Annotated in this window: 7 protein-coding genes, 1 tRNA gene and 1 rRNA gene; 3 read left to right on the top strand and 6 right to left on the bottom strand. The window is 71.6% G+C overall.

All coding sequences use genetic code 11. The features are described from left to right. Together ACOJUJ_RS15865 and ACOJUJ_RS15860 are read right to left on the bottom strand one after the other, a co-directional pair. Nucleotides 1-124: ribosomal RNA gene (locus ACOJUJ_RS15865) — 16S ribosomal RNA — on the bottom strand; the annotation flags it as partial. A 638-nt stretch (nucleotides 125-762) separates the two neighbouring features. Beyond that, a tRNA-His gene (locus ACOJUJ_RS15860) sits at nucleotides 763-836 on the bottom strand. Between the two features lie 803 nt (nucleotides 837-1,639). Between ACOJUJ_RS15860 and hppD the strand changes: the two genes are divergently transcribed. The 3 genes from hppD (at nucleotide 1,640) to ACOJUJ_RS15845 (ending at nucleotide 6,649) form a co-directional block, all read left to right on the top strand. After that, the gene (gene hppD / locus ACOJUJ_RS15855) at nucleotides 1,640-2,764 is read left to right on the top strand and encodes a 4-hydroxyphenylpyruvate dioxygenase (protein WP_420127870.1); all 1,125 of its coding nucleotides are present in this window, start codon (nucleotides 1,640-1,642) and stop codon (nucleotides 2,762-2,764) included. Beyond that, nucleotides 2,764-3,975: a PLP-dependent aminotransferase family protein gene (locus tag ACOJUJ_RS15850; RefSeq protein WP_420127869.1), complete on the top strand. Its 1,212-nt coding sequence runs from the start codon at nucleotides 2,764-2,766 to the stop codon at nucleotides 3,973-3,975. Before hppD ends, ACOJUJ_RS15850 begins: the two co-directional genes overlap by 1 nt. Before the next feature lie 184 nt (nucleotides 3,976-4,159). After that, a complete protein-coding gene (locus ACOJUJ_RS15845; protein WP_420127868.1) occupies nucleotides 4,160-6,649 on the top strand; it encodes a COR domain-containing protein in 2,490 nt (829 codons plus the stop codon). A gap of 393 nt (nucleotides 6,650-7,042) precedes the next feature. On the opposite strand, the gene ACOJUJ_RS15840 is transcribed toward ACOJUJ_RS15845, so the two are convergent. The 4 genes from ACOJUJ_RS15840 to ACOJUJ_RS15825 form a co-directional block, all read right to left on the bottom strand. Continuing rightward, nucleotides 7,043-8,191 carry an SDR family oxidoreductase gene (locus tag ACOJUJ_RS15840; RefSeq protein ID WP_420127867.1) on the bottom strand — a complete coding sequence of 383 codons (1,149 nt, stop codon included), beginning with the start codon at nucleotides 8,189-8,191 and terminating at the stop codon, nucleotides 7,043-7,045. Between the two features lie 350 nt (nucleotides 8,192-8,541). Beyond that, nucleotides 8,542-15,966, bottom strand: coding sequence for an amino acid adenylation domain-containing protein (locus ACOJUJ_RS15835; protein WP_420127866.1), 7,425 nt, complete (start codon nucleotides 15,964-15,966; stop codon nucleotides 8,542-8,544). Nucleotides 15,967-16,437: 471 nt separating this feature from the next. Beyond that, nucleotides 16,438-37,446, bottom strand: coding sequence for a non-ribosomal peptide synthase/polyketide synthase (locus tag ACOJUJ_RS15830; RefSeq protein WP_420127865.1), 21,009 nt, complete (start codon nucleotides 37,444-37,446; stop codon nucleotides 16,438-16,440). A gap of 759 nt (nucleotides 37,447-38,205) precedes the next feature. Further along, nucleotides 38,206-43,501, bottom strand: a 5,296-nt coding sequence (locus ACOJUJ_RS15825) for an amino acid adenylation domain-containing protein (RefSeq protein ID WP_420127864.1), incomplete at its 5' end; no start/stop codon positions are given.

Genomic DNA, 43,501 nt, shown 5'->3' with positions numbered 1-43,501 from the left:
GTTGCTCACGTGTTACGCACCCGTTCGCCACTGAGCTGTCCCCGAAGAGACAACTCCGTACGACTTGCATGTGTTAAGCGCGCCGCCAGCGTTCGTCCTGAGCCAGGATCAAACTCTCCATGAGTTCAAACAGCTCTTGTGAACGAACACGGTTGTGTTCATTCGGAAATTTCACGTTTACGTCCCGTTACTTCAGCGGACGCGAAGGACGTGTTGCCTTCGGCTTGCTCCGCTACGGGGCGCCCGTCTTAGCACTCCCAAAGACCCGAGTTGTCAAACTTCTTTCGCGAGCCGTTGACTCGCTTCTCCATTCGCATCCGGCCAGTTTCACCCGGCCGCCGCGTCAGTCCTTCAATCTATCACCCTCGACTCGCTTCGTCAAGGGGCGGCGGTGAGAAAGTTTCGAAGCTTTCCGGCCCGCCGCGCTTCCTGCAACGCCTTCAACCTAAACCACTTAGGCGTTCCGGTCAAGGGGTCGGTTTTCCAACTTTCTCCCCCGCCCTCCCAACACCGCCCGTTCAGGCGACAGCCTTACAACTTATCAACCTTGTCCAGCGGCGTCAACCCCCGCCGCGTCTTGTGGCCCCACCGGATCGCTCCGGCTTTGCGAGGGCCGCAAGTATAAACGCCCGTTTCCCGCCCGTCAACCCTGTCGTGGGATTCCGCCGCCCTGCCGACGTCTGTCGCGGTGGGGGAAGTCCGGAGAGAGGGCAAAAGCGGACCCCCCCGATTCGACTCGCGGGGGTCCGCTGCTGCGAAAGGGGTGAGCGACGGGTTTCGAACCCGCGACCTCCGGAACCACAATCCGGCGCTCTAACCAGCTGAGCTACGCCCACCGTGTCCTGTCATTTCAAACCCGTCGTCCAACAGGCCACAAATGTGTAAAAGGATTCCCGATCGCGCAAGTGGTCCCTTCAACCTCCGTGCACGAAGGCGCCGAAACCCGCCGCCGGTGCCGGCCGAAGCACCAGCGGACGCTCGTGGCGGCGCCAGCGACGATCCGCACGCGCCAGGGCGATCCACCCGCGTTCATATCCCTACGTACGCGCGCGCGAGGCTCATTGACCCCCACGCGCGGGCGGCCAGGCGATGGGCGGATGCAGGCTCCGGTCGTGACGACATCGGCCACCCCAGGATCGGTGCACACCTCCGCGCTCGCTCCTCCCCGCCCCGTAGACCGGGTTACGACCGCGTCTCTCGATGCGTGTATACGCAGGCCCCAAATACGTGTATCTGCTGCCTCCTGTCATCAAAGCCTGAATCCGTGTGCGTGAGCTACATGACGCGACGGCATCAAAGGGCGCGCATTCGATTGTCTCACGCCATTACGACCAAAAGGCGTTGTTGTTGGAGATAAACGCCGTGAACTTTCAGGCTCGCCGCGAAGCCATCGGCCGCGCGGCGTAAGCCCCTGCCCCGTACTTGACCTTTATCGTCGAACCATGTTACTGTATTACAAACGCCAAATCTGTCCGATGGCGTGTGTAGAATACCACCCTGCTGGACATACCTGACCGGCGCGCGGGGCACGTTCCCCGTCGCCGGCGGCGGCTTTCCCCCCACGGGTGATCCGCCGAACCCCGCGCCGCGTGGCAGCTCCACGCACGCACTTCCTCTCTCTTCACAGGCAGGCAGCCGCATGTCCGTCATCGAACGCGAGCCCAGCACGATCCCCGCCGGCCAGAGCGCCGTGCGCCTGGATGGCATCGACTACGTGGAGCTGTACGTGGGCAACGCCTACCAGGCGGCGCACTTTTACCGCACCATGTTCGGCTTCAAGCCCGTGGCGCGCGCGGGGATGGAGACCGGCATGCGCGACCGGCTTTCGATTGTGATGGTGCAGGGCGACATCCGGCTGGTGATCACCAGCGGTCTTAACCCCGACTCGCCGATCAGCCGCCACGTGGCGCTGCACGGCGACGGCGTGAAGGACGTGGCGTTCCGCGTGGACGACGTGGCCGCCGCCTTCCAGACCGCGGTGGAGCGTGGCGCGCGCGCCGTGGCCGAGCCCCAGGTGCACGAGGACGAGCGCGGCCGCGTGGTGCGCGCCACCATCGGCGCCCCGGGTGACACCGTACACTCGCTGGTGGAGCGCCACGGCTACGCCGCGACGCTGTTTCCGGGCTTCGAGGCCATCACCAACGCGCCGGCCACCCACGCCGTGGGATTCACCGAGGTGGACCACGTGGCCGTGAGCATGGAGTCGGGGCACCTGGACGAGTGGATCCAGTTCTACAAGGAAGTGCTCGGCTTTCACCAGTCGCACCACGAGATGGTGTGGACCAAGAACAGCTCCATGAACAGCAAGGTGGTGGAGGATCCGTCGGGCAAGATCAAGTTCCCCATCCAGGAGCCGTCCAAGGCCGGCACCAATTCTCAGGTGCAGGAGTACCTGAACTTCAACCACGGCTCGGGCGCCCAGCACGTGGCCTTCCTGTGCGACGACATCTGCTTCACGGTGCGCACCATCCGTGAGAACGGCGTGCGCTTTCTGGAAGTCCCCGGCACCTACTACGAGGTGCTGGAGGAGCGCGTGGGCGCCATTCAGCCGGCGGTGATGGCGGAGTACCAGGAGCTGGGAATCCTGGTGGATTCGGACGAAGACGGGCGCCTGATGCAGATCTTCAGCGAGCCGGTGGAGGCGCGTCCCACGATGTTCGTGGAGGTCATCGAGCGGCGCGGCGCCCGTGGCTTTGGCTCCGGGAACATCAAGGCGCTGTTCGAGGCGGTGGAGCGCCAGCAGGAACGCCGCGGGACCATCTGATGACCGACCTGGCATCCGCACCCGTGGCCGGTCCCGCCCTGGCGGGCTGGGCCCAGGCCACGGGGACCTCGGCGCTGCAGACCATGCTTTCGGTGGGCACGCGCCCGGGGACGATCTCGTTCGCCCTGGGGCTTCCCGCGCCGGAGCTGTTTCCCGCCGCGGAGTACGGACGCGCGGCGGCGGCCGTGCTGGAGGAGGACCCACGCGCGCTGCAGTATTCCCCGCCCTCCGCGGCGCTGCAGGCGCACGTGGCCGCGCTGATGGCGCAGCGCGGGGTGGTGGTCGCGCCGGAGGAGGTGTTTCTGACGGCCGGTGCGCAGCAGGGGATCAGCCTTCTGGCCCGCCTGCTGCTGGAGCCCGGCGGCGACGTGCTGACGGAAACGCTGTGCTACACGGGCTTTCAGCAGGCCGTGGAGCCGTTCACGCCGCACTTTATCACCGTTCCCACGGACGGGGAGTCGGGGATTGACGTGGACGCGGTGGAGGCCGTGCTGGCGGGTGGGGCGCGGCCGGCGTTCATCTACACCGTGCCGGACGGCAACAACCCGCTGGCGCTGAGCATGCCGACGGAAAAGCGGCTGAGGCTGGTGGAGATCGCGCGCCGCTACGGCGTCCCGATCGTGGAAGACGATCCGTACGGCTTTCTGGCGTACGACGGCCCGCCGGCGCAGCCGCTGCGGGCGCTGGACCGGGACTGGGTGTTCTACGTGGGCTCGTTCAGCAAGGTGCTGGCGCCGGCGCTGCGGCTGGGGTGGATCATCGTGCCGCGGGAGCTGGTGCCGCTGCTGGCGATCGCCAAGGAGGCCAGCGACATCAACACGGCCACGCTGTCGCAGCGCGCGGCGGCGCGCTACATGGACGGCGGCCACCTTCCCGCCCACCTGACGGCGGTGCGGGACGAGTACCGCCTGCGCCGCGACACCATGCTGGCGGCGCTGGAAAAGCACTTTCCCACCGGCGCGCGCTGGAAGAAGCCGGCAGCCGGCGTCTTCATCTGGGTGGAACTGCCGGAGGGAACGGACGCGAGCGAGGTGCTGCGCGTGGCCATCGAGCAGGAGGGGGTCGTCTTTGTCCCCGGCAACGCGTTCGCGGCCGATGGCAGCAGCACCGCCAGCAACTGCATGCGCCTCAACTTCTCCCACTCCACGCCGGACGTGATCGAGGAGGGCATCGCCCGCCTCGGCCGCACGCTGAAGGCGGTAGGGGTGTAGGACGGCGGCTTCCTCGGAAGATTGACGCACGAAAGAGCCCGCTCCGGAGTACCGGCGCGGGCTTTTAGTACAATGATTCTTGCATCCGTCGTAAGATGCAGCTTCATTGTTTCTCGGTCGAAGTACGAGCAGTTGGGTCGTCTGCAAATGTGAAGTAAAAACCAACCCTGATGAGACGCGAATTATGGAACAGCCGCCGGACATTCAGGTGGGAGAGGGAACAGACACACGCACGGGAGCAGAGATCGCTGAGGAGAGAATAGCGGATTTTAAACGCCGTATGAATGCACAACTGGTCGGTACTTTCGAGATATTAGACTTGCAAGGGCTAAGTCTTGAAACCGTTCCAGAGAGCTTACGCGGACTCAGATACCAAGGAATAGTCCATCTGGGCCGTAATCAACTGGACGAGTTGCCGGAGTGGATTGGAGAGGTTGCACAGAATCTTATCGTCTCCTCCAATAACCTTAAGGTTCTTCCCAACGGAATTGGCACCATCAGTCTTCAGGGCTTGGCAGCCCACAACAATGCACTCGAATCCTTGCCTAAGTCTCTTCTGGATAGTTCTAATCTCCACACGCTTTTGCTGCAAGGCAATCCGTTAGGCATTCCCGCTGGTATTCTTGCATCCCGCTCCCCTGCAGAAATCCTCGCTTACTACTTCGAATCGCGTGGTGAAAAGGGCCGGCCTCTCCTCGAACTGAAGCTCCTCCTCGTCGGTCGTGGCAAAGCAGGAAAAACCACGTTGGTTAAGCAGCTCGCGAAGGAAAGGCCAAGCGCACGGGAGTCGGAGACTCATTCGATTGCGATTCGCGAACTGGGACTTCGCTGTCCACGTGGTTCCGTGCGGACACGAGCGTGGGACTTTGGCGGCCAAGAGATTCTCCACTCGACGCACCAGTTCTTTCTGACCGAGCGCAGTCTATACCTCCTGGTACTTGAGCCACGCACCGGGCTCGCGCAACGCGACGCGGAATACTGGCTAAAGCTCATCGAAACGCAGGGCGGCGGATCGCCGGTCATCGTCGTGATGAATCACAGCCATGGGCGCCGCTGGCCAATCGACCAGGTGAAGCTGCGGCGGCTATTTCCGTTCATCGTCGATTTCATCTGGACGGATGCGCTGCACGGCGACGGGATCGATGCGCTGCGGAACACAATTCTACAGACCGTGGAAGAACGGATGCCAGACGTCTGGCTCCCCTTCCCCGTTCGCTGGCGTGCAATCAAGGACCGCGTCGCCGGGATGGACGAGAACTTTCTCACCTACGACGACTACGTCAAAATCTGCGTTGAGTATGGTGAGGATGATCCTGACAAGCAGGCTGACCTCGCCGGGATTCTTCACGCGCTCGGGCTGGCCCTGTACTTCGGGAATGACCCGCGGCTGCACGACCATCGAGTGCTGAACCCGAGTTGGGTGACAGGCGGCGTGTACGCCGTGATCCGATCAGAGTCGGTTAGAGAGAAGGATGGCCAGCTCACGGCAGCCGACATGCCGCGCGTCCTCCGTGAGGCACAGAAGCAGAAAGTGGTGAAGGCGAAGGATTATCCGCCCGAGACGCACCCGTTCATCCTGGAGTTGATGCGGGCGTTTCAGCTCTGCTTTGCGCATGAGCCGGAAGGCGAGCCAGGCGGCGCGGATCGCCCCGTCCGCTACCTGGTGCCGGAGTTGTTGCCAGAGTTCGAGCCGGAGATGGTGGAAGCATGGGACCAGGCGCCGGTACGCCTGCGCTACACCTACGAGGTGCTGCCGCCGGGGTTGCTGCCGCGCTTCATCGTGCGCACGCACCCTTTGAGCGAGGACGCGCCGCACTGGCGGCACGGCGTGGTGCTGCGGCACGGCGACGCTTCGGCGCTCATCCGGGCGGAGTCGGACAGGCCGCAGCTGGAGGTGTTCGTGCTGGGCGGCGACGAGGATACACGCCGCGTGCTGGTGACGATGGTGCGGCGCGAGTTGGAGGCGCTGCACGGCGAGATGAAGATGGCGCCGGTGGAGACGCTGGAACTCACTGGCGAGGGCGACCGCTGGATCAGCGTAAAGTCGCTGCGCGAAATGGAGGAAGCCAGCGAGCCAACGAAGCGCATGCCGATCCTGCCCGAGGGAACGGCCGAGGTCAACATCCCGCTGGAGCTGGACAAGCTGGACCCGCCTGAGTCGCGCGCGATCGACCGCGATCCGACCGTCGCCCCGGCACCAGTACGCGTCTTCGTCAGCTACGCGCACGCTGACGAAAGAGCTCTCAAGCGGCTGGACGCGATTCTTGGCGTGCTGGAGCAACAGCACGGTCTGGTGGCGTGGCGGGACGAGCGGCTCATTTCCGGCGACGAATGGGATGAGGAGATCCGTCGGCGGCTGGAAGAGATGGACATCTTTCTATTCATCGCCAGCCAGCGCTCAATCGTGAGCTCCTATATCCGAGACACGGAGATCCAGCGGGCGCAGGAACGGCGGGAGAAGGGCGAAGTGGAGATCGTCACCGTCAAGCTGGAGGCGTGCGCGGTGGATGAGGATTCGTATCTTGGCAAGCTGCAGCGCCTTGCACGCGGATTTCCGAGTATCGCAAAGGCGACTCCGCGGTCGGAGGGTTGGGAGCAGGTGCGGAAGGATCTGCTGCCCGTCATCAAGCGTGTCAGCGAGAGGAAGAAGGCGGCCGGCGAGAGGCAGGCGTAGCACCCAGATCGCGAGGGTTTCTAATCTATCCCGCAGCGTTGGCTTCCTGAGGGAGCGCCAAAACATAACTTCAACTCACATGACCGCTTGCGCGACAGAAGGATCTCGTCTGCCTTGCCTGAGGACTTGAACGGCTCCCGAGGGCTGGGTCTCTCGCGACCCGACAAAGATCCTTCGATCGCGCGCAAGCTTCTGTAATTACGAAAGTTACGGGCGTGCGCTCCCTCAGGATGACAGCGCACCTCGTGGAGCAGGTGAGCACCACCTCTCGCCCAGAAGAACAGATACGCCTGCGGGTAACTCAGGGACCGAAAAACAAGAATCCCACACTGTACGGTACGGTGGGGGATCGTCTTGTCTACGGGGCAGGCTGGACCCGCTCGGCCAGAGCGCTCATGCCGTCCGACGGGCGACAGGGCGCTGCTTCCGCAGGCCCGGCGGCTGCCGGGCGGCCGCGTCGGCGCCGTTCAGGCCGCGCACACCTTCGATCACGTACCGCTCCACCTCGTCCAGGTCCATGGGCCAGCCGGGCCCGCGGCGCCGCTGGAACAGCTTGGTGCCGGCGGTGGATGAGGCGTAGAACGCGGTGTTGCGCAACAGCACCCGCTCGAGGGCGGACGCCGTGGCTTCGTCGAACTCGCGGAACGAGCGAAAGGTGACGCCCGTGAGCTCCAGGTGCTTAAGGATCAGTTCCGTAAGGCCCTGCACGCGCACGTTCTGGCCCGCGGTGCAGTGGTACACGCCCTCACTCACGCTGTCGCGGTACAGCGAAAAGATGTCGTAGCAGACGAAATCCACCGGCACCACGTTCATCTCCGACTCGGTGCTCCCGTACAGCGACAGTGGCGCGTCGGTGTGCCGCAGCTGCCGCTTGAGCCGGTGCAGCTCACGGATAAAGCCGTACAGCCCGGTGCGGCTGCCGCCCGGCCGGCGCGTGGCCGAAGGGCCGATGACGATGGACGGCCGCACGATGACGAGCGAGATCCCGCGCTCACGGCAGAGCTCCGTGATCAGGTGCTCGGCCTGGCACTTGGTTTCTTCGTAGTAGTTGTTGAAGCGGGCGTCGTGGTGCAGCGCCTCCGGCACCGGCCCCTCGTGCACGCCCACGGTGAACGCGGTAGAGACGTAGTAGAAGACGCCACACCCCAGCGCGGCCGCCACGTCCACCGCGTGCCGCAGCCCGCCGATGTTGTGGTCGTGGATGACCTGCCGGTCCTTTTCCTGGTACTGCAGCGACGACGCGAAGTGAAAGAAGGTCGCATCGGCCCTCCCCGCCCGGGCCGCGAAAAACGCCTCCTCCAGCCCAAACGCGGGGAGCGTGATGTCGGAGGGAATGGCCGTAAGCGCGTCCAGCCCCCGCACGCGGCGGTCCGGATAGCTGGCGTCCACCTCGCGCAGCGTCTCGTCCAGGCGCAGCGCGCACGCTTCGGGGCTGGGCCCGCGGACGAAGCACTGGACGTCGAAGGAGCCGCCGAGCAGATGATTGCGGATGAAGTGGCTGCCCAGAAAGCCGGTTCCGCCCGTCAGATAGACTGTCCGCATCACACCATTCGCGAGGGGCGATTCACCGTATCTCAGCCAGCATGCGTTCCCGGGCGTCTTTGAACCGGGACGTCGGAAACAGAAAAGCCCTCACCGCACGTCGGGTGAGGGCTCAATTACAGCGTACGCGCCAGGCTGGAGTTAACCAGCGACCTGCGAACCAGGTTTCTCCGCCGAACTTGAACCCGCGGGTTTCCTGACGTTTGCGCACCGGGCGTCACTGAGCATCACAACGGGTACCGTGAAAGAAAATGTGAGATTTGCGGGCTACACGCAAGTCCCACGCTGCCAAACAGTTGTCTCAAAGGTGGCGGGGCCGGCTCCACGCGAACGGTTTTCACAAGGATCCATCACCGCGCGGGTGGCCCGCCCTGGAGCGTCACCACCACCGGCGAAGGGTGAGCCCCGGAGAACGGCGGCGCCTCCTCCCGCGCCCGGTCGAGCGCGCGCGACAGCGCCTCGCCCAGCGTGGCCGCGTTGGGTGGCCGCATCATGGACAGGTGCGTCCCCGGCACGGGCGTCACCCGGAGCCGCGCCGCGGGGAGCGTGGCCCGCCAGCCGCGCGACGGCTCCGGATCGGCGCTCTGGTGGGCGGGAAACTGGTGGATGGTCACCGGGATCGGCTGCGGCGAGTATTCGCGCAGGGCACGCCGGTGATCGCGCAGGCGGTCGCGCAAACTCAACGCCTGGCCCACGGTGACGTGGCCAGGGAGCAGCCCCATCTCGCGCCACCACGTGACAGAGGTTTCCAGGTCCACCTCGCCGGCAGCGACGCCCGCCTCGTCGAGCTCCGCGCGCCCATTCACGGTTTCAGCCATCCGCAGCACGTGCAGGAGCAGCGCGTGCTCCTGCGCGGCATCGTGCGATCCGGCGCCGGCGCGGCCGGGGTGGTAGCTGTCGAGCATCCCCACGAACTCCACGACCTCGTTCCGGCCGATCAGCTGCGCGGCGGCCTCATACGCGAGGACGCCGCCGAACGACCATCCCGCCAGCCGGTACGGACCCGAGGGCTGCACCTCGCGGATCATCCGCACCAGGCGCGCCGCCATCGCCTGGACGGTGCGCGGCGCCGGCTCCGACGGCGCTGGCGACGGGAGCGCGTACACCGGGATTTCGGGGTCGATGTGGGGGTGCAGCACCTGCGCGTACGCGATGGACCCCGTCCCGTCGTACGCCAGGAATAGCGGGGGCCGGGAGCCGGTGGAGCGGATGGCAATGGCCTGATCGCTCGCGTGCCCGTCATCGACCCCGGCCAAGCGCGCGGCGAGCGACTGCACCGTGGGGTGGGAGAAGACGTGCGCCAGCACCACCTCGGCCTCCAGCACCTGCCGCACCCGCGAAACCACGCGAAGGGCCAGGAGCGAGTGGCCGCCCAACTCGAAGAAGTTGTCCCAGCGCCCCACTCGCTCCACACTCAGCAGCTCCGCCCAGATCGCCGCCAGCGCGTCTTCCACCTCGCCGACGGGCGCCTCGTACCGCCGCGCGGCAAGGGCGTCGCCTTCGGGAGCCGGCAGCGCCCCGCGGTTCAGCTTGCCGGCGGACGTGAGCGGCAGCGCATCCAGATGGACGTACGCCGCCGGCACCATGTACTCCGGCAAGCGCTCCGACAGATGCGCCCGCAGCGCGCCGATCGCGACCTCCTCACCCACGTAGTAGGCCACCAGCCGCCAGTCGCCCGCCTCGTTCTCGCGCGCGACGATCACCGCCTCCCGGACGGCTTTGTGCTCGGCCAGCCGCGCCTCGATCTCGCCGGGCTCGATACGGAAGCCGCGGATCTTGACCTGCTGGTCCACCCGTCCCAGGAACTCGATCTCTCCCCCGGCCAGGCGGCGCACGCGGTCGCCGGTGCGGTACATCCGTTCGCTCCCCAGCTCCGGGAAGGGATTGTCGACGAAAACGGCGCGCGTCTTTTCCGCGTCGTTCAGGTATCCCAGCCCCAGGCACGCGCCGGCAAGGTACAGCTCCCCCGCCACGCCGGCCGGAACCAGCCCGCGGCAGCCGTCCAGCACCAGCGCGTGCGTGTTGGCGATGGGCCGCCCGATGGGGATGCGGCCGCCCTCGCGCCCCGTCACCTCGTGGCAGATGCAGCCGATGCTGGCCTCGGTGGGACCGTAAAGGTTGACCACGCGGACGTCGGGAAAGCGCTCCACGAACGCGTACACCGTCCCCGCCGTGATCTGCTCCCCGCCGACGACGACCGCCCGCAGCGACGCCAGAGCGCTCCGCGCCTCCGCATCTTCCACCAGGCGGGGAACCAGCTCGTTGAAGACGGAGGGGACAAAGTCGGTCATCGTCACCCCGTGCCGCCGGACCAGCGCGGCGACCGGCCCGGCGGCGAGCTCGTCGTCGCCCGCCAGCATGACGCTGCGCCCGCCGACCGTCAGCGGCCAGAAGAGCTGCCACACCGCGCTGTCGTAGACGTGGCGCGTGGTCTGTAGCACCACCTGCGCGGCCTCCATCCCGAAGTACCCGCTCATCCACCGGAAGCGGTTCGCGATCCCCCGGTGCGGCACCAGCACGCCCCGCGGCGTTCCGGTAGAGCCGGAGGTGTAGATGACGTAGAGGGGATCTTCCGGCGAGCGCGGCGCACGGGATCGCTCCGGCGGAGCTTCCCCTCCTGCGTGATCGTCCCTCCCATTCCCCGCGACCGGATCGTCCGCCCGCGGCACGGTGAGAAAGGTCCGGCCAAGCTCCGCCTCGCCGGACAGGGGAACGCCGTCGACCAGCACCACTTCGCAGTCTAAATCGTCCAGCACCTGGCGGAGCCTGGCGGCGGGCCAGCGCGGGTCGAGGGGTGAGAACGCCGCGCCCGACTTCATCACCCCCAGCATGGCCACGGGCACCGCCAGACCGCGCTCCATGAGGATGGGTACGCGGCCGCCCCGCCCGATCCCGCGCGCCGCGAGCGCCGAGGCGACGGCCTCCGCGCGCCGGTCGAGCTGGGCGTACGTCAGCGCCGCGGCGCCGAGCACGACGGCGGGCGCGTCCGGGGTGCGCCTCGCCCGCGCCTCTACCAGCTCGTGGATGCACGCCTCCGCGCCCCACGCGATCGAAGGTCCCTGGGACTCGTCCAGGAGCCGCGCGCGCTCGGCCCCGGAGAGCAGCGGCAGCGAGCCCACGGGCCGCCGGTCGTCCGCCACCATTCCTTCCAGCACCCGCCGCAGGTAGTCCACCGCGCGCTCCACCGTGGCGCCGTCGAAGAGCGCCGCCGCGTACTCCACCCCGCCCGCGATCTTTCCGTCCCACTCGAACAGGGTGAGCGAGAGGTCGAACTGCGTGGCCACGCGCGCGGGGCGCGCGACGGGCGCCGGCGCCAGACCCGGCAGCTCCAGCCCGCCCCGGGGGGCGTTCTGCCAGGCGAACATCACCTGGAATAAGGGGGTGTGCGCCAGCGACCGGGCGGGCCGCACCCGCTCCACCACCTTTTCGAACGGAAGGTCCTGGTTGGCCTGCGCCTCCAGCGCCCGCGCCTTGACCCGCCCCAGCAGCTCCGCGACCGTGGGCGAGCCGGACAGGTCCACGCGCAGCGCCAGCGTGTTGACGAAGAGGCCGATCAGCCCCTCGATCTCCGCACGCCCGCGGTTGGCCGTGGGCGTGCCGACCACCACGTCGTCCTGCCCGGCAAGCCGGCCGAGCAGGGCGGCCCACCCGGCCAGCAGCGTCATGAAGAGGGTTGCGCCGTGCCGGCGCGAGAGCTCCTTGAGCCCCGCCGTCAGCTCCTCCCCCAGCGTCACCCCCATCCCCCGGGAGCCCCCGGCTTGGTCCCGCGCCGCCGGACGCGGCCGGTCGGCGGGAAGCTCCAGCAGCTCCGGCGCGCCGGCGAGCGTGGTGCCCCAGTACTCCGCCTGCCGCTGGAGCACTTCGCCCTCGACCCAGCGGCGTTGCCAGGCGGCGTGGTCGGCGTACTGCACCGGGAGCGGGGGAAGCGGATCGGGCTCGCCGCGCGAAAAGGCGGCGTAGAGGGTGCCCAGCTCGCGCGTGAGCACGCCCATGCTCCACGCGTCGGAGACGATGTGGTGCAGGGTGAGCAGGAGCACGTGGTCGTCCGCGCCGATCTGGATCAGGCAGCCCCGGATCAGCGGGCCGCGCTCCAGGTCGAAGCGCGCGCCCGCCGACTCCGCCACCAGCCGACGAAGCGTGTCCGGACCGCCGGGCGCGCCGGCCAGATCGTGCTCCACCAGGTGGAACGGGGCGGCCCCGGCCGGCGCGATCCGCTGCACGGGTTCGCCCTCCACCTCCACAAACGTGGTGCGCAGCGCCTCGTGGCGGGCCACGATCCGGTCCAGCGCCCGCCGCAGCGCCGCGCGGTCCAGCGGGCCCAGCAGCCGCGGGTGGACGGAAAGGTGGTAGGCGGCTCCCCCGCCCCGCATCCGCTCGTGGAACCAGAGCCGCTGCTGCGAGAACGACAGCGCGAGCGGCCGGTCGCGATCCACCGGCTCGATGGGCGGCAGGCTGGCGCGCGCCGCCTCTTCCACGGCGCGCGCAAGATCGGCCAGCGCGGGGTGCTGAAAGATCTCGCCCAGCGCCACCTCTACCCCCAACACCCGCCGCACGCGGGAGATCACCTGCACGGCCAGCAGCGAGTGGCCGCCCAGTTCGAAGAAGTGGTCGTGGCGGCCTACCCGCTCCACCCCCAGGATCTCGGCCCAGATCGCCGCCAGCGCGACCTCCGTGCGGCCGGCCGGCGCCTCGTATCCGCGCCGGGCGTAGCCGTCGGCCGTGGGCGCGGGGAGCGCGCCGCGGTCCAGCTTTCCGCTGGAGGTCAGCGGGAGCGCGGCGAGCGGGACGTACGCCGCGGGAACCATGGGGTCCGGGAGGCGCGCCGCCAGGTGCGCGCGCAACGCCTCGGGCGCCAGGGGCTCGTCCGCGACGAAGTAGGCCACCAGGACGGCGGCGCCCCCCGCGCCGGAGGGGCGCGGGACCACCGCGGCCTCGCGCACGCCCGGGAAGCGCCCCAGCGCCGCCGCCACCTCGCCCGGCTCCACGCGGTAGCCGCGGATCTTTACCTGGTGGTCGCGGCGCCCCAGGAACTCGACCGAGCCGTCCGGCAGCCGGCGGCCCAGGTCGCCCGTGCGGTACATCCGGGCGCCGCACCCGCCCGGATCGGGGACGAACGCCGCGGCGGTGAGCCCGGGGCGGCCCCAGTAGCCCAGCGCCACGTGCGGGCAGCGTACCACGATCTCCCCCCGGGCGTACAGCTCCGCCGGCTCCCCGCAGTCGTCGAGCAGCAGCACCTTCACCCCCTCCACCGCGTGGCCGGCTGGGACGGCGTGGCCCCGCGGCTCCGTGGAGTGGTCCAGAAAGCACTGCAGGGCCAGCGTCGACTCGGTGGGTCCCAGGCCGTTCACCAGCACGCACCCCGGCGTGAAGTGCTCCCGGAACCGCTCCCAGTCGGGGCGTATGACGGCCTCGCCCCCCAGCACCACCAGCCGCACGGAGGAAAAGCGGTCCCCCGGCGGCCCGCCGCCCGGCAGCAGGGCCCGGAAGAGCGTGGGCGTGGAGTGGTAGAGGGTGATCCGGCGCGCGCGCAGCCACTCCGCCAGCGGCTCCACCCCCCGCCGGCGGACGTCGAACAGGTGGAGAGCCGCGCCGTTGAGGAGCGCGCCGAAAAGGTCCATGACGGCGGCGTCCGTCGCGTACGAGGCCAGCAGCGTAAGCCGGTCCTCCGGGCCGATGCGCAGCGCGCCGGTGTAGGCGCGGATGTGCGCCAGGACGTTGTGGTGGGACTGGGCCACCCCCTTGGGCTCGCCCGTGGAGCCCGAGGTATAGAGCAGGTAGGCGATCTGCTCCGGCGGGACGTGGGGGAGGACGGCCGCCTCCGCGCCTGCGCCGTGCTCCAGGTCCTCCACCTGGAGCACGGCGGCCGGCGTACGAAGGCTCCTGGCCAGGCGGAGCGCCGCGGCGTGGCAGGCGTGGTCGGCCAGGACCAGGGTGGCGGCGGCATCGTCCAGCACCTGGCGCATCCGCGCCTCCGGCCAGGCGGGGTCCAGCGGCACGTACGTCTTTCCCACCGCCAGCGCCCCCAGCACCCCCGCCACCATCGGCGCGTCGGGGTGAAAGAGGAGTCCCACGCGCCCCGGTCCGCATCCGGCCCCCTTCGCCACCGCGGCCGCAATGCGCACCACAAGATCGTCCAGTGCCCGGTAGCTCCATTCGCCCGAGGCAGCGTGGACGGCGGTCCGCTCCGGGTGCGTTGCCGCCCGCGCCCGAAAGCACGCGGCGATGGACCGGTCGGTCTCTACCGGAGCAAAAGCGGCGTGGGCGACGGAGGCCCGCATCCGCCGCGCCACGGCGTGGGAGGCACCCTCCTCCGCCAGCCGGCGACGCTCCGCTTCGGGGATGAGCGGGAGCCGGTCCACCCCGCGCCCGGCGTCCGCCGCCATCGCATCCAGCACCGTCCGCAGGTACGCGAAGTAGCGCTCCACCGTGGCGGCATCGAAGAGCGAGGTGGCGTACTGCACCCCGCCGGTGATCCGTCCATCTGCCTCTCCCAGGGTGAGCGACAGGTCGTAGCGCACCGCCGCGCGGGCCGGCGCGCCCGGGCCCGCGGTGGGGACCGTCTTGAGCCCCGCCAGGTTCAGCTCGCCGCGCGGGGCGCTCTGCCAGGTGAAGCTCACCTGAAAGAGGGGCGCGTAGGCCAGGGAGCGGACGGGGCGCACCAGCTCCACCACCTGCTCGAAGGGGATGTCCTGGTTTCCCTGCGCCTCCACCACCCGCTCCTTCACGCGCGCCAGCAGCTGCGCCACAGTCGGCGAGCCGGAGAGGTCGACCCGCAACGGGAGCGTGTTCACGAAGAAACCGATCAGCCCCTCGATCTCCCGCCGTCCGCGACCGGCGGTGGGCATCCCCACCATCACTTCTTCCTGCCCGGCGAGGCGGCCCAGCACGACCGCCCATCCCGCCAGAAGGGTCATGAACAGGGTGGTGCCGTGCCGCTTGCTCAGGCTCTTCAGCGCGGAGGCCACCTCCTCGTCCAGCGTCCAAGGAAGGAACGCTCCCCGGGGGTCCTGCCGGGCCGGGCGCGGGTGGTCGGCCGGAAGCTCCAGCAGCTCCGGGGCACCTGAGAGCATCCGCCGCCAGTATTCCGCCTGCCGCCGCAGCACCTCGCCGTCCACCCACGTTCGCTGCCACGCCGCGTAGTCGGCGTACTGCAGTTGCAGCGGCGGAAGCGGGTCGGGCTCGCCGCGGCGGTACGCGCCGTAGAGCGCGCTCAGCTCCGTGGTCCACACCCCCAGCGACCAGCCGTCGGAAACGATGTGGTGCATGGTCACCAGGAGCACGTGCTCGTCCGGGCCCATGCGCACCAGGCGCCCGCGCACCAGCGGCCCCCGCTCCAGGCTGAACGGCGCCCCCGCCTCTTCGGCCGCAATGCGCCGCAGCGCCTCCCCCGCCCCCTCGCCGCCGTCTAGGTCGTGGTCCACGAGATGGAATCGGCTGGCCTCCGCGGGAGCGATGCGCTGCACCGGCTCACCGTCCACCTCCGCGAAGACCGTGCGGAGCGCCTCGTGCCGCCGGACCATGCCGTCCAGCGCCCTGACCAGCGCCGCGCGGTCCAGCGCGCCCGACAGGCGCAGGCGCGTGGACATGTGGTACGCGGCGCCCGCGCTCCCCATCCGCTCCACAAACCAGAGCCGCGCCTGCGCGAACGAGAGCGGCAGCGGTCCGCCACGGTCCACCGGCTCGATCGGTGACAGCGTCGCCGCGGGCCGCACGGGGGCGGTGGCCTCGGCCAGCTCCAGGAGCGCCAGGCGCTCAGCGGTCGAAAGGTTCAGCATGGTCGAGCAAGTCGCGTGGGAACGGGGGTACGGGCGACGCGGCGTTGCATCTCTCGCGAAGGCACAAACGGGCTGGGAAGATGCCGATGCAGCGGCGGATTCCCCCCGCCGTGTCGGCGAACCGCCCCGCGAGCGGAGCGCGTGAGGGTGCCGCCAAACCTCTCAATTCGACTTCAACGACCCCTCATCCTGAGGGAGCGCCACGCGGAACGTGAACTCACGCAACCATTTGCGCGCGACCGAAGGACCTTGCCGACACGACGAAGGGACGTGAACAGCTCTCGGAGGCTTGGCCCGTCGCGACCCGACAAAGATCCTTCGGTCGCGCGCAAGCTCTTGTGGCCATGAAAGTTAAGGCGTGCGCTCCCTCAGGATGACAGTGTTCTTCTGGAGGAACAACAGAGGTTCCTCACCCTCACAGGACAACTGTTCTCATGGGAGGTTTGACAACACTCTCTGACAACAAGTGCGTCACCCCTCGTGCGCGCGACGATCCTCGGTGAGGAGTCCGGCCAGCGCCGCCACGTGGGGCGGCTTGAGCGCGGTGACGTGGTTCCCCGCCCCGACCGAAAACACCAGCCCGGGCGCCCACTCCCGCCATCCCCGCTCGGCCTGGGCGAACATCGCGCGGTTGGCCGCCTCGTCCTTGGCGGGATCGTCCACGAGCACCAGGCGCAGCGGGCCGGGATAGATGCCAAGCGGGCGGTAGGCGGTGCGCAGGCACCGCGCAAACGTCCGGAACGAACCCGTCAGCACCTCGGGCGTCGTGCGCGCGCCCAGCAGGCCCAGCCCGACCATCTTCCCGTGAAGCAGCCTTAGCCACCCGGCCTGGTCGCGCGAGGCGACCTCCGCGGGCCCGATCCCCAGGGACTGCTCCGTGGCCAGCTCCAGGACCGTCACCAGCTCCAGGAACGCCTCCGCGCCGCCGTACTCGCGGACTACGGCCTCGGAATCGTTCGGCACCTCGCTGTCCAGGATGGTGAGCGACGCGACCGTGCGTCCGGCCTGGTGCAGCCGCAGCGCCACCTCCAGCGCCACCCATCCCCCGAACGAGTGGCCCAGCAGATGGACGGGACCCGCGGGGCACGCCTCGGCGAGCGCGCGAAGGTAGTGCTCCGCGGCCGCCTGGACGGAGGCGTGGGGCGGCGCCTCCCCGTCCAGCCCGCGCGGCTGAAGCCCGTACACCGGCACGGACGGGTCCAGCGCCAGCATCAGGTCGACGAACGAGGTGACGCCGCTCCCCGCGCCGGGGACGCAGAAGAGGGGAGCGGCGCCGGCCGCCCCGTCCTGCAGCATCACCACGGGCGAGCCGCCCGCGGCGGAGCGCGGCGGCGCCTCGTCCCGCGCCCCTTCCACCGCGCGCGACAGCGCCTCACCCAGGGTGGCGGTGTTCGGCGGCCGCATCATGGACAGGTGCGTCCCCGGCACGGGCGTCGTCCGAAGCCAGCCCTGGGGGTGGAACGCGCCCCACCCGCGCGTGGGATCGGAGAGCCGGTTGTCCGCGGCGGAAAACTGGTGGATCAGGACCGGGATCGGCTGCGGGGAGTACTCGCCCAGCGCGGCATCGTGGCCGCGGATCCGGTCGCGCACCGCCCGGGCCTGTGCCGCGGTGACGTGGGGCGGAAGGAGCCCGTCCTCGCGGCACTTCAGGATGAACGTCTCCAGGTCTCCGTCTCCGGCCGCCGCGATCTTCTCCTCGTCCCCGCCGTCCACCATGGTGTCGGCGGTGCGGAGCACCTGGAGGATGAGCGCGTGCTCCATCCTGGCGTCCCGCGGCGCGGCGGGTGAGCTTGCGGTCGCGGTGGAGCCGGCCGGGCAGACGCTATCGAACATCCCCACAAACTCCACGACCTCGTCGCGGCCGATCAGCTGCGCGGCGACCTCGTACGCCAGGACGCCCCCGAACGACCATCCCGCCAACCGGTAGGGGCCCGAAGGCTGCACCTCGCGGATCATCCGCACCAGGCGGGTCGCCATCGCCTCGACGGTGCGCAGCGGGGGCTCTGACGGCCCCGGCGCCGGGAGCGCGTACACCGGGACATCGGCATCGATGTGGGGGTGCAGCACCTGTGCGTAGGTAATGGACCCCGTCCCGTCGTACGCCAGGAAGAGGGGAGGGCGCGAGCCGGTGGGGCGGATGGGGATCGCCCGGTCGCTCGGCTGCGCGTCGTCGTCCCCGGCCAGGCGCGCGGCCAGCGACTGCACCGTGGGGTGCGAAAAGACGTGCGCCAGCGAAGCCTCCATCCCCAGCACCTGCCGCACCCGGGAGACCACCCGCACCGCCAGGAGCGAGTGCCCGCCCAGCTCAAAGAAATTGTCGCCGCGCCCCACTCGCTCCACGCCCAGCAGCTCCGCCCAGATCGCCGCCAGCGTCTCCTCCACCTCCCCGACCGGCGCCTCGTACCGCCGCGCCGCAAAGGCATCGCCTTCGGGAGCCGGCAGCGCCCCGCGGTCGACCTTCCCGTTGGGCGTGAGCGGAAGCGCCTCCAGGCGGACGAACGCCGCCGGCAGCATGTACTCCGGCAAGCGCTCCGACAGGTGTGCCCGCAGCGCGTCGCTCCCGACCTCCTCGCCCATGTAATAGGCCACCAGCCGCCGGTCCCCGGGCACGTCCTCGCGCGCGACGACGACGGCCTCTCGGACGTCCGCGTGCTCGGCCAGCCGCGCCTCGATCTCACCGGGCTCGATGCGGAAGCCGCGAATCTTCACCTGCAAGTCGGCGCGCCCCAGGAACTCGATCGTCCCGTCCGGCAGCCACCGCCCCAGGTCGCCCGTCCGATACAGCCGCGCGCCCGCGTCGCCGCCGAACGGGTCCGGAACGAACCGCTCCGCCGTCCGCGCCGGCTGGCCCAGGTAGCCGCGCGCCACGCCCACGCCGCCCACGTACAGCTCACCCGGCACGCCCACGGGCACCGGCTGCATCCGCGCGTCGAGCACGTAGGTGCGCACGTTCGCGATCGGCTTCCCGATCGGTGGATGTCCGGTGGTGGAGGGGTTGATGGAGACCGTCGCGCAGACGGTGGTCTCCGTCGGTCCGTAGGCGTTCACGAAGCGGCGCCCCGCACCCCAGCGCGCCACCACCTCCGCCGACACCGCCTCGCCGGCGGACGCGATCGTCCGCAGCGCCGGCAGATCGTCCGCCGGGAGCACGGCCAGCAGCGCGGGCGGCAGCGTGGCGACGGTGACCGCCTGGTCGCGCAGCAGCCCCAGCAGCTCGGGGCCGGCCTGCCCGGGGCGCGCCATCACCAGCGTGGCGCCGCCCAGCAGCGTGTGCGCCACCTCGGCCACCGCCGCGTCGAAGGAGAACGAGGCGAACTGCAGCACCCGCCCGCCCGGCTCGATGCCGAACGCCTCGCGCTGCGCCGCCGCCAGGTTCCCGATCCCCCGGTGCGGCACCACCACGCCCTTGGGCCGCCCGGTCGATCCGGAGGTAAAGATCACGTAGGCGGCGTTTTCCGCGTCCACATCGACCGCGAGATCGCTGTCGTTCTCCGCCTCGATCTCCGCCGCGATGCGATCGAGCGCGACGACGGCCGCCTCCGTCTCCGGCAGATCGGCGGCAAGCGCGGAAGTGGTGAGGACGAGGCGGGCGGCGGAGCGCTCCAGCATCCAGCGCCGGCGCTCGGCAGGATAGACCGGATCGATGGGCAGGAAGGCGGCGCCGGTCTTGGCGACGGCCAGCAGTGCCACCACCATCTCCACCGACCGCTCCAGCGCCAGCGCCACGACCGCCTCGGGCGCGGCGCCCAGCGCGGCCAGCCGCCGCGCGAGCCGGTTGGCGCGGGCATTCAGCTCCGCGTACGTCAGCGCCCCCTCTCCCCAGACCACCGCCACCGCGTCCGGCGTGCGCCGCACCTGCCCCTCGAACAGCTGGTGCATGCACAGCCCGCGCGGGTACCCGGCTTCCGTGCGGTTCCACTCCTCGACGACGAGCCGCCGCTCGGACTCCGGCAGCAGCGGAAGCGCGTCCACGGGCTGCAGGTCGTCGGCGGCCATCGCCTCCAGCACCCGGCGCAGGTACGCCAGGTGCCGCTCGATGGTGGCCTGCTCGAACAGCGACGTGGCGTACGTCACGCTGCCCGTGATGCGCCCGCCCGTCTCCCCCAGCGAGAGCGCCAGGTCGAACTTGGCCGTCGCCGGCGACGCCGGGCCCACGCCTCCCGCCCCGGAGGAGCCGGGGAGCTCCGGCCGGCCCTCCACCGCGTTCTGCCAGGCGAACATCACCTGAAAGAGCGGCGTGTGCGCCAGGCTGCGCGCGGGCTGAACGAGAGCCACCACCTGCTCGAAGGGGATGTCCTGGTTCTGCTGCGCCCCCAGCGACCGCGCCCGTACCTGCTCCAGCAGTTCCGCCACGGTGGGCGAGCCGGAAACGTCCACCCGCAGCGCCAGCGTGTTGACGAAAAAGCCGATCAGCCCCTCGATCTCCGCCCGGCCGCGGTTGGCGCTGGGCGCGCCCACGACCACGTCGTGCTGCCCGGACAGGCGCGCCAGCACGGCGGCCCACCCGGCGAGCACGGTCATGAAGAGGGTGGTGCCCCGGCGCTGGCCCAGCGCCGTGAGCGCCGCCGCAAGCTCCTCGCCCAGGTCGATCCCCAGGGCGGCCCCGGCGTGATCCTTTCGCGCGGGGCGCGGATGGTCAGTGGGCAGCTCCAGCAGCTCGGGCGCGCCGGCGAGCGCCGTGGTCCAGTACGCAGCCTGCTCCCGCAGCACCTCGCCATCCACCCACGCCCGCTGCCAGGCCGCGTAGTCCGCGTACTGCACCGGCAGCGGGGGCAGCGGATCGGCCTCGCCCCGGCGGAAGGCATCGTAGAGCGCGTCCAGCTCCCGCGTCAGCACGCCCATGCTCCAGCCGTCGGAGACAATGTGGTGCATCGTCAGCAGCAGGACGTGCTCGTCGTCCGCCAGCCGCACCAGCCGCCCGCGGATCAGCGGGCCGTGCTGCAGGTCGAAAGGCGCGTCCGCCTCTTCGGCCGCCAGCCGGCGCAGCTCCGCCGCGGCGTCCGGGTGCGCGCGCAGGTCGTGCTCCAGCAGGTGGAACGGGCTTGCCGCCGCGATCCGCTGCACCGGCTCGCCCTCGACCTCCACGAACGTCGTGCGCAGCGCCTCGTGGCGCGCCACGATCGCGTCCAGCGCACGCCGCAGCGCCGCCCCGTCAAGATCACCCGCCAGCCGCAGCCGCGTGGGGATGTGATACGTGCTGCCCAGATCGCCCAGCTGCTCCAGGAACCAGAGCCGCGCCTGCGCAAAGGAGAGCGGCAGCCGCCCGCCGCGATCCACGCGCTCGATCGGCGGCAGCTCGGTGCGCGCCGCGTCATTGATGGCGCGCGCCAGGTCCGCCAGCACGGGGCAGCGGAACAGCTCCCCCAGCGGCACCTCCACGCCCAGCACCTGCCGCACCCGCGAAACGACGCGTACGGCCAGCAGCGAGTGCCCGCCCAGCTCGAAGAAGTTGTCGTGGCGCCCCACCCGCTCCACGCCCAGCACGTCGGCCAGGATCTCCGCCAGCGCCTGCTCCCTCTCGCTCGCCGGCGCCTCGTAGCCGCGCGTCGCGAACGCGGCGGCGTCGGGTGCGGGCCCGGCCTTGCGGTCCAGCGTGCCGTTCGGCGTGAGCGGAAGCAGGTCGCGACGCACGTACGCCGCCGGCACCATGTACTCCGGCAGCCGCTCCGACAGGTGTGCCCGCAGCGCCTCGATCCCCAACGAGCCAGGGGCCACGACGTACGCCACCAGCCGCTGATCGCCCGGCCGCTCCTCGCGCGCCACCACCACCGCCTCGCGCACCTCCGGATGCTCCGCCAGCCGCGCCTCGATCTCCCCCAGCTCGATCCGCAGGCCGCGGATCTTGACCTGGAAGTCGATCCGGCCCAGGAACTCGACGGTCCCGTCGGGCCGCCACCGCGCCAGGTCGCCGGTCCGGTACAGCCGCGCCCCCGGCTGGCCGCCGAACGCGTCGGGGACAAACCGCTCCGCCGTAAGCCCCGCGCGGTTCTGATAGCCGCGCGCCACCTGCACGCCGCCGATGTACAGCTCGCCCGCCACCCCCACGGGCACCGGCTCGCCCCGCGCGTCCAGCAGGTAGATGCGCGTGTTGGCCACCGGGCGGCCGATGGGGATGCGCGCCGCCGAGCCGTCCGTGGCGCAGCGCCACGCGGTGACGTCCACGCTGGCTTCCGTGGGCCCGTACAGGTTGTGCAGCTTCACCCCCGGCAGCCGCTCGCCAAAGCGCGCCACCACCTCCGGCGGCAGCGCCTCGCCGCTGGTCACCACCCGCCGCAGCCCCGTGCAGCGCCCCGCGTCCGGATGCTCCAGGAACACGGCCAGCAGCGAGGGGACAAAGTGGATGGTCGTGATCCCTTCCCGCCGGACCGTCTCCGCCAGGTAGCCCGGGTCGCGGTGTCCCTCCGGCCGCGCCAGCACCAGCCGTGCGCCCGCCATCAGCGGCCAGAAGAACTCCCAGACCGAGACGTCGAAGCCGTACGGCGTCTTCTGCAGCACCACCTCGTCCGTCCCCAGGCCGTGGAACGCCCCCATCCAGTGGAGCCGGTTGACCACGCCGCGGTGCGGAACACCCACCCCCTTGGGCCGGCCGGTGGAGCCGGAGGTGTAGATGACGTACGCCAGGTGGTCCGGCGTCAGCGCGCCGCGCTCCGGGTCCGTCGCGGGCCCGGCGGCCCACGGCGTCGATCCGCCGTCCAGCTCCAGCACCGGCACGCTCGCGCCCTCCACCCGCTCCCGCAGACCCCGCTGCGTGAGCACCGCCGCCGGTGCGCTGTCGGCCAGCATGTACGTGATGCGTTCCGCGGGATAGCCGGGGTCCAGCGGCACGTACGCCCCGCCCGCCTTGAGCACCGCCAGCAGCGCGATCACCATCTCGGGACCGCGCTCCAGGCAGATCGCCACCCGCGCGTCCGGCCCCACGCCCAGCGAGCGGAGATGATGCGCCAGCCGGTTGGCCCGCGCGTTCAGCTCCGCGCGGGCGAGCGCGCGACCCTCGAAGACCACGGCCACCGCGTCCGGCGTGCGCGTCGCCTGCTCCTCAAAGAACTCGTGGACGCACGCGTCCGCGGGGTACGCCGCGTCCGTCGCGTTCCACGCCTCCACCACCTGCCGGCGCTCGTGTTCGGGGAGCAGAGGCAGCCGGTCCACGGGCTGGTGCTCGTCCGCCACCATCGCCTCCAGCGCGCGGCGCAGGTAGCCGGCAAAGCGCTCCACCGTCTCCCGTTCGAAGAGCGCCGCGGCGTACTCCACCACGCCGTCGATGCGGCCGTCCCGCTCGGCAAAGGCGAGGGAAAGGTCGAACTTGGCCGTCGTCCGCGCGGCCGCCCCCGTCTGCGCGGCGGGCGCGGGCCGCGAGGCCGGTTCCGGTGCGGCAGGAGCGGAAAGCTCCAGCTCGTCCCCGGGCGCGTTCTGCCAGGTGAACATCACCTGGAAAAGCGGGGTGTGCGACAGGCTGCGCGCCGGCTGCATCAGCTCCACCACCTGCTCGAACGGGATGTCCTGGTGCTGCTGCGCCCCCAGCGATCGCGTCTTTACCCGCGCCAGCAGCTCCGCCACGGAGGGGGAGCCGGAAAGGTCCACCCGCAGCGCCAGCGTGTTGACGAAAAAGCCGATCAGCCCTTCGATCTCGCTCCGCCCCCGGTTGGCCGTGGGCGTGCCGATCACCACGTCGTCCTGCCCCGACAGCCGGGCAAGCACCGCCGCCCATCCGGCCAGCAGCGTCATGAAGAGCGTGGCCCCGTGCCGCTGGCCCAGCGCCTTGAGCCCCGCCGTAAGCCCCTCGTCCAGACCGATGCCCACCAGCCCGCCGGAAAAGTCCTGCCGCGCCGGCCGCGCGTGGTCCGCCGGCAGCTCCAGCAGCTCGGGCGCGCCGGCCAGCGTTTCGCGCCAGTACGCCGCCTGCTCCCGAAGCAGCTCGCCCTCCACCCAGCGGCGCTGCCAGACGGCGTAGTCGGCGTACTGGATCGGCGGCGCGTCCAGCGGATCGGGGGCGCCGTCGCGGAAGGCGGCGTACAGCGCGTTCAGCTCGCGGGTAAGCACGCCCATGCTCCACCCGTCCGAGACGATGTGGTGCATGGTGATGAGCAGCAGGTGGTCGTCGTCCGCCAGCTGGATCAAACGCCCGCGGATGAGCGGACCGCGCGCCAGGTCAAAGCGCGCCTCCCGCTCTTCCTCCATCACCCGCCCCAGCTCCGCCCCCGCCCGGGGATGGCCGCGGAGATCGTGCTCCGCCAGGTGGAACGCGCTTTCGTCCACCGGAACGATGCGCTGCACCGGCTCGCCGTTCACCTCGGCGAAGACGGTGCGCAGCGCCTCGTGCCGGGCGACGACGCGGTCCAGCGCCCGCCGCAGCGCGACCCGGTCCACCCCACCCCGCAGCCGCTGGCGCACGGTGATGTGGTACGCCGGCCCCGCGCCCTGCAGCCGGTCGATGAACCAGAGCCGCTGCTGCGCAAAGGAGAGCGGAAGGTCCGCCCCCCGCTGCACCGGCTCGATCGCCGGCAGCCCGGTGCGCGACGCCGCCTGCAGCCCGCGGGCGAAATCGGCCAGCACGGGGCGCTCGAACAACTCGCCCAGCGCCACCTCCGCGCCCAGATCCTGGCGTACGCGGGAGATCACGCGAACGGCCAGCAGCGAGTGCCCGCCCAGCTCGAAAAAGTGGTCGCGGCGGCCCACCCGCTCCACGCGCAGCACCGCAGCCCAGATCGCGGCCACCGCGGCCTCGGCGTCGTCCACCGGCGCCTCGTAGCCGCGGGTGGCGAGCGCGGCGCCCTCCGGCGCGGGAAGCGCGCGGCGATCCACCTTGCCGTTGGGCGTAAGCGGCAGCTGCGTCAGCCGCACGTAGGCTGCGGGGACCATGTAGTCCGGCAGCCGCGCGGCCACGTGCGCCCGCAGCGCCTCCGCGTCGACGGACTCCTCCGCCACCACGTAGGCGACCAGGCGCTTGTCACCCGGCGCGTCTTCGCGCGCCAGCACGACGGCCTCGCGGACCTCGGGATGCGCCAGCAGCCGCGCTTCGATCTCACCCAGCTCGATGCGGAAGCCGCGCACCTTGACCTGAAAGTCCGTGCGGCCCATGAACTCGATCGTCCCGTCCGCCCGCCAGCGCCCCACGTCGCCGGTGCGGTACATCCGCGCGCCGGGCTCGCCCCCGAACGGGTCGGCGACGAACCGCTCCGCCGTCAACTCCGGCCGATCGAGGTAGCCCAGCGCCACGCCCGCGCCGCCGACGTACATCTCCCCCGCGACGCCCACCGGCACCGGCTCGCCGTGCGCGTCCAGGACGTAGATGCGCGTGTTCGCGATGGGACGGCCCAGGGGGATGCCGCGTCCCTCCGCCACCTCCGTAATCCGGTGCGTGATGGCGAACGTCGTCGTTTCCGTAGGGCCGTAGCCGTTCAGCAGGTGCCGCGGCGGACCCTGCCGCAGCACGCGCGCGATAACGTGCGGGTCCAGCGCGTCGCCGCCCACGATCAGGTAGCGCAGGCGCGGGATCCCGTCCATCAGCTCGTCCGCGTACTGGTTGAACAGGCCCACGGACATCCACAGCACGTCCACCCCGTGCGTGGCGAGGGCTGCGGCGAAGCGGCGCGGCTCCAGCAGCACGTCCTGGGGGATGATGACGATGCGCCCGCCGTTCAGCAGCGGCGCCCACACCTCCAGCGTGGACGCGTCGAACGCCGGATTCGCCGCAAAGGCGACCCGGTCATCGGGACCGAAGTCCGCGTATCCGTTGTTGATGACCAGCCGCGTGATCGCCCGGTGCGGCACCACCACGCCCTTGGGCGCGCCGGTGGAGCCGGAGGTGTACATCACGTACGCCGGCGCATCCCCATCGACCGCGACGGATGGATTCCTCGCATCCCCATCCGCCCGACCATGGACGTCGACGCGCTGGATTGCAGACAAAGTGGCCAAGTTCGCCATCACATCCATTTCGATGTGCTGGTTTTCGGACAAAGTGGCCCAATCCTCCAGCACGCCCACGTCGATGCGATCGATTTCGGACAAAGTGGCCAATTCCGCGCCGGGCAGGGCGAGCACGATCCGGGCGCCGCTGTCCGCGAGCATGAACGCGGTGCGCTCCGCCGGGACCGACGGATCCACGGGGACGTACGCCGCGCCCGCCTTGAGCACCGCCAGCTCGGCGACGACGAGTTCGAGGGAGCGCGGCATGGCGATGGCCACGCGATCGCCGCTGCGCACCCCGCGCTCGATCAGGCGACCGGCGAGGCGGTTGGCGCGCGCGTTCAGCTCCGCGTAGCTCAGCGCCTGGTCCCCGTGCACGACGGCGGTGGCGGACGGCGTGCGCGCGGCCTGGGCTTCGAACAGCGCGTGAACGGGAACGCCGCCCGGGTAGTCTGCCTCCGTGCGGTTCCACCCCTCCAGCACCAGCGCCCGCTCGCTCTCGGGCATGACCGCCAGCCGCTCCACGGGCCGGCTGTCATCCGCCACCATCTCCTCCAGCACCCGCCGCAGGTAGCCCGCCCAGCGCTCGACCGTGCCGCGCTCGAAGAGCGACGCCGCGTACTCCATCGCCCCCACGATGCGCCCGTCCCGCTCGGCGAGGGCGAGGGAAAGGTCGAACTTGGCCGTGGTCCGCACGGCCGCCCCCGCCCGCGCGGCCGGTGCAGGGCGCGGATCCGGCTCCGGCGCCGCCAGGCCGGAAAGCTCCAGCTCGCCCTCGGGCGCGTTCTGCCAGGTGAGCATCACCTGAAAGAGCGGGGTGTGCGCCAGGCTGCGCGCCGGCTGCATCAGCTCCACCACCTGCTCGAAGGGGATGTCCTGGTGCCGCTGCGCCCCCAGCGCCCGCGCCCGTACCTGCCCCAGCAGCTCCGCCACGGTGGGCGAGCCGGCAAGGTTCACGCGCAGGGCCAGGGTGTTGATGAAGAAGCCGATCAGCCCCTCGATCTCGATGCGCCCGCGGTTGGCGCTGGGGGTGCCGATCACCACGTCGTCCTGCCCCGACAGGCGGGCAAGCACCGCCGCCCATCCGGCCAGCAGCGTCATGAAGAGGGTGGTCCCGTGCCGCCGGCCCAGCGCCTTGAGCCCCGCCGTCAGCTCCTCGTCCAGCCCCATGCCGATCAGCCCGCCGGCGAAGTCCTGCCGCGCCGGCCGCGGGAAGTCCGCCGGCAGTTCCAGCAGCTCGGGCGCGCCGGCCAGCGTCGTCTGCCAATACTCCGTCTGCTCCCGCAGCACCTCGCCCTCCACCCACGTCCGCTGCCAGGCCGCGTAGTCCGCGTACTGCACGGGGAGCGGGGGGAGCGGATCGGGGTCGCCGCGGCGGAAGGCGGCGTACAGCGCGTCCAGCTCGCGGGTGAGCACGCCCCTGCTCCACCCGTCGGAGACGATGTGGTGCATCGTCACCAGCAGGACGTGGTCGTCCTGGGCCAGCCGGATCAGCCGGCCGCGGATCAGCGGCCCGTGCTCCAGGTCGAAGGGCGCGGCCCACTCCTCCGCGGCCAGGCGGCGCAGCTCCGCCTCCGCGTCCGCGTGCCCACCCAGGTCGTGCTCCAGCAGGGGGAACCCGCCGGGCGGCGCGATGCGCTGCACCGGCTCGCCCTCCACCTCCACGAACGTCGTGCGCAGCGCCTCGTGGCGTTCCACGACGCGGTCGAGGGTGCGGACGAGCGCGTCCCGGTCCAGCTCGCCCCGCAGGCGCAGGCGGGTGGGGACGTGGTACGCGGTCCCCAGCCCCCCCAGCCGCTCCAGGAACCAGAGCCGCTGCTGCGCGAACGAGAGCGGCAGCGGCGCGCCGCGGTCCACGCGCTCGATCGGCGGCAGCTCCGCCCGTCCCGCCGACGCCAGCGCCTCCGCCATCTCGTGCAGCACGGGGCGCTCGAACACCACGTCGAGCTCTACCTGCACCCCCAGCGCCCGGCGCACGCGCGAGATCAGCCGCACCGCCAGCAGCGAGTGGCCGCCCACCTCGAAAAAGCTGTCGTGGCGGCCCACCCGCTCCACGCCCAGCACTTCGCCCCAGATCTCCGCCAGCGCCTGCTCCGTCTCGCCCTGCGGCGCCTCGTAGCCGCGCCGCGCGTAGGCGTCTCCCTCCGGCGCGGGGAGCGCCTTGCGGTCCAGCTTGCCGTTGGAGGTAAGCGGCATCGACTCCAGCCGCACGTACGCGGCCGGCACCATGTGCTCCGCCAGCCGCCCGGAAAGGTGCGCCCGCAACGCGTCGACCTCCACCGCGTCGCCGGTCCAGTACGCCACCAGCCGCCGGTCGCCCGCCCCGTCCTCCCGCGCGACCACCACCGCCTCGCGGACGCCCTCGTGCTCCCGCAGCCGCGCCTCGATCTCGCCCAGCTCGATGCGGAAGCCGCGCACCTTTACCTGAAAGTCGTTGCGCCCCAGGAACTCGACCGTCCCGTCGGGCAGCCACCGCCCCAGGTCGCCCGTGCGGTACAGCCGCGCCCCCGGCTGGCCGCCAAAGGAGTCGGGGACAAAGCGCTCCGCCGTAAGCGCCGGGCGGCCCAGGTAACCGCGCGCCACCTGCGCACCGCCCAGGTACAGCTCGCCCGCCACGCCCAGGGGTGCCGGCTCGCCGGCCGCGTCAAGGAAGTAGGCGCGGCAGTTGCCCATCGGCCGGCCGATGGAAAGGTGCGGCCCCCCGACTTCCGCCGGGACGCGCAGCCAGGTGACGTCCACGGCGGCCTCGGTGGGGCCGTAGACGTTGTGCAGCTCCGCGTGCGGCAGCAGCTGCGCCGCCCGCCGCGCCAGGGCGGCCGGCAGCGCCTCGCCGCCGCACACGATGCGGGCAATGGACGTGCACCGCTCGATCCCCGGCTCCTCCAGGAGGAACTGGAGCATGGTGGGGACAAAGTGCAGCGTGGTGACGCCCTCGCGGCGGATCGTCTCCACCAGGTACGCGGGATCGCGGTGCCCGCCCGGGCGCGCGATCACCATCCGCGCACCGGCCAGCAGCGGCGGATACAGCTCGCGCGCCGAGGCGTCGAAGCTCACCGGCGTCTTTTGCAGCACCACGTCGTCCGGGCCCAGCGGCCAAGCCTGCGCCATCCACCCCATGACGTTGGCCAGCGCGCGGTGCTCCACCATCACCCCCTTGGGGCGGCCGGTGGAGCCGGAGGTGTAGATGACGTACGCCAGGTGGCCGGGCGTGAGCCCCACCTCCTCTCGCACCGGATTGGCTGCGGACTCCCCTGCCCAGCCCCGCGCGTCCGCGTCCAGGTCGATCACCGGGATGGACTCGGCGGCGAAGCGCGCGGCGGTCGCGGCGTGGGCCAGGAGCAGCGCGGGGGCGCCGTCGTCCAGCATGTGGCGCAGCCGCTCTTCGGGGTCGCCCGGGTCCAGCGGGACGTACGCGCCCCCGGACTTGAGCACGGCCAGGAAGGCGACCAGCAGCTCCGGGCTGCGCTCGATGCAGACCGCCACCCGCGCGTCCGGCCGCACGCCGCGCCCGCGGAGGTGGTGCGCCAGCCGGTTGGCGCGCGCGTTAAGCTCCACGTACGTCAGCGAGCGGTCCTCGAAGACCAGGGCGACGGCGTCGGGCGTGCGCGCCGCCTGCGCCTCGAACCGCTGGTGCACGCACGTCCGCGGAAGCCTAGCGTCCGTGCGGTTCCACCCCTGCAGCACCTGGCTGCGCTCGGCCGCGTCCAGCAGCTCCAGCCGGTCGGTCGCCCGCGCATCGTCGGCGGCCATGGCGTGCAGAACGCGCCACAGGTAGCCCAGCCAGCGCTGCACCGTCGCCTGCTCGAACAGCGCCGTGGCGTACGTGGCGCTGCCCACGATGCGCCCGCCCGACTCCCACAGCGCGAGCGCCAGGTCCACCTTCGCCGCCGCGTCCGACGCGGCGCCCTCATCCTCCGGCTTCGTAGCGGGGAGCTCCCGGCCGCTCTCCGCCGCCGCCACCCGCGACGCCGGGGCATCGCCCCCCAGCCTGAGCCCGGGGAGCTCCAGCCGGCCCGCCGAGGCGTTCTGCCAGGTGAGCATCACCTGAAAGAGCGTGTTGTGCGCCAGGCTGCGCGTGGGCTGCACCAGCTCCACCACCTGCTCGAACGGGATGTCCTGGTGCTGCTGCGCCCCCAGCGCCCGCGCCTTGACCCGCGCCAGCATCTGCGCCACGGAGGGTGAGCCGTCGAGCTCGATCCGCAGCGCCAGCGTGTTCACGAAAAAGCCGATCAGCCCCTCGATCTCCGTGCGGCCGCGGTTGGCGCTGGGGGTGCCCACAACCACGTCGTGCTGGCCCGAAAGGCGGCCCAGCACCACGGCCCAGGCGGCGAGCACGGTCATGAAGAGCGTGGTGCCGTGCCGTTGCGAGAGCGCCTTCAGGCCGGCCGTCAGCGCCTCGTCCATCACCACGTCCACCGCGCCCCCGGCATGGTCCTGCCGCGTGGGACGCGGGCGATCGGTGGGCAGCTCCAGCAGCGCCGGGGCGCCGCCCAGCGTCTGCGTCCAGTAGTCCGCCTGCGCCTGGAGCACGTCTCCCTCTACCCAGCGCCGCTGCCACGCCGCGTAGTCCGCGTACTGCACCGGCAGCGGCGGCAGCGGATCGGGTTCGCCCCGGCGGAACGCGCCGTACAGCGCGCCCAGCTCGCGGGTGAACACCCCCATGCTCCACCCGTCCGAGACGATGTGATGCATGGTGACGTGCAGCACGTGCTCGTCCGGCGCCAGGCGGATCAGCAGCCCGCGGATGAGCGGCCCCCGCGCCAGGTCGAACGGCGTGCGCGCTTCCTCGTCCAGCAGCCCCGGTAGCTCCCGCTGCGCCTCCCGATCGCCGCTCAGGTCGTGCTCAATGAGATGGAACCGGCTTTCCTCCACCGGGACGATGCGCTGCACGGGCACGCCGTCGCTGGCCGGAAAGGCGGTGCGCAGCGCCTCGTGCCGCGCCACGATGCGGTTCAGCGCGCGCGACAGCGCCTCCCGGTCCAGCTCCCCCCGCAGCCGCAGCCGCGTGGGGATGTGATACGCCGTCCCGGCGCCGCTCAGGTGGTCCACGAACCACAGCCGCTGCTGGGCAAAGGAGAGCGCCATCTCGCCGGTCCGCTCCACCGGCTGGATCGGCGGCAGCTCGATGTGCGCCGCGCTGGCGATGGCCCGCGCGAGATCCGCCAGCACCGGCTTTTCGAACAGGTCGGCGAGCGCCACCTCGGCACCCAGCACCTGCCGCACGCGAGAGATCACGCGGACGGCCAGCAGCGAGTGGCCGCCCAGCGCAAAGAAGTCGTCCCCGCGCCCCACCCGTTCCACGCCCAGCACCTCGGCAAAGATCTCCGCCAGCGCCTGCTCCGTCTCCCCCACCGGGGGCTCGTACGTCCGCGGCGCGGGCGCGTCCGGGACGGGGAGCGCCCGGCGATCCAGCTTGCCATTGGGCGTAAGCGGAAAGGCGTCCATCCGCACGAACGCGGAGGGAATCATGTACGCCGGGAGCGCCGCGCCCAGGTGCGCCCGCAACGCCTCCGCCGACACGCCCTCGCCGCCCACCACGTACGCCACCAGCCGCAGGTCGCCCGGCGCATCCTCCCGCGCCAGGACGACGCACTCGCGCACCTCCGGGTGCTCCCCCAGCCGCGCCTCGATCTCGGCCGGCTCGATGCGGAAGCCGCGCACCTTTACCTGGTGGTCGCGCCGCCCCAGGAACTCCAGCTCCCCCACGGCCAGCCAGCGGGCGCGGTCGCCGGTGCGGTACATCCTTGCGCCGGGCGTGGCGGAGAACGGGTCGGGGACGAACGATTCCGCCGTCGCCGCCGGCCGGCCCAGGTAGCCGCGCGCCAGCACGCCGCCGATGCACAGCTCGCCGGGAACGCCCAGCGGCGCCGGCTCGCCGCGTCCATCCAGCACGTACGCCGTCCGCCCGCCGATGGGGCGGCCAACGGGGACGTTCACCGCACCGGCCGGCAGCGCGGCCGGAACGTCGTACGCCGTGCAGGTGACCACCGTTTCGGTGGGCCCGTAGCCGTTCACCAGCCGCACGCCGGCCGCGGGGCCCGACGCCCATTCGCGCGCCGCCACCGGGCTCATCGCCTCGCCGCCCGCGATCACCAGGCGCACCGAGCGGGCGAGCAGTTCCAGCGCTTCGGAGTCCGCCGCCAGCTGGTGCCAGTACGCCGTCGGGGGGTTGATGACGGTCATCCCCTGCTCCGCCGCCTGCCGCGCCAGCTCCAGCGGCGTCGGAACCTCGCTCCCCCGCATCACCACGCAGGCACCTGCGGCAAGCGGGGCCAGCATCTGTTCCAGCGACACGTCGAATCCCACCGCCGCGAACTGCAGCACCCGGTCGGCCGGCGTCAGCCCGTACGCCGCCACGGCCGCGCGGCAGTGCGCGGCGGCTTCCGCATGCGCGACGCCGACGCCCTTGGGCGTGCCGGTGGAGCCGGAGGTGTAGATGACGTACGCCAGCGCGGCGGGGGGGACGTCGAGCCGCAGATCGTCCCCTTCCTCCCCCTCCGCCTCCGCGGGGGAGACGATGGTGCCGGCGAAGCCCTCCAGCCCCGGCTCGCGCGTCACCAGCACGGCGGCGCCCGCGTCGGCCGCCAGCGCGGCGCGGCGGGCGGCGGGAAGGGCCGGATCGAGTGGGAGATACGCACCGCCGGCCTTCAGCACCGCCAGCAGCGCGACCACCAGCTCCGGACCGCGCTCCAGCATCACCCCCACGCGCGCTTCCGGGCCCACGCCGGCCGCGCGGAGCCGCCGCGCCAGCCGGTTGGCGGCCGCGTTCAGCTCCGCGTAGCTCAGGCGGTCGCGGCCGAAGATCACCGCCTCCGCATCAGGCGCGCGCTGCACCTGCGCCTCGAACAGGGCGTGCACGCACGATTCGGCCGAATCCACAGTCTCCGTGCGGCTCCACGCCTCCAGAACCAGTGCGCGCTCGGCCTCCGGGACGATCTTCAGCAGGTCCACCCGCCGGGTCTCGTCCGCGGCCATCCCCTCCAGCACGCGGCGCAGGTAGCCCACCCAGCGCTCCACCGTCTCCCGCTCAAAGAGCGCGGCGGCGTACGTCACGCTCCCCGCGATCTGCCCGCCGTGCTCCGCCAGCACCAGCGACAGGTCCACGTTCGCCGTCACCTGCGCGGCCGCCCCGGCCGACGATCCCGGGGCCGCGTCACCCGGCGGTCGCGCGGGGCCAGCCGGTGCCGGGGTGAGGCCGGGGAGTCCGGCGCCACTGCCGGAGCCGGAGCCGGTGCCGGGGGCGTTCTGCCAGGTGAACATCGCCTGGAACAGCGGCGTGTGCGCCATGCTGCGCACCGGGTGGACGATCTCCACCACCTGTTCGAAGGGGATGTCCTGGTGATGCTGCGCCCCCAGCGCGCGCTCCCGCACCCGCGCCAGCAGCTCCGCCACCGTGGGCGCGTCGGACAGCTCCACGCGCACGGGGAGCATGTTCACGAAGAAGCCGATCAGCCCCTCGATCTCCGCCCGCCCGCGGTTGGCCGACGGCGTGCCGATGACGACGTCGTCCTGGCCGGACAGCCGCGCGAGCACGGCCGCCCATCCCGCCAGCAGCGTCATGTACAGCGTGGTCCCGTGCCGCCGGGAAAGCTCCCCGAGCGCGGCCGAAAGCGCCTCGTCCAGCACCAGGCCCACGGTGGCGCCGGTAAAATCCTGCCGCGCCGGGCGCGCGTGGTCCGCCGGCAGCTCCAGTAGCTCCGGCGCGCCGGACAGTGCCTCCCGCCAGTACTCCGCCTGCTCGCGAAGGACCTCGCCTTCCATCCACCGCCGCTGCCACGCGGCGTAGTCGGCGTACTGCACCGCGAGCGGCGGCAGCGGATCGGGCCGCCCCGCGCGGAAGGCGTCGTAGAGCTGGCCCAGCTCGCGGGTGAACACCTCCATGCTCCACCCGTCGGAGACGATGTGGTGCATGGTGATGAGCAGCACGTGGTCATCGTCCGCCATCCGCACCAGCCGGCCGCGGATCAGCGGCCCGCGCGCCAGGTCGAACGGCGCGCCCGCCTCCTCCGCCATCAGCCGGCGAAGCTCGGCTCCGGCGTGGGGATGGCCGCGGAGATCGTGCTCCACCAGGTGGAACGGGCTTTCCTCCGCCGATGCGATGCGCTGCACCGGCTCGCCATCCTCCTCGGCGAACGTCGTGCGCAGCGACTCGTGCCGCGCCACGATGCGGTCCAGCGCCCGCCGCAGCGCATCGCGGTCCAGATCGCCGCGCAGCCGCTGGCGCACGGGGATGTGGTACGCCGCGCCCGCGTCCTTCAGGCGTTCGATGAACCAGAGCCGCTGCTGCGCGAACGAAAGCGGCAGCGGCCCCGAGCGGTCCGCCGGCTCGATCGGCGGAAGCCCGGTGCGCGCCGCGCCGCCGATGGCCCGCGCCAGATCCGCCAGCACCGGGCGCTCGAACAGGTCGCCCAGCGCCACCTCCGCGCCCAGCACCTGGCGTATGCGCGAGATCACGCGGACGGCCAGCAGCGAATGGCCGCCCAACTGGAAGAAGTTGTCCCGGCGGCCCACCCGCTCCACGCGCAGCAGCTCCGCCCAGACCTCCGCCAGCGCCTGCTCCGTATCCCCCACCGGCGCCTCGTAGCCGCGCGTCACGAACGCGTCGCCTTCGGGCGCGGGGAGCGCCTTGCGATCCAGCTTGCCGTTGGGGGTGAGCGGAAGCGCCTCCAGCCGCACGTACGCCGCCGGCACCATGTACTCCGGCAGCCGCTCGCTCAGGCGCGCGCGCAGTGCTTCCACGTCGAGCGCGGCGTCGCTGGTGCAGTACGCCACCAGCCGCCTTTCGCCGGCGGCATCCTCGCGCGCCAGCACCACGGCCTCACGCACCGCAGAATGCTCGCGCAGCCGCGCCTCGATCTCGCCCAGCTCGATGCGAAAGCCGCGGATCTTTACCTGGAAATCGTTGCGCCCCAGAAAGTCGATCGTTCCATCCGGCCGCCAGCGCGCCAGGTCGCCCGTGCGGTACAGCCGCGCACCGGGCTCCCCGCCGAAGGGGTCGGGGACAAAGCGCTCCGCCGTAAGCGCCGGGCGCCGCAGGTAGCCGCGCCCGATCCCCGCGCCGCCCACGTACAGCTCCCCCGCCACGCCCACCGGCACCGGCTCGCCGCGGCGGTCCAGGAGGTAGATCCGCCCGTTGTGGATCGGCCGGCCGATGTGCAGCGCGCCCACGCTCGCCACCTCGCCGGAGGTCGCCACGACCGTCGCCTCGGTGGGGCCGTAGTTGTTCACCACGCGCATCGCCCCCCGGTCGCCCGGAAGGTGCCGAAGCTGGTCGCCACCGACCAGCAGGGTGCGCAGGGAGGGGTTGGACATCCCCCGGTCGAACGCGAACTCCGCCACCGGCGTGGGGAGAAAGCTCACGTCCATCCGCTGGCGGGTCCACCACTCCAGCAGGGCCTGCGGATTACGGGCGTCGCGGGGAAGCAGCAGCGTTGCCCCCGAACAGAGCGCCGGCCAGATCTCCCACGCCGCGGCATCGAACCCCACGCCGGCGACGCTGGACGATCGGCTCCCCGGTTCAAGGGCGAACGCGTCGGTGTGCCAGGCGACGAGGTTCGCCAGGCTGCGGTGCGCGATCATGACGCCCTTGGGCAGCCCGGTGGAGCCCGAGGTGTAGATCACGTACGCCAGGTGCGACGGATTCACCGCCCCGCGCTCCGGATCGGTCGCCGGCCGGCTCCCCCACGCCGGGGCGTCCAGCGCCAGCACCGGGGCCTCCATCCCCGCGAACAGACCCTCCTCCGCGGCCAGGAGGGACGTCTGCGTCAGCACGGCCGTGGGCGCGCTGTCCTCAAGCATGTAACGCAGCCGCTCGGCGGGATTGGCGGGGTCCAGCGGCACGTAGGCGCCCCCGGCCTTGAGCACCGCCAGCACCCCCACCACCATCTCCGGCGAGCGCTCCACGCAGATGGCCACCCGCGCGTCGGGGCCCACGCCCAGGGTGCGGAGGTGGTGCGCCAGACGGTTGGCGCGGGCGTTCAGTTCCGCGTAGCTCAGCGCCTCTTCTCCGCAGACCACCGCCGCTGCGTCCGGCGTGCGCGCCACCTGCGCCTGGAACAGCTCGTGGATGCACAGCTCGCGCGGATACGGCGCATCGGTCGCGTTCCACGCCTCGACCACCAGCCGCCGCTCGGCCTCCGGCAGCAGCGGGAGCGCGTCCACGGGCTGGAGAGCGTCGGCGGCCATCCCCTCCAGCGCCCGGCGCAGGTACGCCAGGTGGCGCTCCATGGTGGCCTGCTCGAACAGCGCCGTGGCGTACGTCAGGCTCCCCACAATGCGCCCGCCCGCCTCCCACAGCACCAGCGACAGGTCGAACTTCGCGGTCGCCAGCGTCGCCGCCCGCGACACCGATCCCGCGCCTCCCGCCCTGGGGCCGGGGGTCTCCGCCCGCCCCTCCGCCGCGCTCTGCCAGGCGAACATCACCTGAAAGAGCGGCGTGTGCGCCATGCTGCGCGCGGGCCGGACGAGGTCCACCACCTGCTCGAAGGGGATGTCCTGGTGTTGCTGCGCGCCCAGCGACCGCGCCCGCACCTGCTCCAGCAGCTCCGCCACGCTGGGCGAGCGGGAGAGATCCACGCGCAGGGCGAGGGTGTTGATGAAGAAGCCGATCAGCCCTTCGACCTCTGCCCGCCCGCGGTTGGCGCTGGGCATGCCGATGACGACATCCTCCTGCCCCGACAGGCGGGAAAGCACCGCGGCCCAGCCGGCCAGCAGGGTCATGGAGGGCGTGGCGCCGTGGCGCTGGCCCAGCGCCTTGAGCCCCGCCGTAAGCTCCTCGCCCAGGTCGAACCCCAGGGTGGCCCCGGCGTGGTCCTGCCGCGCCGGGCGCGGACGGTCGGCGGGCAGCTCCAGCAGTCCGGGCGCGCCGGCGAGCGTCGTCTTCCAGTACTCCGCCTGCTGCCGCAGCACCTCGCCATCCACCCACTTGCGCTGCCAGATCGCGTAGTCCGCGTACTGCACCGCAAGCGGGGGGAGCGGATTGGCCTCCCCGCGGCGGAAGGCTTCGTAGAGCGTGCCCAGCTCGCGCGTCAGCACCTCCACGCTCCAGCCGTCGGAGACGATGTGGTGCATCGTCATCAGCAGCAGGTGGTCGTCCCCCGGCAGCCGGATCAGCCGGCCGCGGATGAGCGGGCCGTGCTCCAGGTCGAAGGGCGCGCCCACTTCCTCGGCCGTGAGCCGGCGCAGCTCCGCCGCCGGGTCCGGATGGTCGGCCAGGTCGTGCTCCAACAGGTGGAAGCGGCTTTCCTCCGCGATCCGCTGCACCGGCTCGCCGTCGACCTCCACGAACGTCGTGCGCAGCGCCTCGTGGCGCGCCACGATCGCGTCCAGCGCGCGCCGCAGCGCCGGCCGGTCCAGCTCCCGCCCCAGCCGCAGCCGCGTAGGAAGGTGGTACGTGTCGCCCAGGCCGCCCAGCTGCTCCAGGAACCACAGCCGCTGCTGCGCAAAGGAAAGCGGCAGCCGCGCGCCACGCTCCGCCGGCTCGATGGGCGCCGCGGCCGGGCTGCGCTGGAGCCTGGCGGCCCGGGCGAGCTTCAGCAGTTTTTCCGCGCTGGCAACCGACGGAGTCAACGTCATGGGGCGAATACGAAAGTCGCGGTGAACGGGCCGGCCGGCCCATCGGAGTCGTTCGGCGGGGGGGGGGCGAAGCGGGCTGTCCGGGCCCCGTCAGGCCGCATCCCGGGCGCCGCTGGATCGGCGCGCCAGCTGGACCCGCAGCGCGCAGCCTCCCAGTTCCGCTTGGCTGAGGACGGATCGGAACCAAGCGCACCGCGATCAGCGGAACGGCCCAGGGCGCCGCGCGCTACCTGCACCGCGGCGCCGATCTACACCTCAATGGGGGGAACAAACGATAGCCCGGCGCCTGTCTGGTGTCAACGAATACCGTGTTAAAAAGATAGGGAAAATGTATACGCCACTCCCTCACCGGCGAGGCCGCTACCCAGGGCTGCCCGGGTGGATAACCCGTGTTCGGCGTAGATCCCTATCGCAAGTACTTTCATTGATTTAGAAGATTGTGAGCAAGCGACCGATTCACCGTATCAGGATGAGAGAAAGTGGATTTGCTACGATCTGCTGGTACGGCTTCCCCTGGTTTTGCAACCAGCGCCCCACGCGCCGAGACACGAAAGGTGCGCAGGATTGGACGCCTTTATACCCAAAAGCCGCGAGAGGTCACGAGGAAGAACCCCTGTGACCTCTCGTGTGATACCGAATCGGAACAACAACATCGGAAGGTACAGAGGAACCGGGAACCGCCCGAGGAACAGAGGTGTTCCGCATTCCTCCTCTGTTCCTCTGGCTGTTTTCTGTTCCTCTGTACCCTGACCTCTGTTTTCAGTAGCCCGCCCGCGCGCGGTCGAGCGCCCGCGACAGCGCCTCGCCCAGAGAGGCCGCGTTGGGCGCCTGCATCATGGACAGGTGCGTCCCCGGCACGGAGATCACCCGGAACTGCCCCGCGGGGAGCATGGCCCGCCAGCCGCGTGACTGATCCGGGTCGGCGCTCTCCTGGGCGGCAACGAGGTGGACCGCCACCGGCAGCGGCTGCGGCGTGTATTCGCGCACGGCAGCCTGGTGATCGCGCAGAAGGTCGCGCATCCAACGCGCCTGCTCTACCGTGACGTGGCCGGGGAGCAGCCCTTTCTGGTGGCACCGCGTAACAAAGGTTTCCAGGTCCGCCTCGCCGGCGGCGGCGCCCGCCGCGTCAACGTCCACGCGCCCGCTCGATTCCACGCTTTCAGCCATCTGAAGCATCTGCAGCAGCAGCGCGTGCTCCTGCGCCGCATTGTACGACAGGGCGGCGGTGCGAACGGGATGATAGGTGTCGATCATCCCCACGAACTCGACGACCTGGCCGCCATCGATCAATTGCGCGGCGGCCTCGTACGCCAGAACGCCCCCGAACGACCACCCCCCCAGCCGGTACGGCCCCGAAGGCTGCACCTCGCGGATCATCCGCACCAGGCGCGCCGCCATCGCCGGGACGGTGCGCAGCGGCGGCTCCGACGGCGGCGGCGCGGGGAGCGCGTACACCGGGACGTCGGCGTCGATGTGGGGATGGAGCACCTGTGCGTACGCGGTGGATCCCACGCCCTCGTACACCAGGAAGAGGGGGGGCCGCGATCCGGACGAACGGATGGCGATCGCGCGGTCGTGCTGGACCGGAGATTCCGAGCCGGAAACGCGCGCGGCCAGCGATTCCACCGTGGGATGCGAGAACAGGTGCGCCAGCGGCGCCTCAACCCCCAGCAGCTGCCGCATCCGCGAGATCACCCGCACCGCCAGCAGCGAGTGACCGCCCAGCGCAAAGAAGTTGTCGTGGCGGCCCACCCGCTCCACGCCCAGCACCTCGGCAAAGATCTGCGCCAGCGCCTGCTCGGTCTCGCCCGCCGGCGCCTCGTAGCCGCGCGTGGCGAGGGCGTCGCTCTCCGGCGCCGGAAGCGCCGCGCGGTCCAGCTTGCCGTTGGGCGTAAGCGGAAGCGTCTCCAGCCGCACGAACGCCGACGGCACCATGTACTCCGGCAGGCAATCGGCCAGATGCGCCCGGAGCACGTCCGCCGCGGCCTGGCCCACCACGTACGCCACCAGCCGCTTCTCGCCCGAGGCATCCTCGCGCGCCAGGACGACGGCCTCGCGCACCTCCGGGTGCTCCGCCAGCCGCGCCTCGATCTCGCCCGGCTCGATGCGGAAGCCGCGCACCTTTACCTGGAAGTCGGCGCGGCCCAGGAACTCCAGCTCCCCCGCGGCCAGCCAGCGGGCGCGGTCGCCGGTGCGGTACATCCGCGCGCCCGGCGTGGCGGAGAACGGATCGGGGATGAACGCCGCCGCCGTAGCCGCCGGGCGGCCCAGGTAGCCGCGCGCCAGCACGCCGCCGATGCACAGTTCGCCGGGAACGCCCAGCGGGGCGGGATCGCCCGCGGCGTCCAGCACGTACGCCGCGCGCCCGGGAAGGGGCCGCCCCACGGGGACGTGCACCGCCCCGCTGGGCAGCACAGCCGGGACGCCGTACGACGTGCAGGTAACCACCGTCTCGGTGGGTCCGTAGCCGTTCAGCAGCCGCACGCCGGCCGCGGGTCCGGAAGCCCACTCGCGCGCCGCCGCCGGGCTCATCGCCTCGCCGCCGGCGATCACCAGCCGCACGCTGCGGGCGAGCAGTTCCAGCGCTTCGCAGTCCGCGACGAGCTGGTGCCAGTACGCGGTTGGGGGGTTGATGACGGTCATCCCCTGCTCCGCCGCCTGCCGCGCCAGTTCCAGCGGCGTCGGCACCTCGCTCCCGCGCATCACCACGCAGGCACCGGCCGCGAGCGGCGCCAGCATCTGCTCCAGCGACACATCGAACCCCACCGCGGCGAACTGCATCACGCGGTCGGCCGGGGTCAAGCCGAACGTCGCCACGGCCGCGCGGCAGTGCGCGGCGGCTTCCGCGTGCGCCACGCCGACGCCCTTGGGCGTGCCGGTGGAGCCGGAGGTGTAGATGACGTACGCCAGCGCGGCGGGGGGGACGTCGAGCGCGAGATCGTCCCCATCCTCCCCCTCCGCCTCGGCCGGGGAGATGATTCTTCCGGCGAAGCCCTCCAGCGCCGGCTCGCGCGTCACCAGCACGGCGGCGCCCGCGTCGGCCGCCAGCGCGGCGCGGCGGGCGGCGGGGAGCGCCGGGTCCAGCGGGAGGTACGCTCCGCCCGCCTTCAGCACCGCCAGCAGCGCGACGACCAGTTCGGCCGAGCGCTCCAGCATCACCCCCACACGCGCCTCGGGACCCACGCCGGCCGCGCGGAGCCGCCGCGCCAGCCGGTTGGCGGCCGCGTTCAGCTCCGCGTAGGTAAGGCGGTCGCTGCCGAAGACCACGGCCGCCGCGCCAGGCGCACGCTCCACCTGCGCCTCGAACAGCGCGTGCACCAACGCTTCGGCTGAAGCCACGGCCTCCGTGCGGCTCCACTCCTCCACCATCCGCCGGCGCTCGTCCTCGGGGACGATCTTCAGCCGGTCCACCCGCCGGGTGTCGTCCGCGGCCATACCCTCCAGCACGCGGCGAAGATAGCCGACCCAGCGCTCCACCGTGGGCTGATCGAAGAGCGCGGCGGCGTACGTCACAACGCCCTCGATCCTCCCGCCGTGCTCCCAGAGCGCCAGCGACAGGTCCACGTTGGCCGTCGCCGGCGCGGACGGCGCCGGGGCGGCCGGTCCCGCAGCCCGGCGCTCCGACGTTTCCGCCGGGCCCACCGGCGCGGGCGTCAGGCCGGGGAGCCCGGCGGCAGTGCCGGCGCTGGAGGCGTTCTGCCAGGTGAACATCGCCTGGAAGAGCGGCGCGTGCGCCATGCTGCGCGCCGGGTGGACGATCTCCACCACCTGCTCGAAGGGGATGTCCTGGTGATGCTGCGCACCCAGCGCGCGCTCCCTCACCCGCGCCAGCAGCGCCGCCACCGTGGGCGCGTGGGACAGCTCCACGCGCACGGGAAGCATGTTCACGAAGAAGCCGATCAGCCCCTCGATCTCCGCCCGCCCGCGGTTGGCCGTCGGCGTGCCGACCACCACCTCGTCCTGCCCCGACAGACGGGAGAGCATCGCCGCCCATCCCGCGAGCAGCGTCATGTACAGCGTGGTCCCGTGGCGCCGCGAAAGCTCCTTGAGCGCGGCCGAGAGCGCTTCGTCCAGCATCACGCCAGCGGTGGCGCCGGTGAAGTCCTGTTGCGCCGGGCGCGCGTGGTCCGCCGGCAGCTCCAGCAGCTCGGGCGCGCCGGACAGCGCCTCCCGCCAGTACTCCGCCTGCTCCCGAAGGACCTCGCCCTCCATCCAGCGCCGCTGCCACGCGGCGTAGTCGGCGTACTGCACCGCGAGCGGCGGCAGCGGATCGGGCCTGCCCTCGCGGAAGGCCGTGTAGAGCGCGTTCAGCTCGCGGGTGAGCACGCCCATGCTCCACCCGTCGGAGACGATGTGGTGCATGCTGATCAGCAGCACGTGGTCGTCCTCCGCCAGCCGCGCCAGAAAGCCGCGGATCAGCGGGCCCTGCGCCAGGTCAAAGGGCGCACGCGCCTCCTCCGCCGCCAGCCGGCGAAGCTCGGCGCCCGGTTCGGCGGCGCGGCGAAGGTCGTGCTCCGCCAGCTGGAACGGGCTTGCCTCCGCCGGCGTGACGCGCTGCACCGGCTCGCCGTCCACCTCGGCGAACGTCGTGCGCAGCGACTCGTGCCGCGCCACGATGCGGTCCAGCGCCCGCCGCAGCGCGTCGCGGTCCAGCTCGCCCCGCAGCCGCTGGCGGTCGGTGATGTGGTACGCCGACCCCGTCCCCTCCATCCGGTCCATGAACCAGAGCCGCTGCTGCGCAAACGAGAGCGGCAGCGGCGCCGAGCGGTCGGCCGGCTCGATCGGCGGGAGCTCCGTGCGCGCCGCGCCGTCGATGGCCCGCGCCAGATCCGCCAGCACCGGGCGCTCGAACAGGTCGGCGAGCGCCACCTCGGCACCCAGCATCTGCCGCACGCGCGAGATCACCTGCACGGCCAGCAGCGAGTGCCCGCCCAGCTCGAAAAAGTTGTCCCAGCGGCCCACCTGCTCCGCCCCCAGCAGCGCGGACCAGATCTCCGCCAGCGCCGCCTCCGTCTCCCCCACCGGCGCCTCGTAGCCGCCCCGCGCGTAGGCGTCGCCCTCCGGCGCGGGGAGCGCCTTGCGGTCCACCTTGCCGTTGGGAGTGAGGGGATACGCCTCCAGCCACACGTACGCGGCCGGCACCATGTACTCCGGCAGCCGCTCCGACAGGTGCGCGCGAAGCGTCTCCACGTCCAGTGCCTCGCCCACGTAGTAGGCCACCAGCCGTGGGTCCCCGGGCGCGTCCTCGCGCGCCAGGACGAGCGCTTCGCGCACCGCGTGATGGCTCCGAAGCGCCGCTTCGATCTCCCCCAGCTCGATGCGGAAGCCGCGGATCTTTACCTGAAAGTCGGTGCGGCCCAGGAACTCCAGCGTCCCGTCCGCCAGCCACCGCACCAGGTCACCCGTTCGGTACAGCCGCGCACCGGGCTCGCTGCCGAAGGGGTCAGGAACGAAGCGCTCCGCCGTAAGCCCCGGACGATGCTGGTAGCCGCGCGCCACCCCCGCCCCGCCGATGTACAGCTCGCCCGCCACACCCTCCGGCACCGGCTGGCCCGCCCGGTCCAGCACGTAGACCCGCGTGTTGGCGATCGGACGGCCGATGTGCACCTTCGCGGACGCACCGATTTCGCCGGAAGTGGCGACCACGGTGGTCTCCGTGGGCCCGTAGTTGTTCACCAGCGTGTACGGCAGCGGCTCGGCCGGCATGCTCCGCAGCCGGTCGCCGCCGATCAGCAGCGTGCGCAGCCCCGCGCTGGAACGGCCGCGCGCAAACGCGACCTCCGCCAGCGGCGTGGGGAGAAAGCTCACGTCCAGTGCCTGCGCCTCCCACCACTCCAGCAGCGCCTGCGGATCGCGCGTGGCCGGCAGCAGCAGCGCGGCGCCGGCGCACAGCGGCGGCCACACCTCCCACGTCGTCGCGTCGAACCCGAACCCCGCCACGCTGGACGACCGGTCGCCCGCCTGCACCCCGAACGCGGCGCGGTGCCACGCCACCAGGTTGGCCAGGCTCCGGTGCTCCACCATCACCCCCTTCGGCTGCCCCGTGGAGCCGGAG

The organism is Longimicrobium sp. (assembly GCF_048594345.1).
GTDB lineage: Bacteria > Gemmatimonadota > Gemmatimonadetes > Longimicrobiales > Longimicrobiaceae > Longimicrobium.
This window is presented reverse-complemented; position numbering and strand designations above follow the sequence as displayed.

Bases quoted from the DNA above. Each gene is read 5' to 3' on its own strand.
- ACOJUJ_RS15835 (WP_420127866.1), bottom strand. From the start codon at position 15,966: ATGCTGAACCTTTCGACCGCTGAGCGCCTGGCGCTCCTGGAGCTGGCC.
- ACOJUJ_RS15840 (WP_420127867.1), bottom strand. From the start codon at position 8,191: ATGCGGACAGTCTATCTGACGGGCGGAACCGGCTTTCTGGGCAGCCAC.
- ACOJUJ_RS15850 (WP_420127869.1), top strand. From the start codon at position 2,764: ATGACCGACCTGGCATCCGCACCCGTGGCCGGTCCCGCCCTGGCGGGC.
- hppD (WP_420127870.1), top strand. From the start codon at position 1,640: ATGTCCGTCATCGAACGCGAGCCCAGCACGATCCCCGCCGGCCAGAGC.
- ACOJUJ_RS15845 (WP_420127868.1), top strand. From the start codon at position 4,160: ATGGAACAGCCGCCGGACATTCAGGTGGGAGAGGGAACAGACACACGC.
- ACOJUJ_RS15830 (WP_420127865.1), bottom strand. From the start codon at position 37,446: ATGACGTTGACTCCGTCGGTTGCCAGCGCGGAAAAACTGCTGAAGCTC.